The sequence below is a fragment of the Massilia sp. P2_C2 genome (assembly GCF_056404615.1).
The window spans coordinates 1-46286 of the sequence record NZ_JBFUDR010000010.1 but is presented as its reverse complement, the minus strand read 5'-3'; the positions used below and the strand labels follow the sequence as shown (position 1 = coordinate 46286).

The following is a 46286-nucleotide window of genomic DNA, read 5'->3' as shown; positions in this document are numbered from 1 at the left end:
TGATAAAACTCCTTTCAGTGCGTCAGCGCGCCGGCGCCTGCATCCACGCTTTGAACGCGGCGCGATTGCGCGAACAGACATAAATCTTGCCGCGACCGGAGAAGCGCAGGACGATGCCCTCGCCGCTGGTCTGGCTGTTGATCAGGTTGCCCAGGAAGCCGCCGCTGGTGCCGGTCGTGATCGAGACCTCGTAGTGCAGGGTGCTGTCCCAGGCGACGACGTGCGAGTTGTCGATGATCGCGTCCTTGCCCGGTTCCACATCCAGCACGCTCATCGAGCCGAAGCCCGATACCACGACCTGTCCGCTGCCCGACGTCTCGGTCACGAAGAAGCCCCCGCTCTGGGCGAACAGCGCATTGCCCAGGCTCTGGGTCCGCACGCGCAGGTCGACGCCGGATGCGGCCGCGACGAACGCGCCATCGCTGATGATGTACTGGTTCGGGCCGCAGTCGACGACCTGCATCGCACCCGGCAGCGTGGGCGACAACAGACAGTCGCCGTCGCCGCGCGCCGCTTCGATGTGCTGCTGGAAGAACGACTCGCCGTTGGCGAAGGTGCGCATCAGCGCGCTGCCCAGGCCACCCTTCATCTTGCCCTTGAGGTCGAGCGTCGATTCCATCATGACCATCGCATCCGATTCGCAGTAGATGGTCTCGCCACGCTTGAGCGACACGTGCAGGAAGGGATCGACGTCCCCGGTCACGGTAAACACTGGCATTGTTGGCTTCCTCTGGTGGGGCCTCGCGCAACCTGCTGCGCGTTGCATTGGCGGTCTGCGATGCTCGCGACGGTTGCGCGAGGCCCTGTGACACCACCCCATTTCTGTGGTGGCTGGGTTAATAAATTAAACGTTCACGCCGTAGTTCTTGGCGAGGGGGCCGAGGCCGCCGTTGAAGCCCTGGCCCACCGCGCGGAACTTCCAGTCCGCGCCGTTACGATACACCTCGCCGAAAATCATGGCCGATTCGGTCGAACCGTCTTCGGACAGGTCGTAGCGGGCGATCTCGCTGTTGTTGGCCGCGTTGATGCAGCGGATGAACGCACGGCTCACCTGGCCGAAGTTCTGGCGGCGCGTATCGCCTTCGTGGATGGTCACGGCCAGCACGATGCGGTCGACGTCGGCCGGGACTTTCGTGAGGTCGATGCTGAGGGTTTCGTCGTCGCCCTCGCCGGCACCGGTACGGTTGTCGCCCGAGTGCGCCACCGAGCCATCGGCCGACCTGGCGTTGTTGTAGAAGATGAAGTCGGCATCCGAGCGGACCTTGCCCGACTGGTTCAGCAGGAACGCGACACCGTCCAGGTCGAACGCGGCGCCATCGGTGGCGCGCACGTCCCAGCCGAGGCCCAGTTTCAGGCTGGACAGGCCCGGTGCTTCCTTCGACAGGTTGACGTTACCGCCTTTTTGCAGACTGATTGCCATGATGGTTCTCCATGTAGGGTGGGCACCCCGTGCCCACGTAGTTTCACGTTACCGTTCGCATGGCGGGCTCGGAGAGCCCACCCTACGTTCCTTCCTTAATTACGCGTCGACCAACTGCTCTTTATGCACACCCAACGCTTCCTGCTTCCTGCGGTACCGGATCGACGACCACACCGAGGCACCGATGAAGGCGACACCCGCAAGACCCGTCACCATTTCCGGCACGTGGAACTTCATGCTGGCCAGCATGATCAGCGCCAGGATGCCGATCGCGTAGTGGGCGCCGTGCTCCAGGTACACGAACTGGTCGAGCGTGCCCTTTTCCACCAGGTACACCGTCAGCGAACGCACGAACATCGCACCGATCGCCAGGCCCAGCATGATGATCACGACGTCGTTGGTGATCGCAAAGGCGCCGATCACGCCGTCGAAGCTGAACGACGCATCCAGCACTTCCAGGTACAGGAAGCCGCCGATACCGCCGCGCTTGACCATCTCGCCGACCTCGCCGCCGCCCTCTTCCGACTTCTCGAGCATGTTCGACAGCACGTCCACGCCGACGTAGATCAGGATGCCCCACAGGCCCGACATCAGCACGACCATCTTCTGGGCTTCCGGCACCAGGGCCAGGCTGGCCATCAACGCGCCGATCGCGATCATCACGGAGATCGACGACACCTTGCCGAGCGAACCGAGCTTCTCTTCGAAGTGGCCGAGCCAGTGGTGCTCCTTCTCTTCATCGAACAGGAAGTTCAGGAAGACCAGCAGCAGGAACATGCCGCCGAACGCCGCCACTTCCGCGTGGTGGTTCGTCAGGTGCATGGAGTACTGCTTCGGATCCTGCAAGGCCATGTTCCACACGTCCATCAGGCCCAGGTCGGCCGCCACCGCGACGATCACGAGCGGGAACAGCAAGCGCATGCCGAACACGGCGATGATGATGCCGACGCCCAGGAACAGCTTTTTCCAGAACGGATCCCAGGTCTTCAGCACGGAGGCATTGACCACCGCGTTATCGAACGACAGCGAGACTTCCATCACCGCCAGGATCGCGGCGATACCCATCGCGGTCAGCGCGCCGGCCCCCCCGGCATGCGTGTAGCCCCACCAGGCCGAGCCCAGCAGGCACACGGCCGTGACAACGAATGAAAAACGAAAATGCTTCATGTTCTTTTCCACCTTTCGGTGTGTGTTGTTGACAAGGCGCAGTGTAGAGGGGTGCGCGAAATGAAAAAAGCGAAGATAATGAGATGATTACTTCGTAAAAACCTGCGCTATCCGGACAGCAATGAAAACCGACATCAATTTCCGCCACCTGTACTACTTCTGGGTCGTGGCCAACGAAGGGGGCATCACGCGCGCGGCGGAGCGCCTGGGCCTGGCCGTACAGACGGTCAGTTCGCAGCTGACCCTGCTCGAACAATCGCTCGGCAAGACGTTGTTCGCACAGCAGGGCCGACGGCTCGTGCTGACGGAAGCGGGCCGGCTGGCGCTAGGCTATGCCGACCAGATCTTTTTGCTGGGCGAGCAAATGCAGGAAGCGTTGAGCGAGTTCGACAGCGGCCGCACCCGCCTCACGGTGGGCATCTCGGACTCGCTGCCGAAACTCTCCGCCTACCGCATGCTGGAAGCGGTGACGCGGATGGAGCGGCCCGTGCGCCTCGTGTGCTACGAAGACCAGTTCGAGGCCCTGCTGGCCGACCTCGCGCTGCACAAGCTGGACGTCGTGCTGACCGACCGCGAGGTGCGCGCCGGCGCCACGCTGAAGGTGTTCAGCCATCAATTGTTCGACAGCGAGATGGTGGTGGTGGGCGCGCCCGCGCTGGCGCAGCGCTATGGCGGTGCCGGCGAGAGTTTCCCACAGAACCTGAACGGCGCGCCGTTCCTGCTGCCGGCACGTAATAATGCCCTGCGCGGCAAGCTAGACGAATGGTTCGTGCAGCACCATGTGCGGCCGGACATCGTCGGCGAGTTCGAGGACAACGCCCTGCTGAACACGTTCGGCCGGCGCGGCCTGGGCCTGTTCTTCGCGCCGGCCGCGCTGGCGGACGACGTCGCCGAGCAGTTCGGCGCCGTACGCGTCGGGTCCGTGCCGAGCGTGCGCGAACAGTTCTACATGATCTCCAGCGACCGCAAGATCATGCATCCGGCGGTCGAGGCAATTCTGGCGGCATCGCAAAAAGGCCTCCCCGCGCCGGCCTGACCGTTACAATGCAGCACAGCTCTTGCTATTGGATCAAACATACCTTTTATGCAAAACGTATTACTCGTCGTTCTCGCGCTGCTGCTGGTGGCGCTGAACGGCTTCTTCGTGGCGGCCGAATTTGGCATCGTCACCCTGCGCAAGACCCGCGTGCGCGCCATCGCCAAGACGGGCGGCCTGCGCGGACGCATCCTGTACAAGGTCCACAGCCAGCTGGACGCCTACCTCTCCGCCTGCCAGCTGGGCATCACGCTCGCGTCGCTGGGCCTGGGCTGGGTCGGCGAACCCGCGTTCGCCAAACTCCTGGAACCCGTGTTCTCGCTGCTCGGCGTCACGAGCCTGCAAATCATCCACGGCGTGTCGTTCGTCGTCGCGTTCAGCGTCATCTCGTTCCTGCACATCGTCGTGGGCGAACTGGCGCCGAAGTCGCTCGCGATCCGCGTGCCGGAAGCGGTGGGCCTGTGGAGCGCCGTGCCGCTGTACGGCTTTTACTGGACGATGTACCCGGCCATCTGGCTGCTCAACGAAAGCGCCAATCTCGTGCTGCGCATCGCGGGCCTGTCCGGCGTGGRCAGCCACGAGACGCATTATTCGAACGACGAATTGAAGCTGATCCTGCGCACCAACACGGGCACGCCGGGCGAGCGCTTCACGCACGACGAGCGCCACATCCTCGCGCAGTCGCTGGAATTCTCCCAGCACACCGTGTCGGACTTGATGCGGCCGATTAACGAGGTGAGCGCGCTGTACGCGAGCCGGTCGCTGGAGCAGAACCTCGACACGATGCGCCGCAACCGCTTTTCGCGCTATCCGTATTTCGACGAGGACGGCGAGGAAGTGCTGGGCGTGATCCACCTGAAGGACCTGTTCTTCGCCGAGCAGTCCGGCAAGGACGTCGACGACCTGACGGAATACCTGCGCCCCCTCGAACTGATCTCGGCGCGCACGCCCGCGATCGAGTTGTTCCGCCGGTTCCGCGGCGGCGCTCCGCACTTTGCGCTGATCGGCGAAAAGGGCAAGCGCCCCGTCGGCTTCATCACGCTGGACAACCTGCTGGGCGCCATCGTCGGCGAGATCCGCGACGAGTTCCGCCTCAACGAGAACGACTGGCTGCCGCAGGGCGACGGCACGTACATCGGCAAGGCGAGCCTGCCGATCGTCTCGCTCGAACGCGTGCTCGGCATCGACATCGACAACGAAGCGATGGGCCTGGACGAAGTCGAATCCGTCGGCGGCCTGCTGATGGCCAAGCTGGGCGATATTCCCAAGCAGGGGCAGCGTATCGAGTTTCCGAAGTTCGATGTGGTCGTCAAGAAGACCAACGGGCCGCGCATTCTGCTCGTGAAGGTGATTCCGCAGCTGGAGCGTGGGGCGGATGAGGATGATCTGGACTGAGAGCGTCCAATAAAACCGCTCCACATACCGTCAATTCCTGATCGACTGCCCCTGCTGCGCCGGCGACAACCGCCTATTGCAGGCGTTCAGGCGTCACCTTACGTTGAGAAGTAACCCGATATGCCAATACCGACCGTAGCAAAAAATGGCGCTTCGTCGCCGTTGTCCGGCCGCCAGAAAGCTAACTCAAGAGAAGGAAAGATATACGTATACCCGAGTTCTGGATCGATCTCGTCAAGTTTGGCACGCCGTGAAACCTCCGAGATCAGGATCGGCACGGGTGTAGCAAAGACCGGTAGCCCAAACAGAACCGCCTCCAGGTTGCACTCGACGGATAGCTCGATGAACGCAACGGTAGGTTGGTCGCCTTCGTAGAATACCTGGAGTCCATTCTGAAACCACGCATCCGTCGGATACCTTGAGTCTGGTGTCTTGTAAAAGCTCGTCTTTGGCGTACCGAGAGCGGCAACTGCTGCCTCTCTACTCGCACCGAGACGAAGGGGACCGACACCGTTTAGCGGATTGAGGACAAATTCGCTCCTCATCAGAATTTTTCCTTCCTTTGACTTGTGTTACCTTCCACGTGGGCTGGACGAAAAGTCCCTCTTGGCCGAAGGGGATCCAGTCAAGTTACCACAACAGCCCCCGAACGAACTTTCGTGGCCGAAGTCTGTAGGTCACTTCTGTTCGTCACCCTCGTCTGTCTCGCGCGGCTTCTCCCAACGTTCCCACGTCATGCCAACAGCCGAACGAAAAGCCCCCCAGCCACGTGGAAGATCCGCGATTTCGGATAGCGTCGAATCTCGATCGTAGACACAACCAAGGCACAACAACACACATTCGCCTGGCTCATCTGTGGTTGCGTCTAGAAACTGCCAATCGCCATCGTGGTCATGCGCTACCTGGAGGACCGGAAAATTTTCACGTGCCACCCTAGCCGTACAGTATGAAAGGGTTTGCAAGTCATCTGGAAAAGGCCAAGTATCGAAATGATGGGTGTGCTCGGACATATCGGCGTGAAGGATCGCGTTAATTAGAAAGGGCGCTGCTGGCCGATCTCGGCCGTTCAGTGTACGCCAGTTGTCGACCGCTTTGGACGTTCGGCTTTACTTGAAAAAAGTTTTTTCCAACGCGTTAATCCTGTTTTCGAGTTTCAGCAGGTTGTCGTGTAGGTTCATTTCTTTCGCAGCGGACTTCAACAGGCGCAAAATTGGAAGACAAGTTGGCTGGTCTTCGGAAATGATCGACTCGAGCCATTCAAACGCCAGTCCAAGTTCGTTCGAGTCCATGAACTCATCAAATTCTTGCAGGCCGGTTGCATTTGCCGCGACAACCTGCGGCGAGAGCAGTGTCTTTGCCTCCGCCAGTAAGCATGCAGTTCGTTGCCAAGATGCCTGGAAGTTCGACATTTGATGATTCACCCCTCGGCCGCCTGCCGCGCTTCCTCACGATACCGCCCCGGCGACTTGCCCACGAGCCGGCGAAAATCCGACGTGAAGTGCGCTTGGTCGAAATAGCCGAGTCCCTGCGCCAGCGCGGCCAGGTCGACGTCGTCACCCTGCGCGAGGCGGTCCGCGGCCTCGTGCAGGCGGAAGCGCCGGATCACCCATTTCGGGCTCACGCCCACGTACTCGCTGAACAACTGCTGCAAGCTGCGCACGCCCATGTGCGCGTGCGCAGCCAGTTCTTCGACCCTGGTCAGTCCGGGCGTCGACTCCACCGCACGCAGGATGGCGGCGATCCGGTCGACCTGCGGATCGGGCGCGGGCAGCGCCGCGCGCAGTAACGCATTGGCCGCCTCCATCATCGCCGTATCGTCCCCGGTACCGAGCACGGCATCCTGCGCGGCCGCCTCGTCCCACGGAAAGACGTCGGCCAGCGGCAGCACCTTGTCCGTGATCGTGTGCAGCGGCCGGCCGAGGAAGGCGCGGAAAGCGCCGGCCCGGAAGCGCAGGCCGCACACCTTGCCGGCGTCCTTCAATTCGTAATCGAACGGACCCGTCGTCAGCCCCCAGATGCCCGTGCGGGCGCGGTCGAACACGACGTGCACGCACGGGTAAGGCAGCGTGCGCTGCATGTGCGCGGGCCGGCCGCGCAAGTCCCATTCGACGATCCAGTAATGGTCGAGGAACGGCGCCAGGTCGGGCGGCGGCAGGTAGCGTCCGAGCCGGAACATCGTGCCGGCGAGGCCGGGTGCGACCACGCCCTTGGCGCGGTCCGTGACGGTGGGTGGCGTGCTCATCGCGTCATTCTAGCGCGCGTTTTTCCAAGACCGCGGAAAGCAGCCCGCCTAAGCTGTCGGTTCACCGCCATCACGAGGACACCATGAACCTGACCCTGTTCCACGCACCGAATTCCCGCTCCTGCGCCGCCCGCGTCCTGCTCGAAGAACTCGGCGTTCCCTACGACCTGCACGTGCTGAACCTCAAGAAGAACGAGCAGCGCGCGCCGGCGTACCTGACCATCAATCCGATGGGCAAGGTACCCGCCATCCTGCACGGCGACGCCCTCGTCACGGAGCAGCCCGCGATCTTCATCTATCTGGCCGATCTGGTCCCGGAAGCCGGTCTCGCGCCGGCGCCGGGCGATCCGCTGCGCGGCCCGTATTTGCGCTGGCTCGCGTTCTACGGTTCCTCGTTCGAGCCGGCCATTACGGACCTGGCGATGAAGCGCGAGCCCACGCCGCCGATGATGTGCCCATACGGCGACTTCGACACGATGCTATCCACGCTGACGACCCGGCTGCGCGCGGGCCCTTACCTGCTGGGAGAACGGTTCTCCGCCGCCGATGTCCTGTGGGGCTCGTCCCTGGTCTGGGCGACGATGTTCAAGCTCGTGCCGGAACTGCCCGAGATCATGGCCTACATCGACCGTGTCAGCTCGCGTCCGGCCGCGCGCCGGGCCGCGGAAGCGGATGCGGCGCTCGCGGCCGCGCAGGGTTGATCACGCCGGTGGCCAGCGACGGCGGCGCTGCTACGGGAAGCATATTTGTTTCGCAGGCCACCGCCGCCCGCTAGAATGGCGGCCCGCGCGCCCGCGCATACCCAACCACTAACCTTTGCATGACCGCCCACCTCGCACCCGCGCGCCTGCGCGGCCTGGACCTGCTGCGCGCCGCCGCCATCCTGCTCGTCCTCATGACCCATTACTCCGGCTTCGTGAGCCACGCGGCCACGTTCGGCGTCATCGGTCAGGTCGGCTGGGCCGGCGTCGACCTGTTCTTCGTGCTGAGCGGTTACCTGATCGGCAACCAGCTGCTGGCGCCTGCCGCGCGGGGAGAACCGCTGGCGCTGAAGACCTTCTTCGTGCGCCGTCTGCTGCGCACACTGCCCAATTACTACGTCGTGCTGGCCGTGTACTGGTTGCTGCCCGGCCCACCGCTCGGCGGCTCCGGCATGGCAGCGCCGTGGCGCTTCCTGACGTTTACGCAGAATGTCGGGCTCGCGTACGGCCAGACGTTCACGCATTCCTGGTCGCTGTGCATCGAGGAGCAGTTCTACCTGCTGCTGCCTCTCGTCGTACTGGCGCTCGCACGCATCGGCTCTCCCGTGCGGCTGGCCTGGGGCCTGCTGGCGGGCGCCATCGCGGCGGGCATGGCCACGCGCGCGGCGGCGTACGCGCTGCACGGACACGATGCGTTCATGGCCGAGGTCTATTATTCGAGCTTCTGCCGCGCCGACGAATTGCTGCCCGGCGTGGCCATCGCGCTGCTGCGCAATTTTCATCCGCACGCGTTCGCCCGCCTGCTGCGCCATGCGAATGCGCTGTGCGCTGCCGGCCTTGTGCTGAGCGCCGGTATCCTCACGTGCATCCAGCTCGACTAGCCGGCGACGTCCGCCACGTCCACGTTCGGCTTTTCGGTGCTGGCGATCGGCTTTGCGCTGCTGACCTGCGCCGCGCTGTCCCCGGCCTGCATCCTGAATCGCCTGGACATACCGGGCGTCCCGCAGCTCGCGCTGTGGTCATATGCCGTCTACCTCGTGCACAAGCCCGTGTTCATGGCCCTGCGGCCGCAGCTGGAGCGCCTGCACATCGATGCGAACGCGCCCGCGACCGTGGTGGCCGTCATGGGTACGGGCATCGCCGGCGGCTGGGTGCTGTATCGCTGTGTGGAGACGCCGTTCATGCGCCTGCGGGCGCGCTGGACCGCCATGCGTGACGCCACGCATGAGTTCCACGCGGTGCCAAGGGACGGCACCGCAACCGGCTCAATGGGCTGAAGGCGGGGAAGGAAGTGGCCGCCGCCACGCCCGCCCTTGACCTGCAAGGCGTGCGTGGCGGGCGGCCCGGCGTCATGCCGCCGAGACAGGCGCCTTGCGGCGGCGCGCGCGGCCCAGGATCAGGCCGAACACACCGGCACCCAGCATCAGCGGGGTTGCCGGCTCAGGCACCTCGCCGCTGGCCGGAGCGACGGTGGTGAAGTCATCCATCACGTACCAACCGGTGTCGCGCGTGATGCTCAGCGACGACACGTTGTCGAACGCCGCGGCCGCCCACACATAGCCGCTGCCGATCGCGACCGGACCGGTCGTGCCGATCAGGTTGTTGCCGGCGTCAAAGGCGGAGATCGCGATCCACGACGCCTTGTCGGCGGCGCCGTCCGGCGCCGCGAACCAGGCGCCGGCGAAGTTGAACGGCGTGGCGCTGCTGATGGTGGCGCCATCGCTGCCGAAGCCGTTCACGGCGAAGTGCGTGCCGCCGTGGGCGCCGTTGCCGTAGCCGTCGATGCTGTTGTCGCCGGCGTACCAGTCGTCGCTGAAATTCAGGCCGGCGTACGGGTTGATGTCGCTCAGGCTGGCGAAGTCACCATCGGTGGCCACGTTCTCGAAGCCAACGACACCGGCGTTGGCGGCGCCGGCCAGCATCAGGCTGGCGCCGGCGATCAGTGCAAGCAGGGTTTTTTTCATGGTTGTACCTTACTGGATAAGAGGTCGTTATTTGCAGATGTCGCCGGTCACTTGCGGGATATTCGCGTTCATCGCATCCTGGCCTGCGAAGACGAAGCCGAACGAGGCCGTCCCGCCTGGAGCGATGTCCTTGTTCCAGCCACCGCCGTCCGAACCCGTGAAGGTCGGCGCGCTGCCCGTCACCGTCCCGTTCCACGCGCTGCCCGCCACATACGTGCCGTCGCTATAAGTCCAGGACACCTGCCAGCCATGCAGCGTGTCCGTGCCCTGGTTGGTGATCGAGACAGTGGCGATGCCGCCGCCCCACCAGACGCCGGAGAGGTCGTACTTGCACACGGCAGCGGGCGCCGGCTTGACGGGCACCTGCGGCACCACCTGGACGTTGCCGGTCGGATCGATCTTGCCGTAGGCGATGCCGCGGCTGTTGGTGCTCATGTAGACCGTGCCGTAGGTATTCATGTCGCCGTTGACCCAGCCTTGAATCGCACCGCCGTATTGATGGGCGTCGTCGTTCACGCGGTCCCAGTGGGCGCCCTTGTCGGTCGAACGCAACAGGCCACGCGACGTTCCCACCGTACCCCACATGTAGAGGGTCGGATAATGGGCGTCCGGCGCTTCCTTGCCAAGGCCGACCGAACCGCAGGAGCTGATCCCGCCCACGCTGGTGAAGGTGGCGCCCGAGTCGATCGAGTGGGAGAGGCCTTTGGCATCGAGGCAGACCCACACGTCGCCCTCGATGCCGGGCGTGGCGCGCACCAGATTGTTGCCACCCGTCGGCAGGCTGGCTTGCGCGCTGAACGACACGCCGCCATCGGTGCTGACCAGCATCTGGCCGCTCATCCGGTCGTAGACATAGAACTTGGCCGGGTTGACCTTGTCCGCGACCGGGTAGGCGTCCTTCACGGACAGGCCGGCCACCGGCGTCCAGTTGGCGCCGAAGTCGGTCGAACGGTACGTCGTGGCCGAGCCTGCCGGGCTGTGCAGCAGCACGAAGCCGTCGGCCGACAGTGCCACCCTGCCGAAGTTGCCGTTCATGGACGGCGCCGCTTGCCAGCTCGCCCCCATATTGGTCGAGACATAGATTTTGTCCCAGGCAGCCCGCGCTATCACTTGCGGTGCTTGCGCCGCCACTGCCAGGCCGGTGTCCGTGCCGGCGCCCAGGGAATGGCGGATGCCATACTGGGTCGGATCGGTGTGGACGAAGCCGTCATAGTCGCCGATGATCGACACCAGCGGGCCGCCCGGAATGCTCTCGACGCCGGTCGGAACGCTCTCTTCGATGCCGTGCACCTCGAACTTCCAGGTGCTCAGGGAGGCATCGATGTCGCTCGTCTTGAACACGCCGTTACCCGAGATCACCCATGCGCTCTTCGAATCGAAGGGGTCGAACTCGACGTCGCCGGCCCAGTGGATCGACGTGTACTTGACCCAGTCGATGCCGTTCGGGTCGATCTCCATGCCGCGTTGCATCAGGTCGACCCAGGAGCGGCCCGCGTCGTAGGAAGTGAAGATGTGGTCACCGTAAGTGGCCGGCTGCTGCTGCTGCAGCCGGTACATGTTGGTGGTCGACGCGATCAGGTGTTTCGGATTGTTCGGGTCGACGCTGATGCCGGCAAACGCATTGGTCATGCCGGCCGGCGTGACGTTGGTCCAGGCGCCGCCGACGGTGTTGTACTCCCAGACCTGGCCCGTGGTCATCGGTTCGCTGTCGTTCAGGCCGTGCGGTCCGGAACCGTCGGCGTAGGTCAGGTACAGGCGTCCCTTGTTGGTCATGGCCGCGCGTTGCGGCATCAGGCCCGACGGCGCGCCCGCGACCGGGGCGAAGGTGACGCCGCCGTCCTTGCTCATGTACAGGTTCGGTCCGACCGAACCGTAACGCGACACGCCGACGAAGATGCGCTTGGCCGTCCCGCCGCTGACGCTGGTCGGATCGAGCAGCACGAAGCTGATGCCGTTGCCGTTGGCCGTCGAGCCCACGTTCAGCCCGGACACGTGGGTCCAGGTCGCGCCCGAATCGACGCTCTTGAACAGGCCGTTGTCGCGGGTACCGACGAACAGGACGTTGCTCGAACCCGGGTCGACCTGCAGTTTTTCGCCATTCGAGCGGCCCATGCCGTTGCCGTGGGCCTTGAACTGGGACGTCACGTCGACCAGGTCGAAATGCTGGCCATAGTCGGTCGAGCGCATGATCACGGTCTTGCCGTTGCTGAAGTAGCTGGTGCCTGCCAGCATGTAGACGGTACCCGGGTTGCGCGGGTCGACCGCGATCGACTCGACGCCCATCAGGCCGGTATCGGCCTCGCTGACCCAGTCCGTCAGCGGGATCCAGCGGCTATTCTGGGCATCCCAGCGGTAGGAACCGCCCACGTCGGTGCGGGCGTACACCACGCCGCGCTCGAGTTTGCTCGGCACGACGCCGATGACATAACCAGCGCCGCCCATCGCGACGTTGTCCCAGCGATAGTTTTCGGCGTTCGCGCCGAGCGAGAACAGCAGGCCCAGGGTCAGGGCCAGCGTTTTTTTCAAATGCATCGTTGTCTCCGTTTTTGTCCGAGATGGTCCCAGCCTGTTCCCGTCGTCGACCGCGAGGGGCTCAGTGGCTTTATGGGTGGAAACGATTATGTAAGTACGATGCGTGCGTTAATAGTCCATTAATCGCTAATGTGATTAATGAAATATATCAAATTATTTCCACAAGGAAATCTATCGGAACGCCACCGCGGTACGTCCGACTCGGGGGTGTGCGATGACGCCGGTTCCGCGACAGGCTAGACGCCGTTGCCGTCCTGCCTGACGATCGGATCCTTCGTATGGGTCCACCCGCTCAGCAGCGAGTAGGCCACCGCCAGCAACGTGGGGCCGATGAACATGCCGACGAAACCGAACGCGATCACGCCGCCCAGCACACCCAGCAAGGTGAGCAGGAACGGCAGGCTGGAGCCGCGGCTGATCAGCATCGGGCGCACGACGTTGTCCACGCCGCTGATCAGGAAGAAGCCCCATACGAGCATGAAGATGCCCCACCCCGTCTCGCCCTGCGCGAACAGCCACACGGCCGCGCCCCCCCATACGATGGGCGGGCCGACGGGAATCAACGAGGACACGAACACGAGCACCGACAGCAGCGCCACCGCGGGCACGCGCGCGATGGCGAAGCCGAGGGCGGCGACGAGGGCCTGCGCCAGCGCCGTGCCCAGCAGGCCGTACATCACGCCGCGCACCGTCTGGCCGACGATCTCCGCGACGGATTCCGCCTCCTCGTCCATGATGCGGCGCATGGCGGCGTTGATGACGGCCATCAGCGCCTCCCCGTCGCGGTAGAAGAAAAAGCTGACGAAGGCGGCGAGGCTCATCTGCGCGACACCCGCGCCCAGCATCATGCCGCCGGACAGCAGCGCGTGCCGTGCCGGTTCGACCATGCGCTGGGCGAGTTCCATCATGCGTTCGCGACTGGCGACGAGCTGGCGCAGGTAGTTATCGAGCTGGTCGCCGACGAGCGGGATGTTGCGCACCCAGGCCGGCGGCAGCAATTCTCCCTGGTTCAGCGCGGCGCGGATCTGGTCGAACGACGCGGCGACGTTGTCCGCGAGGTTGTACGCGACGAGCGCCAGCGGGATGATGACGAGCAGTGTGAGGGACAATGTCAGCGTCAGCGCGGCGAGCGTGCGCCGGCCGCGCAGGCGGTGCAGCAGCCGCAGGTACAGCGGCCAGGACGAGATGACGACGGCGGCCGCGAACAGGATCGCGGCCAGGAAGGGTTGCAGGACGTAGAGGCAGCCGAGGGTCAGCAGGATGACGGCGCCGGCGCGCGTATAGTTTCTACCTGGTCGTTTGTCCATCAGGATAACAACTGACGGAGATCGTGCACGATAGGATCGGGCCCTTGCCCGTGGCGGATGAACAGCCGCAGGCGGCCATCACGGTCGAACACATAGCTGCCGGCCGTGTGGTCGATCGTGTAGCTGTTCGGGTCCGAGCCGGGCACCTTGGCGTAGAACACCTTGAATTCCTTGGCCGTCTTCGCCGTCTGCTCGGGCGTGCCGCGCAGGCCGATGAAGCGCTTGTCGAACGCCGGCACGTAGCTGGCCAGCAGCTGCTGGGTGTCGCGTTCGGGGTCGAGCGTGATGAACAGCACCTGCACCTGGTCCGCGAGCGGGCCCAGTTTCTGCATCACGGTGGCCATCTCGGCCATCGTCGTCGGGCACACGTCCGGACATTGCATATAGCCGAAGAACACGACCACGGCCTTGCCCTTGAAGTCGGCCAGGGTGCGCGGCTTGCCCGTGTGGTCGGTCAGCGAAAACCCTTTCGCGTAATCGAGGCCGGTGACGTCGGTGTTCTGGAAGGCGACTTGCTGCTTGCCCGGCAGTTTGTCGCATGCGGCGATGGACACGGTCAGCGCGCAGGCGGCGACGAGAACGGGCAGCAGTTTTTTCATCATCAGAAAGGCAGGTATTGTTTGACGTAGTGGTCGACGAGCAGCGCGGCGAACAGCAGCGACAGGTAGACGATCGACCAGGCGAACGCCTTGCGCGCGACCTGGTCGCTGTAGTGCTTGTGGATCAGCCAGCCGTAGCGCAGGAAGATCGCGTTCAGCACGACGGCGGCCGCGAGGTACAGCACGCCGCTCATGCCGACGGCGAACGGAAACAGCGTGCAGGCCGCGAGCGCGACGGAATACAGCCAGACCTGCTGGCCCGTGTACTGCATGCCGTGGGTAACGGGCAGCATCGGCAGGCCGGAACGCACGTAGTCGTCGCGGCGGTACATGGCCAGTGCCCAGAAATGCGGCGGGGTCCAGACGAAGATGATCAGCACGAGCAGCCAGGCCTGCATCGGCACGTCGCCCGCGACGGCGGCCCAGCCGAGGGCCGGCGGCATCGCGCCGGAGAGACCGCCGATGACGATGTTCTGCGGCGTGTTCGGCTTCAGCAGGACCGTGTAGATCAGCGCATAGCCGACGAAGGTGACGAAGGTCAGCCACATCGTCAACGGATTGACCATCGTGTACAGGACACCCATGCCGGCGCCGCCGATGATGGCGGAAAAGATCAGCACCTGCGTGGGCGACAGCTCGCCCATCGCGGTGGCGCGGCGCGCCGTGCGGGCCATGCGGGCATCGACTTCCGCCTCGATCAGGCAGTTGACGGCGAACGCGGCGCCGGCCAGCAGCCAGATACCGATCGTGCCCCAGATCAGGACATGCCAGCCGGGAAAGCCGTCGGTGGCGAGGAACATGCCGATCACGGCGCAGAAGACGGCCAGCTGGGTGACGCGCGGCTTGGTCAGCGTCCAGTACTGGGCGATCCGGCTGGGCGGTTTGTGGATGGCGGTTTGGGTAATCATGGGTGGCTCGCGGACGTCGCCGCCTCACGTCGTGGACTGCGCAGCGCCAGCTCGAGTTGATACTGTATCTTGTAGTTTAACATGGTCACCAGCAGGACGAGGCCCGCCGCCCCGGCGTTATGGAGCACGGCGATCGGCAACGGAAAGTTCAGGAAGACCGTCGCCACGCCCGTCATTGCCTGGGCGGCAAGCACCAGCACGAGGTTGCGCGCCGTGCCGTGCAGGCCCGGGATGCGCCACGCGCGCCACGCCGTATAGCCCAGTACGACGACGACGACGAGCGCGAAGTTGCGGTGCACCCAGTGGATGGCCGTCAGCGCGGAAAACGGCAAATAATGCCCGGCCGCCGTCTTGCCCAGTTCGCGCCACAAGGTGAAGCCATGTTGCCAATCCATCTCTGGGACAATTTGTCCATGACAGAGGGGGAAATCGCTGCAGGCGAGTGTCGCGTAATTGGTACTCACCCACCCGCCCAGCGCCAGTTGCAGCAGCAGGACGGCGCCCGACAGCCACGCGAGCGGACGCAGCCTGCGCAGCACGGTGGGCGGTGCGGTGCGGGCCGGCGGCGCCAGCAGGTGATCTTCCCGTCCGCCCAGCCAGACAGCCAGTGCCAGAAGGGTCATGCCGAACAGCAGGTGCAGGGTGACGATGACCGGCTGCAGTTTCAACGTGACGGTCCAGGCGCCGAACGCCCCCTGCACGCACACCCACAGGAACAGCAAGGTCGGCAACGCGGGACCGTGCGCGGGCCGCGTGCCGCCCGCGCCGCGGTCGCCCCGTGCACGGCGCCATTCCAGCCACGACGCGGTCATCAAGCCGATGATCAGGAAGCCGATGCCCATCGCGAGGAAGCGGTGGATCATCTCGATCCAGGCTTTCACTTTCGTCACGGGACCGGTGGGCATCAGCGCCTCGGCCGCGGCGATGTGTTCGTGCGCGAGGAACGGGTTCGCCTCGCCGTAGCAGCCGGGCCAGTCCGGGCAGCCGAGGCCGGAATCCGTCAGCCGGGTAAAGCCGCCGAACACGATCAGGTCGAACGTGAAGAAGGCGATCACCCACGCCAGCTTGCGGTACTTGTGGGTGCCGGTGGCCGTCCACACGAGCGCGAGGGGCACGCTGGCCGCCAGGATGCCGGTCAGGGCCAGCAGGATGAAATTCGATGCTTCCATTGCGCGGGTTCCTCAGCCGACCGACGACGCCTTCAACAGCTTGCTGATGTCCTTGTACACCTTGCGCACTTCCTGGAACTGCGGATCCTTCGGGAAGCGCATCATCAGGTGGCCCAGCGGGTCGATCAGGTACAGGTGATCGGCCGGCGTCGTGCCGGCATCGGCCGGCAGCCAGCCTGACACCGTCGCCGCGTCCGCGCGCAGCATGTGCGTGCCGTCGTATTCACGGATGACGATCGTGTCGAGCGGCTCCTTGTCGGTGATGAGCCAGACGCGTTCGATGCGGTCCGCTTCCTTGCCCTGCATCAGCCGCAGCTGGCGCATGGCGAACAGCTGCTTCTGGCAGGCTTCCGGACACGCGCCCGGCCCGACCATCAGCATCACCCACTTGCCCTTGAACTGGTCGAGCGCCTGCGGACGGCCGTCCAGCGTGGTCGTGGCCATCGCCGGGATCGGATGGGCGCGTTGGTCGATCAGGGTGCCGTAGTTGTTGCGCTTCTCCGGCTTGATGACGTAAAAGGTGAAATAGGACGCGATCAGCGGCGATGCGCATACCAGCAGCACGAGCCACAGCATCCAGCGGCCGCGTTTGCGGGCGCCGTTCGGGTTGGGGCCTGCGCTCGCGCGGGCCGGATCAGCCAGCTTGTTTGGTTCCACTTCGAAATCCTGTTATCACAAAAAATAGGAAGGCCATCGCCGCCAGCGCGTACCACTGGAAGGCATAGCCCTTGTTGCGGTCGACGTCGACCGCGGGGGCCGGCCATTTGCGCACGAGGGCCCGGTCCGGCGCACCGGCGACCGGCGCGCCGGGGCGCCGGACCTCGGCAWCGACGCCCGTCTGTTCGACCAGCACGGGCAGCACGGCAAAGCCGCTGGCCCGGGCGAAGCCGGCCGGGTCGAGATTCTGCACGATGGCGTTCGGCCGCGGCGGCGGCGCCGTGCCCAGTTCCATCACGCGCGCGGGATGCAGCACGGCGCGGCCTTCGATGGTCGTGCGGCCTGCGGGCGTGGCCACCTGCGGCACGCGGTCGTGCGCGGCCGGGTCGCGCGGCAGCCAGCCGCGTGCGACGAGGACCGTCCCGTTCGATCCCGCTATTCTAAACGGCATCAGCAAAACGAATCCGGTGCGGCCTTCGAGCGGACGGTTGTCGAGGAACACCGGCCAGTTGGGGATGAATTCGCCGGTCACGATGACCCGGCGATATTCGACGGCGGCGGGATCGACCGGCCTGCCGTCGAGCACGAGCGGCGGCAGCGCGGTGCGCTGCGCGAGCCGGGCCTGCAGCGCCGTCTTCTCGGCCGCGCGGCGCACCTGCCAGTTGCCGAGCAGGATCCCGAGTGTGACGAGCGCGAGCGTCGCCAGGAAAGGAATGGTTCTAAATCGGAAGCGGAGTCGCATACAATGGTGGAACAGATCGTAAAACCTTGACAACGCAACCCGGGCCGCCCATGAAAACCGTCGTCGCCATCGCCTTCGTGCTCATCATCGGCAGCCTTGCCTCCGCCCTCTTCTTCCTCATGCGCGACAAAGGCCGCAGCAACCGTACCGTGCAGGCGCTCGCCATGCGCGTCGGGCTGTCGATCACGCTGTTCCTGCTCGTGCTGTTCTCGTACAAGATGGGCTGGATCCAGCCGACCGGCCTGCGCTGAGCCTGACGGTCGCCAAAACGACGGGGGACAGGTCACGCCGCGGCCTGTCCCCCATCTTTCCCGTAGGGTGGGCACCCCGTGCCCACGCGTAACGTCCGCGTGCTGCCGGCGTCCGCGTGCTGCCGGCGTCCGCGTGCTGCCGGCGTCCGCGTGGGCGGGGGCCGCCCACCCTACGTTCGCCAAATGGCCAGACAACCGCGTTTACAGCCAGTACACGACGACGTACAGACCCAGCCACACGACGTCGACGAAGTGCCAGTACCAGGCCGCGCCCTCGAAAGCGAAATGGTGCTCCGGCGTAAAGTGGCCGCGCAGCACGCGGTACAGCACGACGGACAGCATGATCGCGCCCATCGTCACGTGAAAGCCGTGGAAGCCGGTGAGCATGAAGAAGGTCGAGCCATAGATGCCCGAGGTCAGCTTCAGGTTCAGTTCCGTGTACGCGTGATGGTATTCATACGCCTGGAAGCCCATGAAGATGGCGCCCAGCAGGATCGTCACGAACAGGAACAGCGCGGTGCGGGCGCGGTGGCCGGCGCGCAGCGCGTGGTGGGCGATGGTCAGGGTCACGCCCGAGCTCAGCAGCAACGCCGTGTTGATGGTCGGGATCGGGAACGGGCCCATCGTGCTGAACTGTTCCACGGTGCCGGCCGGGCCGACATTGCCCCAGTGGCCGGCGAAATCCGGCCAGATGACCTTGTGGTCCAGGTCGGACAGCCACGGCATCGAGATCGCACGCGCATAGAACAGCGCGCCGAAGAAGGCACCGAAGAACATCACTTCCGAGAAAATGAACCAGCTCATCGACCAGCGGTAGGACAGGTCGATGCGCTCGCCGTACTTGCCCGATTCCGACTCGCCGATGGCGTCGCCGAACCAGTTGTACAGCACGATCAGCATCGCGACGATGCCGGTCGTGCAGACGCCGGGGCCCCAGGCGGTGCCGTTGACCCAGCCGGAAGCGCCGGCCATCGTGACCAGCATCGAGATGCCGGCCGCCATCGGCCAGCGCGACGGGCCGGGAATGAAATAGTACGGCGCGGTGTGGGGTGAACTCATGTATTTCTCCTCAATCAAGCATTGTTTCGAATTCCGGGGTACTGCACTTCCCTGCTTTCGTGCTTCTTTTTTTGTTTAACTCTTTGCGACGACCATGCGCACGACAAAGACCAGGATGCCGATGAACAGCGCCACCCCGATCAGCGCACCCACGATCACGTGGATCGGGTTCAGGTTCGCTGCATCGTGCTCGTAATCGCGGCGCTTGCGCACGCCGAAGAAGGACCAGAACACGGCCTTCATCGTGGCGCCAAACGTCGCAGGCTTCGCAGATGATTTGGGCGCGTCGTCGTTCATGATCATTGACTTATTTCTGCGCCGTGACGGCGCCACCGATCTCGAAGAACGTGTACGACAGCGTGATGTCCTTCACTTCGCGCGGCAGCCTGGGGTCGATGAAGAACACGACCGGCATCTGGCGCGCCTCGTTCGGGGTCAAGACCTGTTCCTTGAAACAGAAGCACTCGACCTTCTTGAACCAGGGGGTGGCCGACTGCGGCGCGTAGCTCGGGATCGCCTGGGCTTTCACGGTGCGCGCCTGCGTGTTCACGACTTCGTAGACGACGGTCGCCATCTCGCCCGGGTGCACGTCGATGCTGCGCTGCGTCGGGCGGAAGCGCCACGGGCCCTGGGCGTTGCCGTCCAATACGACTGTGATCGTGCGCGTTTTATCCACCTGGCTGTTGACCGGGGCCGCCACCGTGCCGTCCTTCTGCGTCAGCACGTTGATGCCGAGCGCTTCGCAGACCTGGCGGTAAATCGGCACCATCGCGTAGCCGAAGCCGAACATGATGCAGGCGACCACCACCAGCTTGACGAGCGTCGTGCGATTCAGGCGCAGGCGCAGCCGGCCACTTTCCTCGTGGCGGCCGGCGTTCGTTTCCGCATGCATGACGACCTCAGCTCAGCCAGAGACGCTTGACGAACAGCAGCACGAAGAAGAACAGGGCCAGCCCGGCCAGCCACAGGGCCGTGCGCCGGTTGTTCTTCCTGATCTGCTGTGAACGGTCGACGTTCATCACGCTCTCACTTCACGTGCGGCGGGGTTTCGAAGGTGTGGAACGGCGCCGGGCTGGGCACGGTCCACTCCAGGCCTTCCGCGCCTTCCCACGGCTTGGCTTCGGCCGGCTTGCCGCCGCGGATGGTCGGCAGCACGACGAAGAACAGGAAGTACACCTGCGACAGGCCGAAGCCGAATGCGCCGATCGACACGATCTGGTTGAAGTCGGTGAACTGTACGGCGTAGTCGGCGTAGCGGCGCGGCATGCCGGCCAGGCCCAGGAAGTGCATCGGGAAGAACGTCACGTTGAACCAGATCAGCGAGTTCCAGAAGTGGATCTTGCCGCGCAGTTCCGGATACATGTGGCCGGTCCACTTCGGCGCCCAGTAGTAGAAGCCGGCAAACAGCGCGAACAGCGAGCCGGCGACCAGCACGTAGTGGAAGTGGGCGACGACGTAATAGGTATCCTGCACCTGGATGTCGATCGGGGTCACGGCCAGGATCAGGCCCGTGAAGCCGCCCATCGTGAAGACGAAGATGAAGCCGACGGCGAACAGCATCGGGGTCTCGAACGTCATCGAACCCTTCCACATCGTGGCGACCCAGTTGAACACCTTCACGCCGGTCGGCACGGCGATCAGCATCGTGGCGTACATGAAGAACAGCTGGCTCGTCACCGGCATGCCGGTGGTGAACATGTGGTGCGCCCACACGATGAACGACAGGATCGCGATGGACGCGGTCGCGTACACCATCGATGCGTAGCCGAACAAGGGCTTCCTGGCGAAGGCCGGGATGATCTGCGAGATGATGCCGAACGCCGGCAGGATCATGATGTAGACCTCGGGGTGGCCGAAGAACCAGAAGATGTGCTGGTACATGACGGGGTCGCCGCCGCCGGCCGCGTTGAAGAACGAGGTGCCGAAGTGACGGTCGGTCAGGGTCATCGTGATGGCGCCGGCCAGCACGGGCATCACGGCGATCAGCAGGTAGGCGGTGATCAGCCAGGTCCAGCAGAACATCGGCATCTTCATCAGGGTCAGGCCCGGCGCGCGCATGTTCAGGATCGTGACGATGATGTTGATCGAGCCCATGATCGACGAGGCGCCCATGATGTGCAGCGCGAAGATCGCCATGTCCATGCCCGGGCCCATCTGCGTCGACAGCGGCGCGTACAGCGTCCAGCCGGCGGCGGTGGCGCCGCCCGGCACGAAGAACGACGTCGCCAGCAGGATCGCGGCCGGCGGCAGCAGCCAGAACGAGAAGTTGTTCATGCGGGCGAACGCCATGTCGGCTGCGCCGATCTGCAGCGGGATCATCCAGTTGGCGAAGCCGACGAAGGCCGGCATGATCGCGCCGAACACCATCACGATGCCGTGCATGGTGGTCAGCTGGTTGAAGAATTCGGGGCGGAAGAACTGCAGGCCGGGCTGGAACAGCTCGGTGCGGATCATCAGCGCCAGCACGCCGCCCGAGAGCAGCATGGTGAACGCGAACCACAGGTACAAGGTACCGATGTCCTTGTGGTTGGTGGCGAAGAGCCAGCGGCGTGCGCCGACCGGGTGGTCGTGCGCGTGGTCGTGGCCGTGATCGTGGGTGTGATCGAGAGTGCTGGAAGTCATGTCAGTATCCTAGTCGTGCGGGACAGCAAGGCCGTGGGTGCGGTGACGCGGACGGTCCGGTCCCAGTAATCCAAACGCTTGAGGACGTCGAAAAACCTACTGCGCGTTGCAGATTCGGCCTGCGATGCTCGCGACGGTTTTTCGAGGTCCCCACATGTTGCTTGTCTAGCCTTATTTGCCGCGGTCAGCCATGACCTCCGAAGGCTGGACGATGTTCTCGTCGGCCTTGTTGGTCCAGTTGTTGCGGGTATAGGTGATGACGGAAGCGATCTCGGAATCCGACAGCTGCTTCCACGACGGCATCGCCGACGGATACTTGCCGCTGTGTTTGCCATTCAGCAGCACGGCGATCTGTTCGGCCTTGTGACCCAGCACGACCGGCGAACCGACCAGCGGAGCGAAGGCGCCCGGCACGCCCTGGCCATTGGCCTGGTGGCAGGCCACGCAGTTGGACGCATAGACTTTCTCGCCCTTCGTCTTGAGCTCGTCGATGGTCCAGACCTTGTTCGGGTCGTCGGCCAGCGCGGCCATGCGTTTCTTCTCGCCGTTGACCCACGCGGTGTAGTCCTCGTTTGACACGACCTTCACGACGATCGGCATGAAGGCGTGTTCCTTGCCGCACAGTTCGACGCAGTTGCCGCGGTAGGTGCCGATCTGCTCTGCCTTGAACCACGCGTCGCGCACGAAGCCCGGGATGGCATCCTGCTTGACGGCGAAGGCCGGGATGGTCCACGAGTGGATCACGTCGTTGGCGGTCAGCACGAGGCGGACCTTCTTGCCGACCGGGACGACGACGGGATTGTCGACCTCGAGCAGATAGTTTTCGGTGCGCTTCTCGGTCGGGGCGACGCCCGGCTCGCCCACCTGCGTGCGCGGCGTGGCGAGGTTCGACAGGAACGAGATGCCTTCGCCCTCGCCCTTCAGGTAGTCATAGCCCCATTTCCACTGCATGCCCGTGACCTTGATGGTCAGATCGGGATTCGACGTGTCCTTCATCTGCACGACGGCGTGCGTGGCCGGCAGGGCCATGCCGATGACGATCAGGAACGGGATGACGGTCCAGGCGATCTCGACCGTGGTGGATTCGTGGAAGGTGGCCGGTTTGTGGCCGCGGGACTTGCGGTGCTTGAACACCGAATAAAACATGACGCCGAACACGCCGACGAAGATGATCAGGCAGATCAGCATCATCCAGTTGTGCAGGCTGTAAATATAGGCCGCGATGCCCGTGACGGGCTCCTGCAGGTTCAGCTGATGTTCCACCGGACGACCGGTAACGACGGGCTCTTGCGCCGCCATCGCCGGGATGCTGGCCGCTACCGCGAGACCGAGCATCAACGCTTTGAATCGTTTTGCATATGTCATGTTGTCCCCAACCACCTTTAGAAGAGAAATTTCTTGAACGGAAGCAATCCTCCAAACAACCCGGAGGAAGGCCACGGAAGACAACTTCCGTTCCGAAATCCTTTTTAAACTAAACGCAACCACTTCCCGTCGCGCCGGCGGACGCTTCGGGACTCGACACCGTCCATCCGGGGACCGTCTGGTACCCTCGCTGAACGATGACTTGAAACCTTGCTTGCGGGGGACATCGAGTACACTGCTCGATATCCCCGGGTGATGCTCCAACCCTCGACTTTACGCTTTTATGCTTAAATTTTTAGCGCTTTTTTGATCCAGTCGAAAAAAGTGACTCTGATTATACTGAAAGCGGTAATTTTTATTCAAGGAAAATTACCGCGATCGTATACACCATGCATGCCGGCGACCGGCACGCTGCAGGACAGCCCGCCTGTCTTTACCGCGGCTTTGGCGGCTGGAAACGGATGATCGCCTCCCCTGCCGCCGTGACTTTCGGCGCCGGCCGGAACGCGTGGCCGTAGATGATCTCGAACGTCAGCCCCAGCTTGCCGTCGGCACGGCGCCCCGCTTCCAGCGCATCGCACATGCGCTGCCACGCCGCCCGTCCGACGAGGCCGCGGCGGCGCGTGGCCAGCGGATTGCCGCCGAACGCGCGCACGTCGGCCAGCAGCTTGTCGACGGTGTCGTATGTGACCGTGATCTGCTCCATGTCCATGACGGGCGTCGTGAACCCCGCTTCCACGAGCTGATCGCCGAAGTCGTGCATGTCGACGAACGGCAGCGTGTGAGGCGTCTCGTCCATCGCCGCGAACGCCGCCCGCAGTTCGCGGAACGTGTCCGGACCGAAATTTGAAAACATCAGGAGGCCATCCACGCGCAACACCCGGCGCCATTCGGCGAACACGCGGTCGGGCTGGGGATGCCAGTGCAGCGCGAGATTCGACCACACGAGGTCGAGCGAGTTCGGCCCGAACGGCAGGTTGCCGAAGTCGGCGCAAACGAGATCGATGCCGGCCTTGGCCGGAAGCAAACGGCTGAGGAATGAACGGGGCGCCTGGGTGGTGGCGTCCGCCGCGGCCAGCATGGCCGGCACGGCATCCAGGCCCAGCACCTGGGCGGCCGGATAGCGCTTCTGCAGTTCGGCGATGTCGACACCCGTGCCGCAGCCGGCATCGAGCACCTGGCGCGGCGCCGTCTTGACGAGCGTGAGGCGGTCGAACATGCGGCTGGCAATCTCGCGCCGCAGGAAACCGGAAGGGGCGACCCGGGCGGGATCGGCGAACAGCTGGCGCACGCGGACCGGATCGATCGGGGCGCTCAATTTGGAGGAGGCTTGGGGTGAAACCATGGTCGACTGCGGGTGAATGGGATAATGGCGGGAGTGTACCTGATGGTTTTTGATACCGTGCGCGAGGACCGATTCCTGGAATCCGATGATGCCTTCCTATCCATCGTTGCGGCACTGGCCGCGCGCACTGCTGCGCGTGCTGATGCCCTCGCTGTGCGCCCTGTGCGGGAGCGGCTGCGACGACGTCGTGTGCGATGCGTGCCGCGCAGCCTATGCGGGCAGGCGCCCCGTACGCTGCGCTCAGTGCGCGAATCCGCTGCACGAGCTTGCGGGCGGGCCGGGCATCTGCGGCACCTGCCTGCGCGATCCGCCCGCCTTCGACGCCACGGTCGCCGCTGTCGATTACGCGATTCCGCTCGACCAACTCGTGCTTCAATTAAAATTCGGCGCCCGCCTCGCGCTCGCACCCTGGTTCGCGCGCCAGATCCGCGATGCCGTGCTGGCCCGGCCGGCACTGCTGCTGCCCGACCTGCTGTGCCCTGTCCCGCTGGGGCCGGGCCGGCTCGTCGAACGCGGCTTCAACCAGGCGCTGGAAATCGCGCGCCCGCTGGCGGCGGCGCTCGGGGTAGCATGTCATCCGGCGCTGGCGCAGCGCACGCTCGACACGCTGGCCCAGTCGGGCGTGACGCCGGGCGCGCGGGCGCGCAACGTGCGCGGCGCGTTTGCCGTGATTGACCCGGACCTCGTCGAAGGACGCCACGTCGGCCTCGTCGACGACGTCATGACGAGCGGCCACACGCTGGGCGAACTGGCCGCCACCTTCAAACGGTTCGGCGCGGCGCGGGTGACGAATTTCGTGTTCGCACGTACGCCACCCCACCCGCCGCCCCATCCGTAATCAGAGCATCACAAGGAGAGTTATCTTGTTTCACGTCGTACTGGTCGAACCCGAGATCCCGCCCAACACGGGCAACGTCATCCGCCTATGCGCGAACACGGGGGCGCAGCTGCACCTGGTCGAGCCGCTCGGCTTTCCGCTGGACGATGCCAAGATGCGCCGCGCCGGCCTCGACTACCACGATTACGCCACGATGAAGGTGCACAAGAACTGGGACGCGTTCCTGGCCGACACGCAGCCGGACCCCACGCGCATGTTCGCGATGACGACGCACGGCTCGTCGCCGTTCTCGGACGCGGCGTTCCGTCCGGGCGACGTGTTCGTCTTCGGCGCGGAATCGCGCGGCCTCGACCCGGTCTTGCGCGAATCGTTCCCGCCGGCCCAGCGCATCCGCCTGCCGATGATGCCGGGCAACCGCAGCCTGAACCTGTCGAACACGGTGGCCGTCGTCGTCTACGAGGCCTGGCGCCAGAACGGCTACGCGGGCGGAACCTGATACCTCATCACGGCCGCGCGCTCACTGGCAACCCTTCCGCATCATTTCCAGATGCCGCTCGCGCATCTCCGGCGAGATATCCGGCATGGCCTGTTCCATCATGGCTTGCCGTGCCTCGGGCGTGGGCGCGTTCATGATGCGCCGGCTCTGCGCACACATGTCCTGCCACTTGTCGATGCCGGCCGTCTCGCCGCCGTATGCTGATCCAGAACCGGACGCGGTGCCCGATCCCGCGCTGCCGCTCGTGCCGGCGGCAGCTGTGCCGTCGCTCTGCGATGATGGCGGCTCCTGCGCGCGCATCTGCGCCGATTGGCAGGCCGTCAACGCGACGGCGAGCGGTAACAACAACACGAACATGGTTTTCATGAACGCCTCCTGCAAGGCACGCGTAAATACGCATGATTCGATCGTACGGCCAGTCGGCCGTTCGCGGCAAGCAGAAGCGTTTTGATAACGGGCGTCAGCCGCCGAACTGACGGATTTTTGCGACGAGTTTCGTCGTCGAGCGGTCGTGCGCGAAATCGATGGCAACGGCCTTGCCGCCGTAGGCGATCACTTCCTTGCCTTCCGGGATCTCGCTCATGATGTAGTCGCCGCCCTTGGCATAGATGTCGGGGCGGGCTTCCTGGACGACTTCCAGCGCCGTGTCCTCGTCGAATTCGACGACGAGGCTGACGGATTCCAGCGCGGCCAGCACGGCCATGCGGTCGGCCAGCGTGTTCAACGGACGGTCGTCACCCTTGCCCAGCCGCTTCACGGAGGCGTCCGTGTTGACGGCGACGACGAGCGACGCGCCCAGTTCGCGGGCCTGGGCCAGGTAGGTCACGTGGCCGCGGTGCAGGATGTCGAAGACGCCGTTCGTCAACACGACGGGTTTCGGCAGGTCGGCGATGCGTTGCGGCAGCGTGGCGCGGGTGCAGAGTTTTTGTTCGAAGGTAGCCATGGCGTGCATTTTAACTTGCCGCCGGCGGTTCCTCTTCCGGTTCGTCGATCAGCATGGACAGTTCGGCCGGCCTGGCCGCGCCGCCGCCCTCGCCCGGCGCCTTGCGTTCTCCCGACAGCTTGATCTGCAGGCGCAGGCCGTTCGCGGAATCGGCGTTGCGGATCGCTTCGTCGTAGCTGATATAGCCCTTGTTGTAGAGCTCGAACAATGCCTGGTCGAACGTGCACATGCCCAGCTCGCGCGACTTGTGCATGATCTCCTTGATGCTATGGAAATTACCCTTCAAGATCATCTCGCCGATGGTCGGCGTATTCAGCAGGATCTCGATGGCGGCCTTGCGGCCCTTGCCGTCTTCCGTCCGGACCAGGCGTTGCGAGACGATCGCGCGCAGGTTCGACGACAGGTCCATCAGCAACTGGTTACGCCGCTCTTCCGGGAAGAAGTTGATGATACGGTCCATCGTCTGGTTCGCATTGTTCGCGTGCAGCGTACCCAGGCACAGGTGCCCCGTTTCGGCGAACGCGATCGCGTGTTCCATCGTTTCCGTGTCGCGGATCTCACCGATCAGGATCACGTCCGGCGCCTGGCGCAGCGTGTTCTTCAGCGCGTTGTGCCACGACAGCGTGTCGACGCCGACCTCGCGGTGCGTGATGAGGCAGCTCTTGTTCTTGTGGACGTATTCGACGGGGTCCTCGACCGTGATGATGTGGCCGGCCGAATTGCTGTTGCGGTAATCGATCATCGCCGCCAGCGTGGTCGACTTGCCGGAGCCCGTGCCGCCGACGACGAGGACGAGGCCCCGCTTCGTCATCACGACGTCTTTCAACACTTCGGGCAGGTCGAGTTTTTCGAAGTTCGGGATTTCCGAGGCAATCGTCCGCACGACCATGCTCACGCTCTGCTGCTGCACGAACACGTTCACGCGGAAGCGGCACACGCCCGGCAGGGAGATCGCGAAATTGCACTCCATCTCCGCTTCGAACTCGGCGCGCTGCCGCTCGTTCATCAGCGACAAGGCAAGTGCGCGCGTGATGTCGCCCGTCAGGCGCTGGTTGCTCAGGGGTTTCATCGCGCCCTGGTGCTTCATGCTGGGCGGGAAGTCGGCCGAGATGAACAGGTCGGAGCCGCCCTGCTGGTGCATCACGGTGAGCAGCTTGTGCATATAGGCCAGGGCTTCCGCCGGGCCGAAGTTCGACGACATGAGTGTCTTCCTATTAACGCAGGGCAACATCGCCAGCCCGGCCATTATATCCATGGCTTTACCGGTAAAATAGTGCCAGACTGCGTAAAAGGCAGGCAAACGTGTCTCCGAGAACACGGCTGGTAAATAACGTTTCCGATCCCATGACACTGACCGAACTGAAATACATCGTCGCCGTCGCCCGCGCCCGCCACTTCGGGCACGCCGCCGAAGCCTGCTTCGTCGCCCAGCCCACATTGTCCGTCGCCATCAAGAAGCTCGAGGACGAACTCGGCGTCACGCTGTTCGAACGGGGCGGCTCGGAAGTGTCCGTCACGCCGCTGGGCGCGCAGATCGTGGCCCAGGCCGAGCGCGTGCTCGAACAGACGGCCGCCATCAAGGAACTGGCCAAGCAGAACAAGGATCCGCTGTCCGGCCCGCTGCGCCTGGGCGTCATCTACACGGTGGGCCCCTACCTGCTGCCGCCGCTCGTGAAGAACCTGATCGAGCACGTGCCGCAGATGCCGCTCGTGCTGCAGGAAAACTTCACGGTCAAGCTGCTCGACCTGCTGCGCCAGGGCGAACTGGATGCCGCCATCATGGCGCTGCCGCTGCCGGAACATGGCATGGCCGTGCAGCCGCTGTACGACGAACCGTTCGTCGTCGCCATGCCGAAGAACCACCCGTGGACCAGCCGCAAGGAAATCTCGGCCGAGGACCTCAAGAGCGAAACGATGCTGCTGCTGGGCACCGGCCACTGCTTCCGCGACCAGGTGCTGGAAGTCTGCCCGGAGATGGCGCGCTTCTCCGCGCCGGGCAATGGCATGCAGCGCACGTTCGAGGGCTCGTCGCTGGAAACGATCCGCCACATGGTCGCGAGCGGCATCGGCCTCACCGTGCTGCCGCGCGCGTCCGTGCCGGACATGAAGGACCCGAACGGCATGCTCACCTTCGTGCCGTTCAAGGAACCGGCGCCGTCGCGCCGCGTCGTGATCGTGTGGCGCAAGAGTTTTACGCGCCGCGCGGCCATCGACGCCGTCGTAAAAGCCGTGGCTGACTGCGGGCTGCCCGGCGTCGAAATGGTCACGCTCCAGGCCGCTGCCTGACGGCGACGGGCGTCGTCGACAACACGGCCGGCGCCGGCTGCAGGGGATGCACGCCGAAGCTTTGGCACGATCCGGGATGGCCGGCACGGCGTCCCGTGAAGGCATCGACCAGTTCGGTGCCGCGGCGCGGCAATTCGTTCAACGGGGCGCAGCGGACCGCGTCCCACACTGCGCCCGCCTGCCTGAATTCGACGGCGTTCACCGCATAGGCGCGCCCACCCTGCTCCACGGCCACCATGGCGACGTCGCCATGCACGACCGCAAGCGCGAAGCGGCGGGTCGGCATGTTGTCGGCACGGACGTCGCCCTCGTTGAAATCTTCCCCGCGGTCGGCGATGCCGTCCGCGCCGAGCCCCACGCCCAGCAGTGCCTGGATGCCGGCCGGGAGTTCGCGCAGCGACTGCGCCTCCGTCCAGCCGCTTGATTCAGCCGCCGCCTGCCCGGAAGCCTGCGCGAGCGTACAAACGCCGAACCCGATGCCGGCCAGCATCACCATAGTTGCGAACCGCATACGAATCTGCTGTCGAGAAGGTGCGCACAAGTGCTCACGGTTCTCTTCCTGCCCCGAGCCGTCCTGCCGACCGTACTCGTTCCTGACAGGCGTTACTTCCCCGCCTCCCGCCGGCCCAGCGCCAGCGGCAGTGCCCGGCGTTACCGCCTGGCTCGCCACGGGTAGCGCCGTTTGCGCCGCGTTGGCGCCGGTGGCGAGCCCGATTCTCATTATGCTTTCCATGATCACGATTATTAGACGCGTCGACTCATATTTGGTTCGACTAGCGTCGATCTCCTCAGTCGAAAGCTGCATCGTAGAACGCGCGCACAAGTCATGCCTTGTCCATCGTCGACGTGCGCACGTCCGGTTCCGTCGATCTGCGCCGTACTGCCGGGCGCGCCCCGACAGGCTACAATCCTGACCCTGCTGTCATTCAATCCAACACGAACATGAACAAGCTGGCGCTTTATTTCCGCCTGGTCCGGGCCCACAAGCCGATCGGCATCCTGCTGCTGTTGTGGCCCACGCTGTGGGCGCTGTGGATGGCATCGGGCGGGCATCCGGATCCGCAGATCCTCGCCATCTTCATCATCGGCACCGCCCTGATGCGATCAAGCGGCTGCGCGATCAATGACTATGCGGACCGCGATTTCGACCGCCACGTCAAGCGCACCGTCGACCGCCCGCTGACCAGCGGCCGCATCAAGGCCTGGGAAGCGCTGATGGTGGCGGCCGTGCTAGCGATCGTCTCGTTCCTGCTGATCCTGCCGCTGAACGCGCTGACGAAGCAGCTCTCTGTCGTCGCCGTGATCGTGGCCGGCAGCTACCCGTATTTCAAGCGCTTCTTCGCGATCCCGCAGGCCTATCTCGGCATCGCGTTCGGCTTCGGCATCCCGATGGCCTTCGCGGCCGTGCAGGGCCACGTGCCCGCCGTGGCGTGGTGGCTGCTGCTCGCGAACGTGTTCTGGTCGGTGGCCTACGACACGGAGTACGCGATGGTCGACCGCGACGACGACCTCAAGATCGGCATCCGCACGTCCGCCATCACGTTCGGCCGCTACGACGTGGCCGCGATCATGGTGTGCTATGCGGCGGCGCTCGCCATCGACCTCGCCTGCGGCTGGATGCTGGGCCTGCGCGGGTGGTTCGTGGCGGGTATCGCAGTCGCGGCCGGGATGGCCGTCTACCACTACACGCTGATCCGCGGCCGCGACCGCATGAAGTGCTTCCACGCGTTCAATCACAATAACTGGCTGGGTGCGGCAGTGTTCGCTGGCGTCGCGCTCGACTATGCATTACGATAACATTGTCCGTAACACAATCAACATAGAGGTAGACCATGATGGAAAAAATCCCGACCCAGACCGGCGCACGCGACCAGCTCCTGTCCGACCTGAAGACCGTGATCCAGGATGCGGAAGCCTGGCTGCGCCACAGCGGCCACCTGACCGGCGAGGAATTCAAGGCCGCCCGGRCCAAGTTCGAGCGTACCCTGGTGAAGGCCAAGGAAGACATCGTCCGCCTGGAAGAAGTCGCGGTCGAAAAGGCCAAGGTCGCCGCCAAGGCCACCGATGAATACGTCAAGGAAAACCCGTGGAAGGCCGTCGGCCTGGGCACCGCCGTCGGTGTCGTGATCGGCATGCTGATCGCCCGTAAATAATGGGCGCATTTTGATGTCCATTTTAGCGGCCGGGGGCAGGATCATAACGACGATCGTCGCAATGGCGGGCACGCGCCTGGAACTGGCCGCCGTCGAATTCCAGGAAGACGCACGCCGCCTGCTGGGCCACCTCGCGTGGACCCTGCTGGCCGTGTTCCTGGCGGCCGGCGCCCTCCTCCTGGCGGCGCTGTTCGTCATCGCCATCTTCTGGGACAGCTACCGCCTGCAGGCCGTGGGCGGCATGGCCGTCCTGTTCGGCGCACTGGCCGGCATCATCCTCATGAAGGTACGGGCCAGCATGAACGCGCAGGCCCCGCTGCTGTCCGCGACGATTGCCGAACTGCGCAACGACATCGACTACTTGCGCCACGGAATGGCCCAAAGCGCGGCGCACCACGTCGCCCAACCCGCCGGAGGCGCCGATGAATGAATCCAGCCTCGCCGCGCGCCGCGCGGCACTGATCGAACGCTGCGCCGAACAGCGCGTGGGCCTCGCCTTCGAACTGCAGGCGCTGCGCCCATCGAATGCGCTGGCCGGCCACCCTGTCGCGGGCTTCGTCGCCGACAACCGTAAGCTCGTGCTGGGCGCGGCCGGCACGGTGCTGGGGCTGGCCCTCGTGCGCCGCAAGCGCCTGGCCGGTCTCGCCACGTCCGCGCTGTCGGCGGTCAAGATGGTCCGCGGCGCGCTCGACGTCGTGGCGCAGTTGCGGCGCTGATTCCACCGCCCGCGTCGCGCGGGCGTCCCCTCCCTCACGAGCAATCGACCGGCGCCAGGGCTGACACTGGGAATTCGGGGTGACCACATCCGTGCAAAGGGAGCGATATCGTTTTCAGTATCGATAGCAATAAATTTTGCATTATCGGGAATGTACTTATTCTGCTAACGTCTCGCCTGCCCGCACACCCGTGCCCCCACCCACCTAAGCTTAGCACCCATGGAAAAACCAGTCACGTTCACCACGTTCGCATTGCTCACCGCCCTGGCAGGGAGCGCGAATGCGGCGCCGCCTGCAGGGCTCGACACCAACGGCCATCTGCTGCCGGTCGCCGCCGCGACGGCGTCCTTCTCGTATGCGCCGATCGCCCACGGCGTGCAGGTCCGCGTCGGCGGCGTGACCAAGAACGTGATCTTCTACGGCCCGACGACGGTACGCGTGAACACGACCCTCGGCGAGAACTTCTGGCGCCATCCGAGCATCGTCGTGACGCAGCCGCCCGCGGCCGTCGCCTTCACGACGCGCGACGGCGCCGACACGCTCACGCTCGAGAGCAAACTGCTGCGCATCGTCATCGACAAGTCGACGGGGGCCATCACGTTCCAGGATGCGCAGGGCAAGGTCTATACGCAGGAAAAACGCAGCGCGCCGCAGTCCCTGAAGAAAATCGAGCTGGCCGGCGCGCCGACCTATGAAGCGACCAACACGTTCACCCTGAAGCCCGGCGAAGGCATCTACGGGTTCGGCTTCGTGGGCGAAGGCGACGTCAACCGCCGCAACAAGGATCTGCTGCTGGTGCAAACGAATATCGGCATCATCATTCCCGTCATGATGTCGACGGAACGCTACGGCATCCTGTGGGACACGTATTCGAAGATGCGCTTCACGGATAACGCCGACGGCGCGTCGCTGTGGGCGGAAAGCGCGCCGGGCGGCGTCGATTACTACTTCATGGCCGGCGCCACGCTGGACGACGTCGTGGCCGACTACCGCTCCCTCACCGGCGCGGCGCCGATGTATCCGAAGCAGGCGTTCGGCCTGTTCATGAGCAAGGAACGCTACCAGACGCAGGATCGCCTGGTCGAGGTGGCACGCACATTCCGCAAGGAGAAATTCCCGCTCGACTACATCGTGCAGGACTGGCAATACTGGGGCAGCGACCAGGACGGCACCTGGAGCGGCATGACGTGGAACAAGGAGCGGTTCCCCGATCCGAAGGGCATGACGAAGGCCATCCACGACCTGCACCTCAAGCTCATGGTGTCGATCTGGCCGTCGATCGGCAACGACACCGCGCTGGCGCACGAGCTCGACGAGCACAAGCTGCGCTTCGAGCCGCTGCACTGGATTTCGAAAAAGGCGCGCATCTACGACGCCTACAGCCCCGAGGGACGGAAGATCTACTTCAAGCACGTCAAGAAGGGCCTGCTCGACGTCGGCGTGGACGCGCTGTGGATGGACGGCACCGAGGTCGAAGTCGGCACGGCCGCGCACAACGCCGGCGACAACGAGCGCGACATCAAAGGACTCGGCTCGAACGCCATGGGCGATTTCGCCCGCTACCTCAACCCGTACTCGCTGATGACCACGCTCGGCACGTACGAGGGACAACGGGCCACCAGCAACCAGCGCGTCTTCACCCTGACGCGCTCGGCCTGGGCCGGCGCGCAAAGGACGGCGGCGGCCTCCTGGTCGGGCGACACCCGGGCCAGCTGGCAGACTCTGCTCGAACAGATCAATGGCGGCGTCAATGTCACCATCACCGGTAACCCGTACTGGACGCAGGACACGGCCGGCTTCTTCATCGGCGGCGATTTCCCCGGCGGCGACAAGAATGCGTCGTATCGCGAGCTGTACGCCCGCTGGCTGCAATACGCCGCCTTCAATCCCCTGATGCGCATCCACGGCACCGACATCGAACGCGAGCCCTACCTCTTCAAGCAGTCGGACCCCGAGATGTACAAGGCGCTGTACGATGCCGTGCGCCTGCGCTACCGCCTGCTCCCCTATACCTACAGCCTGGCCGGAAAGGTCACCCGTGACGGCTACACGCTGATGCGCGCCCTGCCGATGGATTTCCCGGACGATCCGCGCGTGCGCGACATCAACGACGCCTTCCAGTTCGGCCCGTCCTTCCTCGTCCATCCGGTCACGCACCAGATGTACCGCTTCCAGCCGCCGCCGCCCGCGACCATCCCGGCGACCGCCCTGCGCACACCCGACGGCAAGCCCGGCCTGGCCGGACAATACTTCGAGGGCCGCAACTTCGAGACGCCGCAGGGCAAGACCGTCGACGCCACCATCGACTTCGTGTGGCCCGCGCCACCGCTGGCCGACATGCCGGCCGGCCTGAAGAGCCTGGATAACTTCTCCGCACGGTGGACGGGCGCCGTCGTGGCGCCGGAAGACGGCGAATACGAGCTGGGCGCGGAAGGCGACGACGGGTACCGCCTGTACGTCGACGGCAAGCTTGCCGTCGAAGACTGGAAAAATGGCGGCAAGCGCTACGCCGGCACGAAGGTCGTCCTGAAGCGCGGCCAGAGCGTACCCGTCACCCTCGAGTATTACAATGCCACGTCGCAGCGCAGCCTGCGCCTGGCATGGCGCACCCCGTCGCAACTGGCGGCCCAGGCGCAGTCGTCCGGCAAACCGGACACGACCATGCAAACCTATCTGCCTGCCGGCTCCGACTGGTACGACTTCTGGACGCACGAGCGCTTCCAGGGCGGCACGACCGTCGCCAGGGACGTGCCGCTCGACATCTTCCCGCTGTACGTGCGTGCCGGCGCCATCGTGCCGATGGGACCGGTGCTCCAGTACGCCACCGAGCGGCCGGATGCGCCTTACGAGATCCGCATCTATCCGGGCGCCGACGGCAAGTTCACGGTCTATGAGGATGACAACGAAACCTACGACTACGAAAAGGGACGGTACGCCACCTACGACCTGGTCTGGAACGACGCCGCCAGGACCCTGTCCATCGGTGCCCGCAAAGGCACGTTCAAGGGCCTGGTCAAGGCGCGCAAGCTGAATGTCGTCGTCGTCGGCCAGGCGAATGCAACCGCGATCGAACCGGCCGACGCGACGAAATCGGTCACGTATGCGGGCAAGCCGGTATCGGTGAAATTCTGAGCATCCATCAATGACGGCGCAACCTGGAGATTGTGTGAAGACCTTCCTCGCCACCCTTGCCGTTGCGGTACCGCTGGCCCTGTCAGGCTGGGCCAGCGCCGCCGACATCGCGCCCAAGCCGCTGTACCGCGACCCCGTGTTCGACGGCGCGGCGGACGTGTCCATCGTGTACGACCGCGCCGCCAAACTGTGGAAAATGTTCTACACCAATCGCCGGGCGACGATGAAGTTGCCCGATCCAAAGGACGTCGAATGGGTGCACGGCACGGCCATCGGCATTGCCACGTCCCCGGACGGTGTGCAATGGCGCTACCAGGGCACGGCGGCGTTCCCGAAGGCGTGCACGGACGTGACGCTGTGGGCGCCCGAAATATACTTTGAAAACGGCGTCTACCACATGTGGCTCACCATCGTGCCGGGCATCTTCCACCGCTGGGGCACCCCGGGGGCGGATGGGCGCATCGAGCACCTGACCAGCACCGACCTCTCCAAGTGGAAGTGCGAGGGCACCGTGAACCTGGACACCGGCCGCGTGATCGACCCGACGGTCGTCAAGGTCGGACAGGGCTATCGCATGTGGTTCAAGGACGAACGCGCCGGCAGCCGGATCCTGGCCGCCGACAGCCAGGATCTGCGCACGTGGAAGAAGGTCAGCGACCAGCCGGTGAATCCCACCAAGGGCGAGGGACCGAAGGTATTCCGCTTCAAGGGGTATTACTGGATGGTCGTCGACGTGTGGAAAGGCCTGATGGTGCTGCGGTCCGACGATGCGCGCAGCTGGACGGAGCAGCCCGGCTACATCCTCGCTGAACCGGGCCACGCGGCAACCGACCGGGCCAAGGGCCAGCACGCGGACGTCGTCGTCGACGGCGACCGCGCGTTCATCTACTACTTCGTCCACCAGGTGAACGAGGCGGAAGCGGCCACGGACGCGCGCTGGAACCAGCGCACGGTGATCCAGGTGGCGGAGCTGGTGTTCAAGGACGGCTGGCTCGACGTCGACCGCGACAGGGATCTTGCATTCCGGCTGAGCGCCCCATCCCCCTGACGGCCATAGAGCCTGTCTCGGTAGGCGCGAACCGGGATACGCTCTTAATCGTTCAGGCCGAACGCTTCCCACCCCTGCGGCGTCAACTTGACGTACAGCTTTTCCTTCTGCGTGTGCTCCCCGTCGACGGTCCGCCCGAGGACGGGGAACGCCTCCTTGACCCGGGGCTTTCTGGCCCAGTCGGCCACGTTCGACAGCTTGTACGTGTAGATCACGGCGGATTCCTCGTGGTCGTCCACCCTGGACGGATCCGCCCAGCGCACGATCTTGTCCAGCAACTTGCGCCCCCAGCACATGCGCTGCTGCTGTYTCGCGTTCGCGCGCAGGTAGGGCTTCGCGGCGTCGGTCATCGTGTAGCGCCTGACCTTCACCTTCAATCCGTTCGGCTTGCCGTCGACAAAGGTGCCGGGCAATTCCACGTCTTCGCCTTTGGCCAGGCCCACCGCTTCCAGCGCCGCCATCTGGCCGGCGACGCCGTCCGGGAACAGCTTCTGCTGGCGCATGTCGGTCTCATAGACGTCGACCGGCCATTTCACGGGGTCCAGGCACATGTCGCCCTTCTTGTCGAAGTACTGGGTGACCGTGATGCCGAAGTTCTTCTTGTTGGCGGCGGTCTTGCTGTCGCAGGCGGACAGCGATGCGGACAACGCCACGCCAAGGACGAGGGAGAGGATGGTCTTGTTCATGGTGATGGCATTGTACCAAGGCTGAGGGCCGGTCCGTCATGCCATCCTGACGCCGGCAGCGCAGCCGCTCAGTCCAGCCGCTTGAGCCTCTGGCCGAGGATGCCCCAGCGGCAGTCGACGCCGTCCAGCCGCGCGCGCAGCGCCCAGCCGGTGCCGATTTTCTCGACCGTGACATCGGTTTCGATTTCCTTGGCCAGCTTCTCGGCCCAGCCGCGCGCGGCACCCTGGCCCTTGAACAATTCCTTGCCTTCGTAGATGACGGTGGCGTCGAATACGGACATGGCGAATACGGTCATGGCTTCCTCTGGGGTTATGCGTAAAGCGCTATCGTACCATTCGGACGCCACGTGACCTGTGGCCTCATTCGCCCTGCTGCTGCATCGCCTTCATCAGCCCACCCAGCCCGGCCGGCGTTGGGACTGATGGCATGTACGGGAGGACAATGCCTTCTGTGCGACAACTTTTCCTGCGGGTCGTTATATTCGTACCAACACCTGTCCCGGGAGGCCTGCCGGATAGCCGGCAGCCACGTCCGACGAGTGCGTGATCGCATCGACTCGACCTGGAATAGAAATGAACGCTTCCAACTACACATTCAGGCTGCGCCGGCCTGTCCAGGCGCTGCTGCTGGCACTGGCTGCAGGCGCTGTCCAGGCCGTACCTCCCGTCCCATCCGCCGGCCCGCCCGTCGACACTACGGCGGCGCCCGCAACAACTCAGGACCCGGACCCGCTGCGTGAACCAGCCGCCGCATCGCCGCCCCCACCGGGGCCGCTGCTCAAGGAAGATGCACGCCTCTACAAGAGCTATGGCGCGGCCGCGCTGGAAATTATCGGCTTCCAGGTCGCACTGAACCGCATCGACCACGCCTTCGTGACGCCGGACGACTATCGCGTCAGCATGGGTTCGATCCGCCGCAACCTGCACAGCAGTTGGGTGGAAGACCGCGACCCCTTCGAAGTCAACCAGCTGGGCCACCCGTACCAGGGTTCGGTCTACTTCAATCTCGCGCGCAGCAACGGGCTGACGTTCTGGGAATCGCTCGGTTATGCCTTTGCCGGGAGCGCGGTATGGGAAATCGCCGGCGAGACGACGCCGCCTTCGCGCAACGACCAGATCACGACCAGCTTCGGCGGCAGCTTCCTCGGCGAAGCCCTGTACCGGATGGCGAGCCTGGTGCTGGACGGGGGCGACGGATCGAAGCCGCTATTGCGCGAAACCGGTGCGGCAGTGGTGTCGCCGGGACTGGGCTATAACCGCCAGCGCGGGATGAGCCGGCGCGCAGCCTCGCTGTGGGCCGGCGCCACGCCGGCCACGTTCGGGCGCCTGCAGCTGGGGGCCAGCAACCCGTCGAGCAGTAACGTCGGACCTTCGCTGGCGACCAGGCGCAGGGAAGTGGCCGCCGATTTCGCGCTCGAGTATGGCTTGCCCGGCAAAGAGGGCTATACCTACCACAAGCCTTTTGACTACTTCCTGTTCAGTGCCCGCGTGTCAAACGTAAATGGCCTCGAAAGCCTGACCTCGCGCGGCCTGTTGTTCGGTGCGCCGTACTCGCCCGGCCACAACCTCCGCGGCATCGCCGGGCTGTACGGCAGTTATGACTACCTGTCGCCGCAGCTGTTCCGGATCGCGAGCACCGGACTGTCCTTGGGCAGCAATGTGCAATGGTGGCTGGCCGAACGGCTCGCGCTGCAGGGCCATGTATCGGCCGGCGTCGGCTATACCTCGACCGGGACGGTTCGCCCCAGCTCGGGCGGGCAATACAACTACGGTTTCGCGCCGCAGAGCACGCTTGGCCTGCGGCTGATTCTCGGCGACAGGCTGTCCCTCGACCTGGCCGCGCGCGCATACTTCGACGGTAAGGTCGCCAGCCCCGAAACAGGCAGTACCGACCGGGTGCTGCGCGGCGACGCCGCGGTGACCTACAGGGTGCACGGCCCGCATGCGCTCACGCTCAAGTACCTCACCTCGCGCCGCCGCTTTTCGTTCCCGAACGTACTGGAAACGCAGCAGCGATATGACTCGGTTGGGCTTTATTACAGCTACCAGCCGTCGCAGGGGACGGGGGCGGTGAAGTGGTGAGTTCCCTGCCGAATCCGCAGGAACCGGTCATCTTCCGGATGAACCGCCCCGGCATCACACCTCGACCTGCCCGACATCAGACTGGCCGGCCACCGTCTGCTGGCCATGCATGTGCACCCGATTACGCCCGGCATGCTTGGCCGCATACAGCCCGGCGTCGGCGCGCTCGATGACCGCGCCGATATCCTCCGCCGGCAGGTGCTCCGCCACGCCGAACGAGGCGGTGACGGACAGGCCGGCGGGCCATGCCTGCATGCCCATGTGTTCCCGCAGTTTTTCCGCAAGGGTCACGGCCTGCTGCCCGGTGGTGTTCATGCAAACGATCAGGAACTCTTCGCCGCCCCAGCGCACCACGCAGTCCGTAGAACGTAGAACGTATTGTCGACGCGATCATCTGCGCAAAATGCTTCAGCACGGTGTCGCCGACCGCATGGCCATGCGTGTCATTGATGCACTTGAAATGATCGATATCGGTAAAGATGATCGACATCGGCCCGGGCCGCATGGCGTGGGGACTCAGCAGGAAGGCACGCAGGCCTTCGCGGTTCAATACCCGCGTCAGCGAATCGACGTGCGCCTGGCCGGCCAGTTCCGACGCCTCCAGCTGCAGCGCCCGGTTCAATTCCCGCGCCCGCCTGAGTTGCGCGTTACTGTGATCGAGCTGGCTGTGCAGCCGGATGGCGACCGTCAGCGGCCAGACGATCCACAACAGCACCAGCACTGTCAGCAGTTGCGTCAGCGTGATCCATTTGCCGTGCAAACGCAGCGTCTTCACGGTGATCTCATACGAACCGGCCACCATTTCGCTACCGGTCATAAGGTCGACGGCGATCACGTTGTCATAGCGGACGCCCGTCTTCTCGAGCGGCGGCACATATTTGTCCTTCCACCAGGGCGAGGTATAGAACAGGTTCAGGGGAAAACTGAGCGTCCCGTGTTCCGGCACCGTGAGCACCTGCAACTCATTGAATTTGTTGGTCAAAAAATCGGATGGCTGCGACAAGCCCTTTTCGAAATCGATCAGGTACAGGCGGAGCAGGTGCGGACTCGGCCCGGCATATGCCAGATCGAGCGACATGTTGTCGAAACGGGTGAGATCCATCCCGCGCATGTCCTTACCGAGGGACAGGCGCAGGCGGCAATACGGCCATGTGGCCTGCTTGAACAGGTTGCAGGACAAGCGCAAGGCCGAGCCATCATGGTGGAGGCGGGCAACCGATGCGCCGTTGCCCTCACGGTCATCCCCAGCCGTGGCCTCGATCAGGTTGCTGCCATTGAATTCGACCACGCGTTCCATGCCGAAGTGCTGCCACACCAGGGACATGATCGTCACCGCGAGAAGCACGACGAAGCCGTTGCGGAACCGCTTCAGCGCGCTCCGCAGGGATTGCTCGTTGGTCATCATCATCATTGCCGGGGAAGACTAAAAATTGTATTAAAGAAATTTCCAGTCAGCCAGTATATCCCCAGTGAAATTTAGTGGCAATTGCGGCGATGCCGAACTCTCCACACTGTTGCAGACAAGTTGTCGGCTGTGCCAAACCGGCCCGCAGATGAACACCGAACCTCAGGCGTCCCTGCCCATCTCCTCACCCAGCTCACGCCCGCGCGCAGCCGCCGCCTTCATCGCCTCGACGATCGCCTGCTTGACGCCCGCCGCCTCCATGCTCGTGATGGCCGCATGGGTCGTGCCGCCTTTCGACGTCACACGCTGGCGCAGCACCTCGACCGGTTCGTCCGACTGCGCCGCCAGCTGGGCCGCGCCCGTGAACGTGGCCAGCGCGAGCGCCTTGCCCTGCTCGGCCGACAGGCCCATCTCGGCCGCCGCCTGCTGCATCGCTTCGAGGAAGTAAAACACGTACGCGGGACCACTGCCCGAGACGGCCGTCACCGGGTCGATCAGGCTTTCTTCGTCCAGCCACACGGTCTGGCCGACGGCACGCATGATGCTGTCGGCGGCGTCCTTCTGCGCGGCGCTGACGCCGGCCATCGCCACCATGCCCGTGATGCCCTGCCCGATCAGCGCCGGCGTGTTCGGCATCGTGCGCACGATGGCGCCGTAGCCGCCGAGCCAGCGCGACAGGTCCGCGCCGCGGATGCCCGCCGCGATCGACAGCAGCAGCGGCTTGCTCGCGAGTTGCGATTGCAGCTCAGTTTTCAAATGAACGGTCACGTCCCGCATCTGCTGCGGCTTCACGGCCAGCACGATGACGTCGCTGGCGGCGACCGCCGCGCCGATGTCCGGCGACGTCGTCACGCCGTATTGCGTGCGCAGGCGCTCCAGCGCGTCGGCGTTCGGGTCGACGACGTGGATATCCGCGGGTTGGGCGACCTTGCCGGCCAGGCCGGCGATGAGGGCGGTGGCCATGTTGCCGCCGCCGATGAAACTGATCTTCATGGTGTCCTTCGTTGATTTATTCGTAGTGGCGTGCGCCGAAGATGGCGCTGCCGACGCGCACGATGGTCGCGCCTTCCAGCACGGCCGGCTGCAGGTCGACGGACATGCCCATCGACAGCGTGTCGAGATGGATGCCGCTCCTGACGATGTCCTGTGCGAGCGCGCGCAGGCGCGCGAACGGGACGCGCTGCAGGGCCGGGTCGGCGTGCGGTTCCGGGATCGCCATCAGCCCGCGCAGGCGCAGGTTCGGCAACTGGACGACGGCCCTGGCCAGGTCGGGCAGCTCCTCCGGCTTGACGCCACTTTTGGTGGCTTCGCCGCTGATGTTCACTTGCAGGCAGATGTCGAGCGGGCCCAGTTCGGGTGGGCGCTGTTCCGACAGGCGCTGCGCGATCTTCAGGCGTTCGACCGTGTGCACCCACTGGAAGTGCGCGGCGATCTGGCGCGTCTTGTTGCTCTGGATTGGTCCTATGAAATGCCATTCCAGCGCAAGATTCACAGCAAGCGCGGGTCGCGCTTTTGCCACAGCGGCGATCTTGTCGACACCTTCCTGCAGATAGTTTTCGCCGAACGCGCGCTGGCCGGCATCGACCGCTTCCAGTACGGCTTCCGGGGGAAACGTCTTCGAGACCGCCAGCAACTGGACCGTGGAACGGGGCCGGTTTGCGGCCTCGCAAGCGGCCTGGATTGTCGCTTCGACAGCTTGCAAGTTCCCGGCAATTGTGGACATAATGGTTTTCTCTAGGAAATATTTTGTAGTTCTAAGTACCTCAAAAGGGGCCTCGAAAACCGTAGCGAGCGGAAGGAGTTTCGTTCGAGAAGCGCAGCCGTACTTACGGTACGGCCGGTCCGCCGAAGCGGAGCATCGCAGGACGAAAATCCGACGCGCAGTAGGTTTGCGAGGCCCCCACCACTGGATTATAAATGGACATCTCTGAGTTGCTCGCTTTCTCGGTCAAGAACAAGGCGTCGGACCTGCACCTGTCGGCCGGACTGCCGCCGATGATCCGCGTGCATGGCGACGTACGCCGCATCAACCTGCCGCCGCTGGAGCACAAGGACGTGCACGGCATGATCTATGACATCATGAACGACGGCCAGCGCAAGCAGTACGAAGAGATGCTGGAGTGCGACTTCTCGTTCGCGATTCCCGGCCTCGCGCGCTTCCGCGTCAACGCGTACAACCAGGAACGCGGCGCCGCGGCCGTGATGCGGACGATTCCGTCGAAGATCCTGTCGCTGGAAGACCTGAACGCGCCGAAGATCTTTGCCGATCTCGCCCTGAAGCCGCGCGGCCTCGTGCTCGTGACCGGCCCCACCGGCTCGGGCAAGTCGACCACGCTGGCGGCGATGATCAACCACCTGAACGAAAACGAGTACGGCCACATCCTCACCATCGAGGACCCGATCGAGTTCGTGCACGAATCGAAGAAGTGCCTGATCAACCAGCGCGAAGTGGGCCCGCACACGCTGTCCTTCAACAACGCGCTGCGCTCGGCGCTGCGCGAAGATCCCGACGCGATCCTCGTCGGCGAGCTGCGCGACCTGGAGACGATCCGCCTCGCGCTGTCCGCCGCCGAGACGGGCCACCTCGTGTTCGGCACCCTGCACACGTCGTCGGCAGCGAAGACCATCGACCGTATCGTCGACGTGTTCCCGGCCGAGGAAAAGGAGATGGTGCGCGCGATGCTGTCGGAATCGCTGCAGGCCGTGGTCTCGCAGACCCTCCTGAAAACCAAGGACGGCTCCGGCCGCGTGGCCGCGCACGAGATCATGATCGGCACGCCGGCGATCCGCAACCTGATCCGCGAGGCGAAGATCGCGCAGATGTATTCTTCGATCCAGACCGGTTCGTCGGTCGGCATGCAGACGCTGGACCAGAACCTGACGGACCTCGTGCGCCGCAACGTGATCTCGTCCGCGGCCGCGCGCGCCGCCGCCAAGATCCCCGAGAACTTCCCAGGATAACGATCGAGACTCACGATGGAACGCGACCAGGCCTCCAAATTCATGTTCGACCTGCTGCGCCTGATGGTCAGCAAGGGCGGTTCCGACCTGTTCATCACATCCGGCTTCCCGCCCGCGATGAAGATCGACGGCCGCATGACACCCGTGTCCAGCCAGGCCCTGACGGGCTCGCACACGGCGGACCTGGCGCGCGCCATCATGAACGACAAGCAGGCCGCCGGCTTCGAGTTGACCAAGGAAGCCAACTTCGCCATCAGCCCGGGCGACCTGGGACGCTTCCGCGTCTCCGCCTTCATGCAGATGGGTGCCGTGGGCATGGTGCTGCGCGTGATCACGACGACGATCCCGAAATTCGAAGACCTCGACCTGCCGGAAGTGCTGAAAGACGTGATCATGACCAAACGCGGCCTCGCGATCATGGTCGGTGCGACCGGCTCCGGCAAATCGACGACGCTCGCGGCGATGGTCGGCTACCGCAACGAGAACAGCTACGGCCACATCATCACGATCGAGGACCCGGTCGAATTCGTCCATCCGCACAAGAACTGCGTGATCACGCAGCGCGAGGTCGGCGTCGACACCGACAGCTTCGAAGCCGCGCTGAAGAACTCCCTGCGCCAGGCGCCGGACGTGATCCAGATCGGAGAAATCCGCGACCGCGAGACGATGGAGCACGCGATCGCGTTCGCCGAAACGGGCCATTTGTGCCTGGCGACCTTGCACGCGAACAGCGCCAACCAGGCACTGGACCGCATCATCAACTTCTTCCCGGAAGAGCGCCGCCAGCAGCTCCTGATGGACCTGTCGCTGAACCTGAAGGGCCTGATCTCGCAGCGTCTCGTTCCGAAGAAGGAAGCGAAGGGCCGCGTGGTGGCGATGGAGATCATGCTGAACTCGCCGCTGATCTCGGACCTGATCTTCAAGGGCGAGGTCCACGAGATCAAGGAGATCATGAAGAAGTCGCGCGAGCTGGGCATGCAGACCTTCGACCAGGCCCTGTTCGACCTGTACGAGGCCGACAAGATCACCTACGAAGACGCGCTGCGCAATGCCGACTCCGTGAACGACCTGCGCCTCAACATCAAGCTCAACAGCAAGCACGCGAAAAACCGCGATCTTTCGGCGGGGACCGAGACGCTGGGGCTGGTCTGATCAGCGTCACAGCGCGGCCCAGCGCTGCACGAGCCCGAGCAGGTGCACGACGCCGTACCCGAAACAGATCGCCGAACTCCACACGACGAACGGTGTGATCCTGCCGCCCCGCGCGCGCACCAGCGGCGCGAACGCCACGCCCCGTACGAGGTAGACGGCCGTGATGGCCACCAGCGCCGCCTTCAGGAACGGCAGCCCGGCGATCACGCCCGCCCCCGCCAGCGCATACGCCGACCAGGTGAACAGCACGGCGGCGATGCCCAGCGTGACGACGGTCGGATACCACCTGCCCTCCGCCGCCGCCCGCGCGAAGCGTTCGCCCGCGCCGAAAAAGCGGTACCACGCAGGCCCGCCGACGATGATGCCCAGGTGGAGCAACGCGGCGATGGCGCTCAGCAGCGCACCGACGGCGAGCGGAATGTTTACGTCTCCCTGCATCCTGCACTCCTTTGCCTTACACTGTTGCCTTTCGATCAACGCAAGCATACAGGAGCCACCATGAACGTGTTCGACTTCCAGGCCAACTCCCTCGCCGGCACGCCGGTCGACCTCGGCCAGTACCGCGGCAAGGTTCTCCTCATCGTCAACACCGCCAGCAAATGCGGCTTCACGCCGCAATACCAGGGCCTGGAAACCCTGTACCGCGAACTGCACCCGCGCGGCCTCGAAGTGCTGGGCTTCCCCTGCAACCAGTTCGGCAGCCAGGAACCTGGCAGCGAGGACGAGATCGGCGCGTTCTGCGAAAAGAACTACGGCGTCACGTTCCCGATGTTCGCCAGGATCGACGTCAACGGCGACGCCGCGCATCCTTTGTTCAAGCACCTGAAGAACGCGGCGCCGGGCGTGCTGGGCACCGAGGGCATCAAGTGGAACTTCACCAAGTTCCTCGTCGGCCGCGACGGCCAGGTGCTGCATCGCTACGCGCCGCAGACCAAGCCGGAAGACATCGCGGCCGACATCGAGAAGGCACTGGCGCAGTAACGCGCCAGCGCTGTCCCGTCAGCGCGCGAACCACGCCATGATGGCGTCGTAGTCCTTCTGCACGTCCAGCATCGTACCTCCTTGCGGCACGAGCCCATGGCCGGCGTGCGGCACGCGCCGGAACGTGACGTCGTGCCCGAGCGCGCGCAGGCGCGCATACGCGACCTCGGTCGACAGGATCGGCACGTTGTCGTCCTTCATGCCGCTGGCCAGGTAGACGCGCGCCTTCGACTGCGCCAGGTCCTCCCCCGGCGCCTGCGCGAAGAAGGAGCTCCAGCGCAGATACGTGTGGCCCCACGCGAATTTGTCGGTGCTGCGCGGATCGGCGCGGATGGCGTCGACCGTCGCATCGATCTCGCGCAGCGCGGCCAGCTTGTCCTCGTCGCTGCCGGCGCCGCGCTGGACGTTGGCGATGAAGTCGAACAGCTGGCTCGTGCCCGTACCGCCGATCAGCGCCACATGCGTCACCTCGGGCACCGCGCGGGCGAGACCTGCCGCCATCACCGCGCCTTCCGATACGCCGAAGACGAGCACGCGGCTACGGTCCACCCACGGCAGGGCCAGCGCATGGCGCAGCGCGGTGCGCAGTGCGTCCAGCCAGCTGTCATACGAAAAGCTGGCATTGAACGCGGCCGGGCATCCCGTCATCACGCCCGGCGGCGCTTGCGGCGGCGCGTCCGGCTGGTTGGGCTTGTCGACGACCATCACGGCGTAATTGCCCTGCTGCGCCAGCGGGATGACATTGAAGACGGTCGAATACGGGCTCGGCGTGCCCATGCCGACGAACGGCGGCATGCAGCCCGAGCCCTGCACGAACAGCACGAGCGGCGCCTTGTGCGCCGGCCGGGAAACGACGTAGCGCACGTCCGGTGCGCCGTCGCGCTGCAAGGTGAAGCGGGCGGCGGCGGCCTGGCCGAGCACCAGCT

51 protein-coding genes and 1 pseudogene are annotated in these 46286 nt (G+C 64.7%); 19 read left to right on the top strand and 33 right to left on the bottom strand.

Features of this window, described 5'->3' with window-relative positions; all coding sequences use genetic code 11:
• Positions 1-22: 22 nt before the first annotated feature.
• The 3 genes from AC1DYX_RS02495 to AC1DYX_RS02485 all read right to left on the bottom strand — a co-directional run bounded on the left by AC1DYX_RS02495 (position 23) and on the right by AC1DYX_RS02485 (position 2587).
• On the bottom strand, positions 23-718 hold the full coding sequence (locus AC1DYX_RS02495; RefSeq protein ID WP_477255949.1) for a TIGR00266 family protein: 696 nt from the start codon (positions 716-718) through the stop codon (positions 23-25).
• Between the two features lie 126 nt (positions 719-844).
• Complete coding sequence (locus AC1DYX_RS02490; RefSeq protein ID WP_477255947.1) at positions 845-1420, bottom strand: TerD family protein; 576 nt, start codon at positions 1418-1420, stop codon at positions 845-847.
• 99 nt (positions 1421-1519) lie between these two features.
• The gene (locus AC1DYX_RS02485) at positions 1520-2587 is read right to left on the bottom strand and encodes a DUF475 domain-containing protein (protein ID WP_477255945.1); all 1068 of its coding nucleotides are present in this window, start codon (positions 2585-2587) and stop codon (positions 1520-1522) included.
• A gap of 121 nt (positions 2588-2708) precedes the next feature.
• Here AC1DYX_RS02485 and AC1DYX_RS02480 point away from each other — a divergent pair, with 121 nt between their 5' ends.
• Positions 2709-3623 (top strand): LysR family transcriptional regulator, encoded by a 915-nt coding sequence (locus tag AC1DYX_RS02480; RefSeq protein ID WP_477255943.1) that lies wholly within the window; start codon positions 2709-2711, stop codon positions 3621-3623.
• 48 nt (positions 3624-3671) lie between these two features.
• A complete protein-coding gene (locus AC1DYX_RS02475) occupies positions 3672-5018 on the top strand; it encodes a hemolysin family protein (protein WP_477255941.1) in 1347 nt (448 codons plus the stop codon).
• 98 nt (positions 5019-5116) lie between these two features.
• Here AC1DYX_RS02475 and AC1DYX_RS02470 read toward each other — a convergent pair whose 3' ends face one another.
• The 3 genes from AC1DYX_RS02470 to AC1DYX_RS02460 form a co-directional block, all read right to left on the bottom strand.
• A complete protein-coding gene (locus AC1DYX_RS02470) occupies positions 5117-5563 on the bottom strand; it encodes a hypothetical protein (protein WP_477255939.1) in 447 nt (148 codons plus the stop codon).
• A gap of 561 nt (positions 5564-6124) precedes the next feature.
• Positions 6125-6427, bottom strand: coding sequence for a hypothetical protein (locus AC1DYX_RS02465; protein ID WP_477255937.1), 303 nt, complete (start codon positions 6425-6427; stop codon positions 6125-6127).
• Positions 6428-6435: 8 nt separating this feature from the next.
• Positions 6436-7260 (bottom strand): DUF6597 domain-containing transcriptional factor, encoded by an 825-nt coding sequence (locus AC1DYX_RS02460; RefSeq protein ID WP_477255935.1) that lies wholly within the window; start codon positions 7258-7260, stop codon positions 6436-6438.
• Positions 7261-7343: 83 nt separating this feature from the next.
• Between AC1DYX_RS02460 and AC1DYX_RS02455 the strand changes: the two genes are divergently transcribed.
• The 3 genes from AC1DYX_RS02455 (at position 7344) to AC1DYX_RS02445 (ending at position 9238) form a co-directional block, all read left to right on the top strand.
• Entirely contained in the window at positions 7344-7961 is a 618-nt protein-coding gene (locus AC1DYX_RS02455; RefSeq protein ID WP_477255933.1) for a glutathione S-transferase family protein, read from the top strand.
• A 119-nt stretch (positions 7962-8080) separates the two neighbouring features.
• Complete coding sequence (locus AC1DYX_RS02450; RefSeq protein ID WP_477255932.1) at positions 8081-8842, top strand: acyltransferase family protein; 762 nt, start codon at positions 8081-8083, stop codon at positions 8840-8842.
• 36 nt (positions 8843-8878) lie between these two features.
• Positions 8879-9238: an acyltransferase family protein gene (locus AC1DYX_RS02445; protein WP_477255930.1), complete on the top strand. Its 360-nt coding sequence runs from the start codon at positions 8879-8881 to the stop codon at positions 9236-9238.
• Between the two features lie 72 nt (positions 9239-9310).
• Here AC1DYX_RS02445 and AC1DYX_RS02440 read toward each other — a convergent pair whose 3' ends face one another.
• The 8 genes from AC1DYX_RS02440 to AC1DYX_RS02405 all read right to left on the bottom strand — a co-directional run bounded on the left by AC1DYX_RS02440 (position 9311) and on the right by AC1DYX_RS02405 (position 17839).
• Positions 9311-9925 (bottom strand): PEP-CTERM sorting domain-containing protein, encoded by a 615-nt coding sequence (locus tag AC1DYX_RS02440; RefSeq protein WP_477255928.1) that lies wholly within the window; start codon positions 9923-9925, stop codon positions 9311-9313.
• Positions 9926-9952: 27 nt separating this feature from the next.
• Complete coding sequence (locus tag AC1DYX_RS02435; RefSeq protein WP_477255926.1) at positions 9953-12457, bottom strand: cellulose binding domain-containing protein; 2505 nt, start codon at positions 12455-12457, stop codon at positions 9953-9955.
• Between the two features lie 236 nt (positions 12458-12693).
• Entirely contained in the window at positions 12694-13764 is a 1071-nt protein-coding gene (locus AC1DYX_RS02430) for an AI-2E family transporter (RefSeq protein WP_477255923.1), read from the bottom strand.
• A complete protein-coding gene (locus AC1DYX_RS02425) occupies positions 13764-14363 on the bottom strand; it encodes an SCO family protein (protein WP_477255957.1) in 600 nt (199 codons plus the stop codon). The genes AC1DYX_RS02430 and AC1DYX_RS02425 overlap by 1 nt, the downstream gene beginning before the upstream one ends.
• A 2-nt stretch (positions 14364-14365) precedes the next feature.
• Positions 14366-15271, bottom strand: coding sequence for a heme o synthase (gene cyoE / locus AC1DYX_RS02420; protein ID WP_477255921.1), 906 nt, complete (start codon positions 15269-15271; stop codon positions 14366-14368).
• A complete protein-coding gene (locus tag AC1DYX_RS02415) occupies positions 15268-16440 on the bottom strand; it encodes a COX15/CtaA family protein (protein ID WP_477255919.1) in 1173 nt (390 codons plus the stop codon). Before AC1DYX_RS02415 ends, cyoE begins: the two co-directional genes overlap by 4 nt.
• 12 nt (positions 16441-16452) lie before the next feature.
• Entirely contained in the window at positions 16453-17016 is a 564-nt protein-coding gene (locus tag AC1DYX_RS02410) for an SCO family protein (protein ID WP_477255955.1), read from the bottom strand.
• A gap of 58 nt (positions 17017-17074) precedes the next feature.
• On the bottom strand, positions 17075-17839 hold the full coding sequence (locus AC1DYX_RS02405; protein ID WP_477255917.1) for an SURF1 family protein: 765 nt from the start codon (positions 17837-17839) through the stop codon (positions 17075-17077).
• A gap of 50 nt (positions 17840-17889) precedes the next feature.
• Between AC1DYX_RS02405 and AC1DYX_RS02400 the strand changes: the two genes are divergently transcribed.
• Positions 17890-18090: a twin transmembrane helix small protein gene (locus AC1DYX_RS02400; protein ID WP_029756988.1), complete on the top strand. Its 201-nt coding sequence runs from the start codon at positions 17890-17892 to the stop codon at positions 18088-18090.
• Between the two features lie 201 nt (positions 18091-18291).
• Here the strand turns inward: AC1DYX_RS02400 and AC1DYX_RS02395 are convergent, their stop codons facing one another.
• The 7 genes from AC1DYX_RS02395 to AC1DYX_RS02365 form a co-directional block, all read right to left on the bottom strand.
• Complete coding sequence (locus tag AC1DYX_RS02395; protein WP_477255915.1) at positions 18292-19149, bottom strand: cytochrome c oxidase subunit 3; 858 nt, start codon at positions 19147-19149, stop codon at positions 18292-18294.
• A 75-nt stretch (positions 19150-19224) separates the two neighbouring features.
• Positions 19225-19446 (bottom strand): DUF2970 domain-containing protein, encoded by a 222-nt coding sequence (locus AC1DYX_RS02390; protein ID WP_477255913.1) that lies wholly within the window; start codon positions 19444-19446, stop codon positions 19225-19227.
• Between the two features lie 10 nt (positions 19447-19456).
• Positions 19457-20041, bottom strand: coding sequence for a cytochrome c oxidase assembly protein (locus AC1DYX_RS02385; RefSeq protein WP_029756984.1), 585 nt, complete (start codon positions 20039-20041; stop codon positions 19457-19459).
• Positions 20042-20048: 7 nt separating this feature from the next.
• Positions 20049-20168: a cytochrome oxidase small assembly protein gene (locus tag AC1DYX_RS02380; RefSeq protein ID WP_477255911.1), complete on the bottom strand. Its 120-nt coding sequence runs from the start codon at positions 20166-20168 to the stop codon at positions 20049-20051.
• 7 nt (positions 20169-20175) lie between these two features.
• Complete coding sequence (ctaD, locus tag AC1DYX_RS02375; protein WP_477255909.1) at positions 20176-21771, bottom strand: cytochrome c oxidase subunit I; 1596 nt, start codon at positions 21769-21771, stop codon at positions 20176-20178.
• 171 nt (positions 21772-21942) lie between these two features.
• Positions 21943-23136 (bottom strand): cytochrome c oxidase subunit II, encoded by a 1194-nt coding sequence (gene coxB / locus AC1DYX_RS02370; RefSeq protein ID WP_477255907.1) that lies wholly within the window; start codon positions 23134-23136, stop codon positions 21943-21945.
• 433 nt (positions 23137-23569) lie between these two features.
• Positions 23570-24481, bottom strand: coding sequence for a methyltransferase domain-containing protein (locus tag AC1DYX_RS02365; RefSeq protein WP_477255905.1), 912 nt, complete (start codon positions 24479-24481; stop codon positions 23570-23572).
• Between the two features lie 88 nt (positions 24482-24569).
• Between AC1DYX_RS02365 and AC1DYX_RS02360 the strand changes: the two genes are divergently transcribed.
• Both AC1DYX_RS02360 and trmL read left to right on the top strand, forming a co-directional pair.
• Entirely contained in the window at positions 24570-25319 is a 750-nt protein-coding gene (locus AC1DYX_RS02360) for a ComF family protein (protein WP_477255953.1), read from the top strand.
• A gap of 25 nt (positions 25320-25344) precedes the next feature.
• A complete protein-coding gene (gene trmL / locus AC1DYX_RS02355; protein ID WP_477255903.1) occupies positions 25345-25815 on the top strand; it encodes a tRNA (uridine(34)/cytosine(34)/5-carboxymethylaminomethyluridine(34)-2'-O)-methyltransferase TrmL in 471 nt (156 codons plus the stop codon).
• 21 nt (positions 25816-25836) lie between these two features.
• Here the strand turns inward: trmL and AC1DYX_RS02350 are convergent, their stop codons facing one another.
• The 3 genes from AC1DYX_RS02350 to AC1DYX_RS02340 form a co-directional block, all read right to left on the bottom strand.
• Entirely contained in the window at positions 25837-26181 is a 345-nt protein-coding gene (locus AC1DYX_RS02350; RefSeq protein ID WP_477255901.1) for a hypothetical protein, read from the bottom strand.
• A gap of 94 nt (positions 26182-26275) precedes the next feature.
• Positions 26276-26758, bottom strand: a complete 483-nt coding sequence (gene rfaE2, locus AC1DYX_RS02345; RefSeq protein WP_029756977.1) for a D-glycero-beta-D-manno-heptose 1-phosphate adenylyltransferase — start codon at positions 26756-26758, stop codon at positions 26276-26278.
• A 10-nt stretch (positions 26759-26768) separates the two neighbouring features.
• Positions 26769-27959 carry a PilT/PilU family type 4a pilus ATPase gene (locus AC1DYX_RS02340; protein ID WP_477255898.1) on the bottom strand — a complete coding sequence of 397 codons (1191 nt, stop codon included), beginning with the start codon at positions 27957-27959 and terminating at the stop codon, positions 26769-26771.
• 143 nt (positions 27960-28102) lie between these two features.
• On the opposite strand from AC1DYX_RS02340, the gene AC1DYX_RS02335 reads away from it, so the two are divergent.
• Positions 28103-29044, top strand: coding sequence for a hydrogen peroxide-inducible genes activator (locus AC1DYX_RS02335; RefSeq protein WP_477255896.1), 942 nt, complete (start codon positions 28103-28105; stop codon positions 29042-29044).
• Here AC1DYX_RS02335 and AC1DYX_RS02330 read toward each other — a convergent pair.
• The gene (locus AC1DYX_RS02330; RefSeq protein ID WP_477255894.1) at positions 29022-29555 is read right to left on the bottom strand and encodes a hypothetical protein; all 534 of its coding nucleotides are present in this window, start codon (positions 29553-29555) and stop codon (positions 29022-29024) included. The genes AC1DYX_RS02335 and AC1DYX_RS02330 overlap by 23 nt on opposite strands.
• A gap of 431 nt (positions 29556-29986) precedes the next feature.
• Here AC1DYX_RS02330 and ubiA point away from each other — a divergent pair, with 431 nt between their 5' ends.
• The 6 genes from ubiA to AC1DYX_RS02300 all read left to right on the top strand — a co-directional run bounded on the left by ubiA (position 29987) and on the right by AC1DYX_RS02300 (position 36093).
• Entirely contained in the window at positions 29987-30841 is an 855-nt protein-coding gene (ubiA, locus tag AC1DYX_RS02325; RefSeq protein WP_477255951.1) for a 4-hydroxybenzoate octaprenyltransferase, read from the top strand.
• Positions 30842-30876: 35 nt separating this feature from the next.
• The gene (locus tag AC1DYX_RS02320; protein ID WP_477255892.1) at positions 30877-31197 is read left to right on the top strand and encodes an ElaB/YgaM/YqjD family protein; all 321 of its coding nucleotides are present in this window, start codon (positions 30877-30879) and stop codon (positions 31195-31197) included.
• A gap of 13 nt (positions 31198-31210) precedes the next feature.
• Positions 31211-31627 carry a phage holin family protein gene (locus AC1DYX_RS02315; RefSeq protein WP_477255890.1) on the top strand — a complete coding sequence of 139 codons (417 nt, stop codon included), beginning with the start codon at positions 31211-31213 and terminating at the stop codon, positions 31625-31627.
• Positions 31620-31913, top strand: coding sequence for a hypothetical protein (locus tag AC1DYX_RS02310; protein ID WP_477255888.1), 294 nt, complete (start codon positions 31620-31622; stop codon positions 31911-31913). Before AC1DYX_RS02315 ends, AC1DYX_RS02310 begins: the two co-directional genes overlap by 8 nt.
• A 219-nt stretch (positions 31914-32132) precedes the next feature.
• Entirely contained in the window at positions 32133-35045 is a 2913-nt protein-coding gene (locus AC1DYX_RS02305) for a TIM-barrel domain-containing protein (RefSeq protein WP_477255886.1), read from the top strand.
• Between the two features lie 34 nt (positions 35046-35079).
• A complete protein-coding gene (locus AC1DYX_RS02300; RefSeq protein ID WP_477255884.1) occupies positions 35080-36093 on the top strand; it encodes a hypothetical protein in 1014 nt (337 codons plus the stop codon).
• A gap of 44 nt (positions 36094-36137) precedes the next feature.
• Here AC1DYX_RS02300 and AC1DYX_RS02295 read toward each other — a convergent pair whose 3' ends face one another.
• Both AC1DYX_RS02295 and AC1DYX_RS02290 read right to left on the bottom strand, forming a co-directional pair.
• A complete protein-coding gene (locus tag AC1DYX_RS02295) occupies positions 36138-36779 on the bottom strand; it encodes a hypothetical protein (RefSeq protein WP_477255882.1) in 642 nt (213 codons plus the stop codon).
• A gap of 68 nt (positions 36780-36847) precedes the next feature.
• Entirely contained in the window at positions 36848-37075 is a 228-nt protein-coding gene (locus AC1DYX_RS02290) for a hypothetical protein (protein WP_477255880.1), read from the bottom strand.
• 277 nt (positions 37076-37352) lie between these two features.
• Between AC1DYX_RS02290 and AC1DYX_RS02285 the strand changes: the two genes are divergently transcribed.
• Positions 37353-38861, top strand: coding sequence for a DUF3943 domain-containing protein (locus AC1DYX_RS02285; protein ID WP_477255878.1), 1509 nt, complete (start codon positions 37353-37355; stop codon positions 38859-38861).
• A 54-nt stretch (positions 38862-38915) separates the two neighbouring features.
• On the opposite strand, the gene AC1DYX_RS02280 is transcribed toward AC1DYX_RS02285, so the two are convergent.
• From AC1DYX_RS02280 to AC1DYX_RS02265, 4 genes and pseudogenes are all read right to left on the bottom strand, one after another.
• Positions 38916-39176, bottom strand: a complete 261-nt coding sequence (locus tag AC1DYX_RS02280; RefSeq protein ID WP_477255876.1) for a diguanylate cyclase domain-containing protein — start codon at positions 39174-39176, stop codon at positions 38916-38918.
• Between the two features lie 79 nt (positions 39177-39255).
• A pseudogene (locus AC1DYX_RS02275) lies at positions 39256-39663 on the bottom strand (GGDEF domain-containing protein); the annotation flags it as partial.
• A gap of 765 nt (positions 39664-40428) precedes the next feature.
• On the bottom strand, positions 40429-41259 hold the full coding sequence (proC, locus tag AC1DYX_RS02270) for a pyrroline-5-carboxylate reductase (RefSeq protein WP_477255874.1): 831 nt from the start codon (positions 41257-41259) through the stop codon (positions 40429-40431).
• A 16-nt stretch (positions 41260-41275) separates the two neighbouring features.
• Positions 41276-41989, bottom strand: a complete 714-nt coding sequence (locus tag AC1DYX_RS02265; protein WP_477255872.1) for a YggS family pyridoxal phosphate-dependent enzyme — start codon at positions 41987-41989, stop codon at positions 41276-41278.
• A gap of 194 nt (positions 41990-42183) precedes the next feature.
• Between AC1DYX_RS02265 and AC1DYX_RS02260 the strand changes: the two genes are divergently transcribed.
• Together AC1DYX_RS02260 and AC1DYX_RS02255 are read left to right on the top strand one after the other, a co-directional pair.
• Positions 42184-43227 (top strand): PilT/PilU family type 4a pilus ATPase, encoded by a 1044-nt coding sequence (locus AC1DYX_RS02260; protein WP_029756957.1) that lies wholly within the window; start codon positions 42184-42186, stop codon positions 43225-43227.
• A gap of 15 nt (positions 43228-43242) precedes the next feature.
• Positions 43243-44379 carry a PilT/PilU family type 4a pilus ATPase gene (locus AC1DYX_RS02255; protein WP_477255869.1) on the top strand — a complete coding sequence of 379 codons (1137 nt, stop codon included), beginning with the start codon at positions 43243-43245 and terminating at the stop codon, positions 44377-44379.
• Between the two features lie 6 nt (positions 44380-44385).
• Here AC1DYX_RS02255 and AC1DYX_RS02250 read toward each other — a convergent pair whose 3' ends face one another.
• Positions 44386-44817: a hypothetical protein gene (locus tag AC1DYX_RS02250; RefSeq protein ID WP_477255867.1), complete on the bottom strand. Its 432-nt coding sequence runs from the start codon at positions 44815-44817 to the stop codon at positions 44386-44388.
• Positions 44818-44877: 60 nt separating this feature from the next.
• Here AC1DYX_RS02250 and AC1DYX_RS02245 point away from each other — a divergent pair, with 60 nt between their 5' ends.
• The gene (locus AC1DYX_RS02245; protein WP_477255865.1) at positions 44878-45360 is read left to right on the top strand and encodes a glutathione peroxidase; all 483 of its coding nucleotides are present in this window, start codon (positions 44878-44880) and stop codon (positions 45358-45360) included.
• An 18-nt stretch (positions 45361-45378) separates the two neighbouring features.
• Here the strand turns inward: AC1DYX_RS02245 and AC1DYX_RS02240 are convergent.
• Positions 45379-46286 (bottom strand): alpha/beta hydrolase family protein (locus AC1DYX_RS02240; RefSeq protein ID WP_477255863.1); only part of this gene is annotated, 908 nt, incomplete at its 5' end.

Bases quoted from the DNA above. Each gene is read 5' to 3' on its own strand.
- AC1DYX_RS02495 (WP_477255949.1), bottom strand. From the start codon at position 718: ATGCCAGTGTTTACCGTGACCGGGGACGTCGATCCCTTCCTGCACGTG.
- AC1DYX_RS02490 (WP_477255947.1), bottom strand. From the start codon at position 1,420: ATGGCAATCAGTCTGCAAAAAGGCGGTAACGTCAACCTGTCGAAGGAA.
- AC1DYX_RS02485 (WP_477255945.1), bottom strand. From the start codon at position 2,587: ATGAAGCATTTTCGTTTTTCATTCGTTGTCACGGCCGTGTGCCTGCTG.
- AC1DYX_RS02480 (WP_477255943.1), top strand. From the start codon at position 2,709: ATGAAAACCGACATCAATTTCCGCCACCTGTACTACTTCTGGGTCGTG.
- AC1DYX_RS02470 (WP_477255939.1), bottom strand. From the start codon at position 5,563: ATGAGGAGCGAATTTGTCCTCAATCCGCTAAACGGTGTCGGTCCCCTT.
- AC1DYX_RS02465 (WP_477255937.1), bottom strand. From the start codon at position 6,427: ATGTCGAACTTCCAGGCATCTTGGCAACGAACTGCATGCTTACTGGCG.
- AC1DYX_RS02460 (WP_477255935.1), bottom strand. From the start codon at position 7,260: ATGAGCACGCCACCCACCGTCACGGACCGCGCCAAGGGCGTGGTCGCA.
- AC1DYX_RS02455 (WP_477255933.1), top strand. From the start codon at position 7,344: ATGAACCTGACCCTGTTCCACGCACCGAATTCCCGCTCCTGCGCCGCC.
- AC1DYX_RS02450 (WP_477255932.1), top strand. From the start codon at position 8,081: ATGACCGCCCACCTCGCACCCGCGCGCCTGCGCGGCCTGGACCTGCTG.
- AC1DYX_RS02440 (WP_477255928.1), bottom strand. From the start codon at position 9,925: ATGAAAAAAACCCTGCTTGCACTGATCGCCGGCGCCAGCCTGATGCTG.
- AC1DYX_RS02435 (WP_477255926.1), bottom strand. From the start codon at position 12,457: ATGCATTTGAAAAAAACGCTGGCCCTGACCCTGGGCCTGCTGTTCTCG.
- AC1DYX_RS02430 (WP_477255923.1), bottom strand. From the start codon at position 13,764: ATGGACAAACGACCAGGTAGAAACTATACGCGCGCCGGCGCCGTCATC.
- AC1DYX_RS02425 (WP_477255957.1), bottom strand. From the start codon at position 14,363: ATGAAAAAACTGCTGCCCGTTCTCGTCGCCGCCTGCGCGCTGACCGTG.
- cyoE (WP_477255921.1), bottom strand. From the start codon at position 15,271: ATGATTACCCAAACCGCCATCCACAAACCGCCCAGCCGGATCGCCCAG.
- AC1DYX_RS02415 (WP_477255919.1), bottom strand. From the start codon at position 16,440: ATGGAAGCATCGAATTTCATCCTGCTGGCCCTGACCGGCATCCTGGCG.
- AC1DYX_RS02410 (WP_477255955.1), bottom strand. From the start codon at position 17,016: ATGCTGTGGCTCGTGCTGCTGGTATGCGCATCGCCGCTGATCGCGTCC.
- AC1DYX_RS02400 (WP_029756988.1), top strand. From the start codon at position 17,890: ATGAAAACCGTCGTCGCCATCGCCTTCGTGCTCATCATCGGCAGCCTT.
- AC1DYX_RS02395 (WP_477255915.1), bottom strand. From the start codon at position 19,149: ATGAGTTCACCCCACACCGCGCCGTACTATTTCATTCCCGGCCCGTCG.
- AC1DYX_RS02390 (WP_477255913.1), bottom strand. From the start codon at position 19,446: ATGAACGACGACGCGCCCAAATCATCTGCGAAGCCTGCGACGTTTGGC.
- AC1DYX_RS02385 (WP_029756984.1), bottom strand. From the start codon at position 20,041: ATGCATGCGGAAACGAACGCCGGCCGCCACGAGGAAAGTGGCCGGCTG.
- AC1DYX_RS02380 (WP_477255911.1), bottom strand. From the start codon at position 20,168: ATGAACGTCGACCGTTCACAGCAGATCAGGAAGAACAACCGGCGCACG.
- ctaD (WP_477255909.1), bottom strand. From the start codon at position 21,771: ATGACTTCCAGCACTCTCGATCACACCCACGATCACGGCCACGACCAC.
- coxB (WP_477255907.1), bottom strand. From the start codon at position 23,136: ATGACATATGCAAAACGATTCAAAGCGTTGATGCTCGGTCTCGCGGTA.
- AC1DYX_RS02365 (WP_477255905.1), bottom strand. From the start codon at position 24,481: ATGGTTTCACCCCAAGCCTCCTCCAAATTGAGCGCCCCGATCGATCCG.
- AC1DYX_RS02360 (WP_477255953.1), top strand. From the start codon at position 24,570: ATGCCTTCCTATCCATCGTTGCGGCACTGGCCGCGCGCACTGCTGCGC.
- AC1DYX_RS02350 (WP_477255901.1), bottom strand. From the start codon at position 26,181: ATGAAAACCATGTTCGTGTTGTTGTTACCGCTCGCCGTCGCGTTGACG.
- rfaE2 (WP_029756977.1), bottom strand. From the start codon at position 26,758: ATGGCTACCTTCGAACAAAAACTCTGCACCCGCGCCACGCTGCCGCAA.
- AC1DYX_RS02340 (WP_477255898.1), bottom strand. From the start codon at position 27,959: ATGTCGTCGAACTTCGGCCCGGCGGAAGCCCTGGCCTATATGCACAAG.
- AC1DYX_RS02335 (WP_477255896.1), top strand. From the start codon at position 28,103: ATGACACTGACCGAACTGAAATACATCGTCGCCGTCGCCCGCGCCCGC.
- AC1DYX_RS02330 (WP_477255894.1), bottom strand. From the start codon at position 29,555: ATGCGGTTCGCAACTATGGTGATGCTGGCCGGCATCGGGTTCGGCGTT.
- ubiA (WP_477255951.1), top strand. From the start codon at position 29,987: ATGAACAAGCTGGCGCTTTATTTCCGCCTGGTCCGGGCCCACAAGCCG.
- AC1DYX_RS02315 (WP_477255890.1), top strand. From the start codon at position 31,211: ATGTCCATTTTAGCGGCCGGGGGCAGGATCATAACGACGATCGTCGCA.
- AC1DYX_RS02310 (WP_477255888.1), top strand. From the start codon at position 31,620: ATGAATGAATCCAGCCTCGCCGCGCGCCGCGCGGCACTGATCGAACGC.
- AC1DYX_RS02305 (WP_477255886.1), top strand. From the start codon at position 32,133: ATGGAAAAACCAGTCACGTTCACCACGTTCGCATTGCTCACCGCCCTG.
- AC1DYX_RS02290 (WP_477255880.1), bottom strand. From the start codon at position 37,075: ATGACCGTATTCGCCATGTCCGTATTCGACGCCACCGTCATCTACGAA.
- AC1DYX_RS02285 (WP_477255878.1), top strand. From the start codon at position 37,353: ATGAACGCTTCCAACTACACATTCAGGCTGCGCCGGCCTGTCCAGGCG.
- AC1DYX_RS02280 (WP_477255876.1), bottom strand. From the start codon at position 39,176: ATGAACACCACCGGGCAGCAGGCCGTGACCCTTGCGGAAAAACTGCGG.
- proC (WP_477255874.1), bottom strand. From the start codon at position 41,259: ATGAAGATCAGTTTCATCGGCGGCGGCAACATGGCCACCGCCCTCATC.
- AC1DYX_RS02265 (WP_477255872.1), bottom strand. From the start codon at position 41,989: ATGTCCACAATTGCCGGGAACTTGCAAGCTGTCGAAGCGACAATCCAG.
- AC1DYX_RS02260 (WP_029756957.1), top strand. From the start codon at position 42,184: ATGGACATCTCTGAGTTGCTCGCTTTCTCGGTCAAGAACAAGGCGTCG.
- AC1DYX_RS02255 (WP_477255869.1), top strand. From the start codon at position 43,243: ATGGAACGCGACCAGGCCTCCAAATTCATGTTCGACCTGCTGCGCCTG.
- AC1DYX_RS02250 (WP_477255867.1), bottom strand. From the start codon at position 44,817: ATGCAGGGAGACGTAAACATTCCGCTCGCCGTCGGTGCGCTGCTGAGC.
- AC1DYX_RS02245 (WP_477255865.1), top strand. From the start codon at position 44,878: ATGAACGTGTTCGACTTCCAGGCCAACTCCCTCGCCGGCACGCCGGTC.